The 43,864-nt window shown below is 19.7% G+C and carries 40 protein-coding genes and 10 tRNA genes; 12 read left to right on the top strand and 38 right to left on the bottom strand.

What is annotated here, in order from left to right:
• Positions 1–861: 861 nt before the first annotated feature.
• Entirely contained in the window at positions 862–1,443 is a 582-nt protein-coding gene (locus ACLHHF_RS01390) for a lambda-exonuclease family protein (RefSeq protein WP_411308041.1), read from the bottom strand.
• 464 nt (positions 1,444–1,907) lie between these two features.
• On the opposite strand from ACLHHF_RS01390, the gene alaS reads away from it, so the two are divergent.
• The 9 genes from alaS to ACLHHF_RS01345 are packed head-to-tail and all read left to right on the top strand — an operon-like array spanning position 1,908 to position 8,268.
• Positions 1,908–4,502 (top strand): alanine--tRNA ligase, encoded by a 2,595-nt coding sequence (gene alaS, locus ACLHHF_RS01385; protein WP_411308040.1) that lies wholly within the window; start codon positions 1,908–1,910, stop codon positions 4,500–4,502.
• Positions 4,499–4,936: a Holliday junction resolvase RuvX gene (gene ruvX, locus ACLHHF_RS01380; RefSeq protein WP_411308039.1), complete on the top strand. Its 438-nt coding sequence runs from the start codon at positions 4,499–4,501 to the stop codon at positions 4,934–4,936. Before alaS ends, ruvX begins: the two co-directional genes overlap by 4 nt.
• 36 nt (positions 4,937–4,972) lie before the next feature.
• Positions 4,973–5,458, top strand: a complete 486-nt coding sequence (gene greA / locus ACLHHF_RS01375) for a transcription elongation factor GreA (RefSeq protein ID WP_411308038.1) — start codon at positions 4,973–4,975, stop codon at positions 5,456–5,458.
• A complete protein-coding gene (locus ACLHHF_RS01370) occupies positions 5,448–6,014 on the top strand; it encodes a YqeG family HAD IIIA-type phosphatase (protein WP_411308037.1) in 567 nt (188 codons plus the stop codon). Before greA ends, ACLHHF_RS01370 begins: the two co-directional genes overlap by 11 nt.
• A 19-nt stretch (positions 6,015–6,033) precedes the next feature.
• Positions 6,034–6,603, top strand: coding sequence for a bis(5'-nucleosyl)-tetraphosphatase (symmetrical) YqeK (yqeK, locus tag ACLHHF_RS01365; RefSeq protein WP_411308036.1), 570 nt, complete (start codon positions 6,034–6,036; stop codon positions 6,601–6,603).
• Between the two features lie 17 nt (positions 6,604–6,620).
• Positions 6,621–7,184 carry a 16S rRNA (guanine(966)-N(2))-methyltransferase RsmD gene (rsmD, locus tag ACLHHF_RS01360; RefSeq protein WP_411308035.1) on the top strand — a complete coding sequence of 188 codons (564 nt, stop codon included), beginning with the start codon at positions 6,621–6,623 and terminating at the stop codon, positions 7,182–7,184.
• A gap of 31 nt (positions 7,185–7,215) precedes the next feature.
• Positions 7,216–7,413: a YneF family protein gene (locus ACLHHF_RS01355; protein ID WP_411308034.1), complete on the top strand. Its 198-nt coding sequence runs from the start codon at positions 7,216–7,218 to the stop codon at positions 7,411–7,413.
• A 22-nt stretch (positions 7,414–7,435) separates the two neighbouring features.
• Positions 7,436–7,798, top strand: a complete 363-nt coding sequence (locus ACLHHF_RS01350; RefSeq protein ID WP_411308033.1) for a hypothetical protein — start codon at positions 7,436–7,438, stop codon at positions 7,796–7,798.
• Positions 7,799–7,845: 47 nt separating this feature from the next.
• Positions 7,846–8,268, top strand: a complete 423-nt coding sequence (locus ACLHHF_RS01345) for an OsmC family protein (protein ID WP_411308032.1) — start codon at positions 7,846–7,848, stop codon at positions 8,266–8,268.
• 99 nt (positions 8,269–8,367) lie between these two features.
• On the opposite strand, the gene ACLHHF_RS01340 is transcribed toward ACLHHF_RS01345, so the two are convergent.
• Both ACLHHF_RS01340 and ACLHHF_RS01335 read right to left on the bottom strand, forming a co-directional pair.
• Positions 8,368–9,294: a CMP-binding protein gene (locus tag ACLHHF_RS01340; RefSeq protein WP_411308031.1), complete on the bottom strand. Its 927-nt coding sequence runs from the start codon at positions 9,292–9,294 to the stop codon at positions 8,368–8,370.
• Entirely contained in the window at positions 9,287–10,462 is a 1,176-nt protein-coding gene (locus ACLHHF_RS01335; RefSeq protein WP_411308030.1) for a CCA tRNA nucleotidyltransferase, read from the bottom strand. The genes ACLHHF_RS01340 and ACLHHF_RS01335 overlap by 8 nt, the downstream gene beginning before the upstream one ends.
• 206 nt (positions 10,463–10,668) lie before the next feature.
• On the opposite strand from ACLHHF_RS01335, the gene ACLHHF_RS01330 reads away from it, so the two are divergent.
• Positions 10,669–11,181, top strand: coding sequence for a DJ-1/PfpI family protein (locus ACLHHF_RS01330; protein ID WP_411308029.1), 513 nt, complete (start codon positions 10,669–10,671; stop codon positions 11,179–11,181).
• A 15-nt stretch (positions 11,182–11,196) separates the two neighbouring features.
• Here the strand turns inward: ACLHHF_RS01330 and ACLHHF_RS01325 are convergent, their stop codons facing one another.
• From ACLHHF_RS01325 to ACLHHF_RS01255, 15 genes are all read right to left on the bottom strand, one after another.
• The gene (locus ACLHHF_RS01325; protein ID WP_411308028.1) at positions 11,197–12,060 is read right to left on the bottom strand and encodes a phosphatidate cytidylyltransferase; all 864 of its coding nucleotides are present in this window, start codon (positions 12,058–12,060) and stop codon (positions 11,197–11,199) included.
• Between the two features lie 59 nt (positions 12,061–12,119).
• Positions 12,120–12,677, bottom strand: a complete 558-nt coding sequence (locus ACLHHF_RS01320; protein WP_411308027.1) for a ribosome-recycling factor — start codon at positions 12,675–12,677, stop codon at positions 12,120–12,122.
• Between the two features lie 4 nt (positions 12,678–12,681).
• Complete coding sequence (gene pyrH, locus ACLHHF_RS01315; protein ID WP_411308026.1) at positions 12,682–13,407, bottom strand: UMP kinase; 726 nt, start codon at positions 13,405–13,407, stop codon at positions 12,682–12,684.
• A 78-nt stretch (positions 13,408–13,485) separates the two neighbouring features.
• On the bottom strand, positions 13,486–14,331 hold the full coding sequence (tsf, locus tag ACLHHF_RS01310; protein ID WP_411308025.1) for a translation elongation factor Ts: 846 nt from the start codon (positions 14,329–14,331) through the stop codon (positions 13,486–13,488).
• Between the two features lie 59 nt (positions 14,332–14,390).
• Positions 14,391–15,125 carry a 30S ribosomal protein S2 gene (gene rpsB, locus ACLHHF_RS01305; RefSeq protein WP_411308024.1) on the bottom strand — a complete coding sequence of 245 codons (735 nt, stop codon included), beginning with the start codon at positions 15,123–15,125 and terminating at the stop codon, positions 14,391–14,393.
• Positions 15,126–15,305: 180 nt separating this feature from the next.
• Positions 15,306–15,770 (bottom strand): dUTP diphosphatase, encoded by a 465-nt coding sequence (gene dut / locus ACLHHF_RS01300; protein ID WP_411308023.1) that lies wholly within the window; start codon positions 15,768–15,770, stop codon positions 15,306–15,308.
• A gap of 100 nt (positions 15,771–15,870) precedes the next feature.
• The gene (locus ACLHHF_RS01295) at positions 15,871–16,515 is read right to left on the bottom strand and encodes a uracil-DNA glycosylase (protein WP_411308022.1); all 645 of its coding nucleotides are present in this window, start codon (positions 16,513–16,515) and stop codon (positions 15,871–15,873) included.
• An 11-nt stretch (positions 16,516–16,526) separates the two neighbouring features.
• Positions 16,527–17,108 (bottom strand): S26 family signal peptidase, encoded by a 582-nt coding sequence (locus ACLHHF_RS01290; protein WP_411308021.1) that lies wholly within the window; start codon positions 17,106–17,108, stop codon positions 16,527–16,529.
• A 94-nt stretch (positions 17,109–17,202) separates the two neighbouring features.
• On the bottom strand, positions 17,203–19,173 hold the full coding sequence (locus ACLHHF_RS01285) for a heavy metal translocating P-type ATPase (protein WP_411308020.1): 1,971 nt from the start codon (positions 19,171–19,173) through the stop codon (positions 17,203–17,205).
• Positions 19,174–19,235: 62 nt separating this feature from the next.
• Positions 19,236–19,538: a SpoVG family protein gene (locus tag ACLHHF_RS01280; RefSeq protein ID WP_411308019.1), complete on the bottom strand. Its 303-nt coding sequence runs from the start codon at positions 19,536–19,538 to the stop codon at positions 19,236–19,238.
• Between the two features lie 113 nt (positions 19,539–19,651).
• A complete protein-coding gene (rsmA, locus tag ACLHHF_RS01275; RefSeq protein WP_411308018.1) occupies positions 19,652–20,461 on the bottom strand; it encodes a 16S rRNA (adenine(1518)-N(6)/adenine(1519)-N(6))-dimethyltransferase RsmA in 810 nt (269 codons plus the stop codon).
• 4 nt (positions 20,462–20,465) lie between these two features.
• Positions 20,466–21,713 carry an HD domain-containing protein gene (locus ACLHHF_RS01270; RefSeq protein WP_411308017.1) on the bottom strand — a complete coding sequence of 416 codons (1,248 nt, stop codon included), beginning with the start codon at positions 21,711–21,713 and terminating at the stop codon, positions 20,466–20,468.
• Between the two features lie 108 nt (positions 21,714–21,821).
• The gene (gene pduL / locus ACLHHF_RS01265) at positions 21,822–22,400 is read right to left on the bottom strand and encodes a phosphate propanoyltransferase (RefSeq protein ID WP_411308016.1); all 579 of its coding nucleotides are present in this window, start codon (positions 22,398–22,400) and stop codon (positions 21,822–21,824) included.
• Between the two features lie 489 nt (positions 22,401–22,889).
• Entirely contained in the window at positions 22,890–23,432 is a 543-nt protein-coding gene (pth, locus tag ACLHHF_RS01260) for an aminoacyl-tRNA hydrolase (protein WP_411308015.1), read from the bottom strand.
• A 54-nt stretch (positions 23,433–23,486) separates the two neighbouring features.
• Positions 23,487–26,240, bottom strand: coding sequence for a cation-translocating P-type ATPase (locus ACLHHF_RS01255; protein WP_411308014.1), 2,754 nt, complete (start codon positions 26,238–26,240; stop codon positions 23,487–23,489).
• Between the two features lie 350 nt (positions 26,241–26,590).
• Between ACLHHF_RS01255 and ACLHHF_RS01250 the strand changes: the two genes are divergently transcribed.
• Complete coding sequence (locus ACLHHF_RS01250) at positions 26,591–29,317, top strand: cation-translocating P-type ATPase (protein ID WP_411308013.1); 2,727 nt, start codon at positions 26,591–26,593, stop codon at positions 29,315–29,317.
• 844 nt (positions 29,318–30,161) lie between these two features.
• On the opposite strand, the gene ACLHHF_RS01245 is transcribed toward ACLHHF_RS01250, so the two are convergent.
• Genes ACLHHF_RS01245 through ACLHHF_RS01235 form a run of 3 tightly spaced genes read right to left on the bottom strand, consistent with a single transcriptional unit; the run spans position 30,162 to position 34,356 of the window.
• Positions 30,162–30,878 carry a TrmH family RNA methyltransferase gene (locus ACLHHF_RS01245; protein ID WP_411308012.1) on the bottom strand — a complete coding sequence of 239 codons (717 nt, stop codon included), beginning with the start codon at positions 30,876–30,878 and terminating at the stop codon, positions 30,162–30,164.
• Positions 30,879–30,921: 43 nt separating this feature from the next.
• Positions 30,922–32,616 carry a ribonuclease J gene (locus ACLHHF_RS01240; protein ID WP_411308011.1) on the bottom strand — a complete coding sequence of 565 codons (1,695 nt, stop codon included), beginning with the start codon at positions 32,614–32,616 and terminating at the stop codon, positions 30,922–30,924.
• Between the two features lie 60 nt (positions 32,617–32,676).
• The gene (locus ACLHHF_RS01235; RefSeq protein ID WP_411308010.1) at positions 32,677–34,356 is read right to left on the bottom strand and encodes a ribonuclease J; all 1,680 of its coding nucleotides are present in this window, start codon (positions 34,354–34,356) and stop codon (positions 32,677–32,679) included.
• Between the two features lie 101 nt (positions 34,357–34,457).
• Between ACLHHF_RS01235 and recU the strand changes: the two genes are divergently transcribed.
• Positions 34,458–35,018 (top strand): Holliday junction resolvase RecU, encoded by a 561-nt coding sequence (gene recU, locus ACLHHF_RS01230; protein ID WP_411308009.1) that lies wholly within the window; start codon positions 34,458–34,460, stop codon positions 35,016–35,018.
• 10 nt (positions 35,019–35,028) lie between these two features.
• On the opposite strand, the gene ACLHHF_RS01225 is transcribed toward recU, so the two are convergent.
• The 17 genes from ACLHHF_RS01225 to ACLHHF_RS01145 all read right to left on the bottom strand — a co-directional run bounded on the left by ACLHHF_RS01225 (position 35,029) and on the right by ACLHHF_RS01145 (position 43,842).
• Positions 35,029–35,691: a hypothetical protein gene (locus ACLHHF_RS01225; RefSeq protein WP_411308008.1), complete on the bottom strand. Its 663-nt coding sequence runs from the start codon at positions 35,689–35,691 to the stop codon at positions 35,029–35,031.
• A 205-nt stretch (positions 35,692–35,896) separates the two neighbouring features.
• Entirely contained in the window at positions 35,897–36,910 is a 1,014-nt protein-coding gene (locus ACLHHF_RS01220) for a lipoate--protein ligase (protein ID WP_411308007.1), read from the bottom strand.
• A gap of 99 nt (positions 36,911–37,009) precedes the next feature.
• Positions 37,010–38,122 carry a molecular chaperone DnaJ gene (gene dnaJ / locus ACLHHF_RS01215; RefSeq protein ID WP_411308006.1) on the bottom strand — a complete coding sequence of 371 codons (1,113 nt, stop codon included), beginning with the start codon at positions 38,120–38,122 and terminating at the stop codon, positions 37,010–37,012.
• 107 nt (positions 38,123–38,229) lie between these two features.
• A complete protein-coding gene (gene dnaK, locus ACLHHF_RS01210; RefSeq protein WP_411308005.1) occupies positions 38,230–40,077 on the bottom strand; it encodes a molecular chaperone DnaK in 1,848 nt (615 codons plus the stop codon).
• Entirely contained in the window at positions 40,061–40,816 is a 756-nt protein-coding gene (locus ACLHHF_RS01205; RefSeq protein ID WP_411308004.1) for a nucleotide exchange factor GrpE, read from the bottom strand. The genes dnaK and ACLHHF_RS01205 overlap by 17 nt, the downstream gene beginning before the upstream one ends.
• Before the next feature lie 27 nt (positions 40,817–40,843).
• Positions 40,844–41,875, bottom strand: a complete 1,032-nt coding sequence (gene hrcA / locus ACLHHF_RS01200; protein ID WP_411308003.1) for a heat-inducible transcriptional repressor HrcA — start codon at positions 41,873–41,875, stop codon at positions 40,844–40,846.
• Positions 41,876–41,925: 50 nt separating this feature from the next.
• On the bottom strand, positions 41,926–42,645 hold the full coding sequence (locus ACLHHF_RS01195; RefSeq protein WP_411308002.1) for a YitT family protein: 720 nt from the start codon (positions 42,643–42,645) through the stop codon (positions 41,926–41,928).
• A 173-nt stretch (positions 42,646–42,818) separates the two neighbouring features.
• A tRNA-Phe gene (locus ACLHHF_RS01190) sits at positions 42,819–42,894 on the bottom strand.
• A gap of 31 nt (positions 42,895–42,925) precedes the next feature.
• A tRNA-Asp gene (locus ACLHHF_RS01185) sits at positions 42,926–43,001 on the bottom strand.
• Positions 43,002–43,005: 4 nt separating this feature from the next.
• Positions 43,006–43,082, bottom strand: a tRNA-Met gene (locus ACLHHF_RS01180).
• A gap of 59 nt (positions 43,083–43,141) precedes the next feature.
• Positions 43,142–43,232, bottom strand: a tRNA-Ser gene (locus ACLHHF_RS01175).
• 12 nt (positions 43,233–43,244) lie between these two features.
• Positions 43,245–43,321 (bottom strand) — tRNA-Ile (locus ACLHHF_RS01170).
• A gap of 3 nt (positions 43,322–43,324) precedes the next feature.
• Positions 43,325–43,401, bottom strand: a tRNA-Met gene (locus ACLHHF_RS01165).
• A gap of 52 nt (positions 43,402–43,453) precedes the next feature.
• A tRNA-Ala gene (locus ACLHHF_RS01160) sits at positions 43,454–43,529 on the bottom strand.
• 9 nt (positions 43,530–43,538) lie between these two features.
• Positions 43,539–43,625, bottom strand: a tRNA-Leu gene (locus tag ACLHHF_RS01155).
• A gap of 52 nt (positions 43,626–43,677) precedes the next feature.
• Positions 43,678–43,753 (bottom strand) — tRNA-Lys (locus tag ACLHHF_RS01150).
• Between the two features lie 14 nt (positions 43,754–43,767).
• A tRNA-Thr gene (locus tag ACLHHF_RS01145) sits at positions 43,768–43,842 on the bottom strand.
• Between the last annotated feature and the right edge of the window lie 22 nt (positions 43,843–43,864).

The raw sequence follows: 43,864 nt of genomic DNA, 5'->3' as shown, positions 1-43,864 counted from the left end.
TTAATAAACGAGAATAATATTTTTAAATAATAAAAATATAAAAAAAGAAAATATTAAAATTTTATGTAATTATATAAATTAATAGATTAAAAAAATTAAATTTTTTATAATATTAATTACAAATCAAAAAATTAAAAAAATATTATTTAGTATTTTTTTTTTTTTTATAAAAATTGTATAATATACTGAAATTATTTATATAATATTCAAAAAATTTTAATAAATATTAAAATAAAAATAAAATATATCATTAAAAAAACATTATTATCTACATAACCAAAAGATAAAAATATAATCAAAACAAAAAATAATTATCTTTTAAATAAAATTTATGAAAAATTTTAAAAATTTAATTAAATGTTTATTGAATGTTAAATATAAAGTAAAATAGAGGAATTATATAAAAAAAATAGAAATTAAAATTTTTATTTTAAATATGAAAACTCATAAATAATAATATATAAATATATTATAGTAAAATAAGAAATAAATATAACACAAAAAAATAAAAAATCATTTATTAATTTTAATTTCATGTTAAAAATAAAAAATGTTTTGTGAAATTTTTATTAAAACTAAAATAATTAATTTTTGGAAAAGTTATTTTTCATTTTATTTTTTTAAAATTTAATTTTTATTAGTCATTAAAAAGTAAAAAAATAAAATTCAATTTGATTAATTTTGATTTTTTAAAAAATAAAAATATAAATATATATATTATATAAATTAAATTTATTTTAAAAAAATATGAAAATATTTAATAAATAATTTAAAATATAATAAATTTTTAAATAAAAAATCATATTAAAAAAATTTATAAATAAAATATAACATTTTGAAAAATAAAAAGCAATAATTTTTTTATTTTATTAAAAATTTATTTTGATATTTAATTAATAATTCTTGAAATTTTTTTCCTTCTTGAATAATATTTTTAATAAATTTTATATCTGGTTTAATAGTTATAGTTTGAAAATTTTCAGAATCAATAAATGCTAAAAAATAACCCAAATTACTTTCTGAAATATACAATTGACACTGTATTTGAGCCCAATAATAAGGTTGAATTATTTTTTTTTTAAAAAAAATTTGCCATTCTAAATTTTCTGGTCTAAATGGACATTTTATACCTAATAAAGTTTTTTTTGATTCATCATAACCATCTAAAGTTGTAAAAAAAATATCTTTAACTAAAGTTTTTGGTTGATAATTTGTTTTCATTTTAATACTAAAAAATAAATTTGCTTTAGGTTTAGTTTTTCGACCGTGCTCAATTGCTTCACTTAAAATAAATTTAGGTGTTAATAATTTTTTTTTAATTAATTCTTCTTTAGTTTCATAAGGATTTAACCCCATAATAGTTCCTATTTCTGAAGCATTAATACAATTTTTGCGATAATGATAAAACTCTTTAGTATTTTTTTGAATTTCTTTTTTATCCATATTTTTTTACCTTTTTTATATTTTATACTTTATATTTTAACACTAATTTTAAAATAAAAAAAATTATGTTTTTAAAAATATTTATTATATTTTTTAAAAAATTATAGTTTAATATCATATTAGAAAAAAAATATTTTAAACTTTTTTTTCTTAAACAAAAAAATCATTTATATTAATTAATATAAAAATTAAATAATTTTATTTATTTATAAAAATTTTAAATTTTAAATAAAATATTGAAATACATTAATATCAATATTTTTTAAGATTATTAAGTTTAATTTATCTAAATATAATTAATTTTATATATTTATTATATTTTTATAAATAAATAAAATTATTTAATTATAAAGTATAATTATTAAAATATTTAAAAAGTTGATAACATAAATAAAAAATGATAAAATTAAACCCTAATAGATAGAAAAAAATATAAATAAATCAAAAAAAGGCAAAAAAATAAAATGAAAAAAATGACTTCTTTTGAAATTAAAAATATGTGGTTAAAATTTTTTGTCGATAAAGGCCATTATCAAGAAAATTCTTTTTCCTTAATACCAGAAAACGATCCAACTTTATTATGGGTTAATGCAGGAATTACGCCTTTAAAAAAATATTTCAATGGATCTTTACCAATTGTTAATTCTCGTATTGTTAATATTCAAAAATGTTTAAGAACAAATGATATTGAAAATGTTGGGAAAACTTCTACACATCATACATTTTTTGAAATGTTAGGGAATTTTTCAATTGGTGATTATTTTAAAAAAGAAGCTATAAATTTGGCTTATGAAATTTTAATGTCAAAAAAGTGGTTCGGATTTGATTGTAATAAAATTTATATTACATATTATCATAAAGATATAGAAACATTAAATTTATGGTTAAAAAAAAATATTAATCCAAACCATTTAATTCCTTTAGAAAACAATTTTTGGAATATTGGACAAGGGCCTTGTGGACCTTGTACAGAAATATTTTTTGATCGTGGGCCAAAATATAATTCTAAAGGCAAAGAATTAATAGAAAAAAATATCACAAATAATCGTTTTGTTGAAATTTGGAATATTGTTTTTTCACAATATAATTTTAATCCTGAAAATAAGAAAAATGCTTACCAAGAATTACCAAGTAAAAATATTGACACTGGCGCAGGTTTAGAAAGATTAGCATGTATATTTCAAAATTCTGAAAATAATTTTGAAACAGATATTTTTTTACCAATTATTCAAAAAATATCATCTTTAAGTTCTATTAAATATCAAAATCAAGAAACTTTTAAAGTGATTGCAGATCACATTCGAACTTTGGTTTTTGCTATTGGAGATGGGGTTATTTTTGCAAATGATGGAAGAGGATATGTCTTAAAAAAAATTTTAAGAAGAGCGATTCAAAAAGGAAAAATTTTAAATTTTAAAGAACCTTTTTTATATAAATTAATACCTACAGTTGTTAAACAAAATCAATTTTTTTATCCTAAATTAAAAAAATATCAAAAAATTTTAGAAAAAATAATTTATAAAGAAGAAAAAAAATTTTTTGATATGCTTGAAAACTGTGAAGAAAAAATTTTAAATTTAATAAAAAATAATTTTTTAAGTGGAGATAAATATTTTAAATTATATGATACTTATGGAATTCCAAAAGAAATTATTTTAAATTATTGTAAAAAAAAAGAGGTTATTATTGATAAAGATGGTTTTATTAAAAAATTAGAATCACATAAAAAATTGTCAAGATTAAATCAAAATTTTAATTTAAATATTAAAAAAAAAAATGATAAATTTTTAAATTTTACAGATAAAAGTGATTTTGTTGGTTATGATATTTTAGAAATTAAAACTAAAGTTATTAAGGTTTTTGAAGAAGGTATTGTTTTAGAAAAAACACCTTTTTTTCCTAATATGGGTGGTCAAATTAATGATACAGGTTTTGTTAATAATACACCAGTAAAAAAAATTATTCGTTTACATCATGGTCAATTTTTACATCAAGTCCAAAATGAATTATTTTATGAAGGCCAAGAAATTATTGCTAAAATTGATTTTAATATAAGAAAACAAATTTCTTTACATCATACTGCAACTCATTTATTACATGATGCTATTATATTAATTTTAGGACAACATATTGAACAAAAGGGATCATTCATAGGAAATAATTTATTAAGATGGGATTTTAATCATTATGAAAAAATTAAGCCTCAAGATATTATTAAATTAGAAATTCAAATTAATAAATGGATTCAAAAACAAACAAATATTAATGTTAAAGAAATATTATTTTCTGATGCTAAAAAAATCCCAAATATTAAATATTTTAAAGATAAAAAATATCCAGAAATAGTAAGAGTTATTCAAATAGATGATTATTCTATAACATTATGTGCAGGAACACACGCTAAAAATACTAAAGATTTAAAAAAAATAATTATTTTATCTTGCAATTTAATCAGTTCAGGAATTTATAGAATAGAAGCAGCTGTGGGTTCAAATGCAATAAATATTTTAAATCAAAAAATTAATCTTTATTTAAATGAAAAAAAAAATATTATTAAAAAAGCACAACAAATGTCTATGTCTAATTTTAAATTATTATTACCAAGAGATATTGTTTTAACAGAAAGTTTTCAAGATATTTTAAATTATAAATTATATTTACAAAATCTACAACAAAATTTTAATTTTTTCAAAAAAGAATTAATAGAACATCAAAAAAAATATATTTTATCTAATATAAAAAAATTTATTCCATCAAAAATTACTTCTAAAATGTTTTTAAAAATTAATGATAAGATGGAAATGGAAGTACTTAAGTATTTATTAGAATATTTATTTATTAAATTTAAAATTGAAATATTGTTAATTTGTTATTTACAAGATAGCAAAATGTTTTTTCTTTGTAAAAGTAAAACTTTACATGCTGGAAAAATAATAAAAGAAATATCTCAAATAACAGAAGGCTCTGGTGGTGGCAATAATAAATTTGCTCAAGGAAGTACTAATCATCCAAATAAATTAAATTCAGTTTTAAAATATTGGAAAGATAATTTATCATGATTTTTTTTCCTTCTTATTTAGGTCTTGATTTAGGACAAAAAACTTTAGGTATTTCTATTTCTGAAGCAGGTGTTTTTTCTGTTAATTTAAAAACTTTAAATTTTCCTAATCATCAATATAATTATTTATTAAAACCTTTAAAAATATTAATTATTCAAAAAAATATAAAAACAATTATTTTAGGTTTTCCTAAACATATGAATAATGATTTAGGTATTAAAGGATTAATAAGTATTGATTTTAAAAAAAAATTAGAAGATTATTTAAAATTTGATATAAAAATAATTTTATGGGATGAACGTTTAACTACAAAACAATCTTTAATATTTTTAAAAAATAATAATAAAAATAAAAAAAAAATTAAACAATTAAAAGATGAAATTGCTGCTATGTTTATTTTGCAAAATTTTTTAGATTATAAAAATAATATTTAAATAATATTTATTAAATTTAAAAAAAAGGATTCAAAAATGGAAGATAAAAAAATTTATGAATTAACAAAATCTGGTGCATTAAAATTAAAAGAAAAATTAAAATACTTAAAAGAAACTAAAAGAATTGAAATTTTAAAAGCTTTAAAAGAAGCTAGAGAACAAGGAGATTTATCTGAAAACGCTGATTACGATGCTGTTAGAAACGAACAAGCTCTAATTGAAAATAATATTTTAGAAATTCAAAATATTTTAAAAAATGTTAAAATTATTAAAAGTTTGAAAAATAAAGAAGTTAATATTGGTAAAGTAGTAAAATTAAATTTTTTAGAAAACAATATAAAAAAAAAATTTTATCTGGTTGGAATTTTAGAAACAGACCCTTCTTTAAATAAAATTTCTATTGATTGTCCTTTAGGTAAAGGTATAAGAGGTCATCAAGTTGGAGATAAAATTATGATTCAATCAGAAACTGGTAAAAATTTTCAAGTAGAAATTTTGAAAATAGAACAGAATGAATTATAAATTATCCTCATATATTCCTAACTTTTATTTTGATAATATTTTTAAAATTCCTTATGATATGTTTTTAAGCCAAGGTTTTGAAGGTATATTTTTTGATTTAGATAATACTTTAATGTGTTATTCAGATAAAAATTTAAATAATTTTACTAAAAAATTTTTAAAAAAAATTAATAAAAAATTTAAAATTGTTATTGTTTCTAACGCTTCTGAAAAAAAATTAAAAAAAATTTGTAATAATGATTTTTTGTATGTTTATTTAAATATTTTTCATAAAAAACCTTCGAAATTTGGTTTTAAACGCGCATTAGAATTAATTGATTTACCTTTTAATAAAGTTTTAATGGTCGGAGATCAGTTAATAACTGATGTTTTGGGTGCTAATAAAATGAAAATTAAATCAATTTTGGTTAATCCTATCAATAAAGAAAAAGAATTTTTATTCACAAAATTAAAACGTTTTTGGATAGAAAGAATAATTTTAAAAAAAATTAAGAAAAAAAAAAGCGAAATATATGAAAATAAATTAAAAAAATTTGCAAATTTTTTAAAATTTTAAAATAAGGTAATTGTTTTTTATGTTAATAGAGAAAATTATTGAAAAAGTTAAAATAAAATTTAAAAATGATAAAAAAAGATTAAATCATATTTTAGGTGTTCATCGTACTGCTATTAAATTATCACGTTTTTATAAAGAAAATTTGTTTCAAGCTCAAGTTACTGCTTTATGGCATGATTATACTAAAAATGAACCTTTAGAATTTCATATTTCTTGCTTAACGCCACAAATAATTAAAAAATATGAATCTACTCCACATATATACCATGCCTTTAGTGCTGCTATTATTTTAAAAAAAGAATTTAAAATAGATAATGTTAAAATTTTAAATGCATTAAGAAAACATGTTTGGGGTCATAAAGTTATGAACAAATTAGATAAAATAATTTTGTTAAGCGATAAAATAGAACCTCAGAGAAAATATACACAAGTTGATTATTTTAGAAAATTAGCTTTTATTGATTTAAATCAAGCAGTTTATCAAATTTTAGATTTTCATTATAATTTTCATCAAAAAAAAGGAGATGTTATACATAAAGAACAGAAAGAAATTTTATTAAATTTAAAAAATAAAATTAGAAAAAAATAAAATTATGAAATACTACTATGTATATTATTAGCGGAAAATATAAAGGTTTTAAATTAAAATTAGTTCCTTCTAAAAAAACTAAATCCACTACTCATTTAATTAGAAAAGTTATTTTTGATACTTTAGGTTCTTGGTTAAAAAATAAATATGTTTTAGATTTGTTTTCTGGTAGTGGAGCATGCGGATTTGAAGCTTTAAGTAGAAATGCTAAAAAAATTTATTTAGTTGATAATTCCTTATCTGCTATAAAAACTATTTATAAAAATAAAATTAAACTTGATTTAACATCTTCAAATTTTAAATTATTTTTCGGTGATTATTCTAGAATTTTAAAAATTTTTTTAAAGAAAAAAATTTTTTTTGATTTAATTATAGTCGATCCTCCCTATAATTTTAATTTTTATTGTTCTCTACTAAAAAATTTAAATTTAATTATAAAAGATAATGGTTTTATCATTTGTGAAATATATAAAAAAGTTTTTTTGCCAAATAAAATTGATCAATTAAATTTAGTCAAAGATAAACAACATGGTAGTAAAAAAATAAAATTTTATCAAAAAAAAAAAATAAAGTATAATTAAGTTATTAAAAATAGAAAGGGGAAATAAAAAAATGTTGATAGAAATAACATATTTATTCTTAGGTATTATAATCGGAGCTGTTTCAATGTTTTTTGGATTCAAAAAATATTTAAAGAAAAATCCTCCTATTAATGAAAAACAAATTAAAGAAATGTTTAAACAAATGGGACGAACACCTTCAGAAAAACAAATTAAACAAATTGTTGAAAGTATGAAAAAAACAAAATGATTAATTTATATTTAATAATATAATGGAATTTAAAGCATTTTTTATTTTATTTTTTTTGGTTATACTAATTATAATATTAATGGATTTTTTTGATAAAAAAATATGGTTTTATAAGTTAAAAAAATATTTATTAACATGTTCTTCATTAGAAAAAGAAATTTTAAAAACTTTTTGCAAAGAACCAAATAAAGTTCATAAATTAGATGATAATCACAAAATTACTTATATTTTAAGTAATTTATTTATTGTTATTAAATATAATAATAATAATGATGATGATAACATTAATCTTAAATCAAAACAAAGTTTTTATTATATCAATCCTAAAGTGTATAAATTAATTAAAAAATACCAAGAATTTAAAAAAATTTATTTTATTGATTAATATATTTTTATTATTTTAAAAATAACTATACGAAGGAATATAATTTTATGAATTTCCAAATAATTATTTTTTATGAAAAAAAATTAAATGACTTTCTTTTTATTAAAGATAATATTAAAAATAAATTATCTTCTGCTTTAATACCTAATAATCAAAACAAAAGTGATCCACAAGAATTATTTTGTTTATCTTGGATAATTTGTTTTTATAAAACATCTAAAAAAATTCTTTTAAAAAAAGGATTTCATGATTTAGATATAAAAATTAATTTAATTTCTAATTTACAAAAAGATAAACAAGGTTTTTATTTTGAATTAATTTTGAAAGCAGGAATAGAAAGTCTTTCTTTAGATAATAGTAAAATTATCTTAGAAGAAGCTCATCAAAAATGTCCAATTTCTAGAATGATTAACAAATATAATCATTTAAAAATTTTTCCTGTTAATTATAAAGATATTTTAACTAATTAACAATATTTTTAAAATTTAATTTATAAAAAATAAAAAAACCATTTAAAAGTGGTTTTTTTTATTAAATATTTAAACAAAAAAATAATATAAATTACTTTTTTATATATTAGGTTTATAAAAAGAATTTTTATTTAAAACTGATATAGGATCTGTAAAATTACCCTTTTCAATTTTTTTTAAATTTTCTCCTAAAACAGAAAACTGACTATCTATACTATCCAAATGCCAAATTAAAAGAGCTTCTCCTATTTTAGGTTTTTGTATAGCACCAAAATTTAATAATCCATGATGAGAAATTATAATATGTTTTAAAATCAAAACTTCTTCTTTATTTTTATAATTTAATAAAAAAGCTTCTTCTGTAATATCATTATTCATCATTACTAAATGACCCAATAATACACCTTCTTTAGTGTATGTTTTACTTAAATCTTTTAATTCTCTAATTTTTGCCATATCATGCAAAATAATACCTGCATATATTAAATCTAAATTCAAATAAGGAAATAATTCAATAAAAACATCTGACATTTTTAAAATATTAACAGTATGAATACTTAAACCACCATAATAAGTATGATGCATTTTTAAGGCTGCAGGATGTATTAAAAAAGATTTTTTATTTTTTTCATATAAATTTTTAGTAATATTAAAAATTATAGGATTTTTGATTTTATTTAAATAATTTTCTATAATTTTTTGTGTAATAGTAAAATTAACATCAGTGCATGGAAAAAAATAAGAAAATAATTGATATAATTCGTGTACTGTTAAAATATTTTCTACTAAATCAAATTCTTTATTTATCAAAAATTTTTTTTCTTTTTTTAAAATACAAATAACTTTAAATTGATATATTTTATTTATAATTGGTTTTTTTTCGTTTTCGTTATTTGTATTTAATTTAATATTAATATCTTTATTATTAGTTAATTTTAATGTTAAATTATAAAAATTTTCTCCTTGATTAATACTTGTTACTTTCCCCACTATAGTATATTCTTGATTTATTTCTGTTTCAAACATTATTTTTAATCACTTCTTTTTTAATTTTTCTTACATAATTTAATAAATTTTTTTTATTATTTATAATTTTGCCATCTAAAACTAATTTAATAATTTGTTGTCTTAAATTATTTAACCATAAACCGGGTGGAATTTTAATTATTTTTAAAATTTCTATAGATGAAATTTTAAAATCTGAATTTTTTTTAATAATTAAATTTTTATAAATTATTTTTATTTTTTGAGTTTTATTTTTTTCTTTTTTAAATAAATAATTAACTTTGTTAGATAACAAACATATTTTTAAACCATATTTAAATAATAACCAAGTTATATTTAATTTTTTTTCATTAAATAAAAATTCAATAGTTTTATATAATTTTTTATCTTTTTTAGAAAAATTAAAATAATCAAATATTTTTTTATTCAATATTAAGGATAAACTAAAGAAAATATCTTTATTTATTTTTTTTAGTTTATTTTCAATACAAAAATTAATGCCCTGTTGTAAACCTTTTAAAACATCTATTATATTAGTTTCTTTTAAAGTTATAAAAGCTTTATGAAAATTTTTTTGAGAAATAATTTTTATAAATTCTTGTAAAATTCTGTCTTTAGAAACCTTTTTTAATAAATAACTTTCAGTTTTTAAAGCTTTTTTAGTATTTTTTTCTATTTCAAAACATAATTTTGCCTGAAAATAACAAGCTCGTAACATTCTAACGCTATCTTCTTGAAATTTTTTTTCAGGTTTTTGTATTGTTTTAATAATTGAATTTTTAATATCAGATAAACCGCCTAAATGATCAATAATATTTTTTTTATCGTCCATTAAAAGACTATTAATAGTAAAATCTCTTCTTAAAAGATCTTTTTTTACATCATCAGTAAAAATTATTTTTGTAGGATGTCTATGATTTTTATATTTTTCTTCAATTCGATAAGTAGTTATATCAAATTTATTATTTTTAAAACAAATATTGCAAGAACCATATTTTATATTATTAGAATTAATTTTAAAAATTTTAATTAAATCTGATGTTAAAGCATTAGTAATTATATCTATGTCGAAAAATGGTAAATTTAAATAATAATCTCTAACTGCTCCGCCTACAATAAAGGCTTGAAATCCATTTTGATATAATATTTTTAAAATATCATTAGCTAAATTTAATTTTTTTATTTTCATTTTTATTTTTTTTATATTTTTATTTTTTTTATTTAATAAATAATTATTTTATATTTTAATAAAATTTTATCAATTCAATATTAACTTTTTTAAAAACTATTTAAATAATAATTATATATTTATTTATAATTAAAAAAATAATGATAAAATTATAATAATAATTATTAAAATTTTTATTTTAAAAAATATGAATAAAAGGAGTACTTATGAAAGGTTTATTAATTTTATATAATGGTTTTGAAGATTGTGAAGCTTTAGTTACAAGAGCTATTTTAAAAAAAAATAATTTTGATATTGTAACTGCAACTAATAATAAAAATTTAAATGTTTTTTCTGCTACAAGATTAAATTTAAAAGCAGATTGCTATTTAGAAAATATAAAATATGATGATTATAATTTTTTAATTATTCCTGGTGGTCCCTATGTTAAATCAGTTATAAATAAAAATGATTACTCTTTAGATAAAATTTTAGATATTGTTAATCACTTTTATAAAAATAATAAAATAATTGGAGCTATATGTGCTGCTCCGGTATTTTTAGGTAAATTAAATTTATTAAAAGAACGTAAATTTTCTTGTTATCCAGGTTGTGAAACATTAATAGAAGGCGAATATTGTCCTAATATTTCAACAGTAGTTAGTGATAATTTAATTACTTCTCGTTCTCCTGAAACTGTTTTTGATTTTGCTTTTACATTAATTAAAAAATTAAATTAATTATGATAATGTTTTTTAATTATTAATATTTATTAATTGAAAAATAAAATTTATAAATAAAGAAAGAAATAATAAAGAGTCAAATCGATCTAATAAACCACCATGACCAGGAAGTGATTTTCCAAAATCTTTAATATTATAAATTCTTTTAAATTTAGAATTTATTAAATCACCTGTTTGTGCTATAATAGAATTAAAAAAAGTAAATATAATAAACAAAATATTTATGTTTTCTTTTGTTTTAAAAAATAAATAATTATTATTAAATTCAAGTAAAGTAGTTTTTGTTAATAAAAACATAACAAAAGTAGATAATATGCTACCATATATATATCCTTCTAAAGTTTTATTAGGACTTATGTTTGGAAATATTTTTTTTTTACCAAAAAAATAACCAGTTAAAAAAGAAAAACTATCTGTTAAAATAGTAATTAAAATAATATAACAAAAAAATTCTTGACCTTTTAAAAAAATTGAAAAAAAACTCGATGTTGAAATACTAATATAAAACATAATAATAATATAATTTATTTCTAAATATTTTGATGTAAAATTATCAAAAATAATAAAAAATATCGAAAATATTAAAATTATAAATAAAAAAAATATTAATAAAAAATTTATTTTTAAATTTTGTTGATTATTAGACCATTTTAATAAAGAAAATAAAAAAATTATTATACTTAATATTAAAATAAATATTTTATATTTTAGTTTTATTTCTTTTTCTTTTTTAAACGCATTAAATATTTCTTTATGAGCTAAAAAAATAAAAAAAAATCCTAATAAAATAGTTAATTCAGTTAATTTAGAATACAAAAATAAAAATAAAAATAAAAATAAAAATAAAAATATTCCAGTAATTATTCTTTGTTTCACTATATAATTCCCTTTTATAATTTATGTTATAATTAAAAATATTTTTTATTTTATATAATTTAAATTTTTAATAATTCTTTATTTTTATCATTAGTTTGTTTTTCTATTAATTCAATATGCTGATCAGTTAAAATTTGAATTTTTTTTAAAAAAAGTAACTCTAAATCTTTTGTTAATATAATTTTTTTAATTTTATTATTACCTTCACGACGAATATTTCTAATTACAATTTTAGCATTTTCAGAAATTTTTTCAACTTGTTTAATTAATGCTTTTCTTCTTTCTTCTGTTAATGGTGGGAAAATTAATTTAATAAGTGAATTATTAACTATTTCTGGATTTATTCCTAAATCTGAAGCTAAAATAGCTTTTTTTATTTGTTCTGTTAATTTACAATCGTATGGTTTTATGTTTAATTGATTTCTTTTAACAACACTAATAGAACTTAATTGTTTTAAAGATACATTTTCACCATAATAAATAATATTAATTTTATCTAAGATATTAGGATTAGACATATCTGTTCTAATGCTAGATAATTCTTTTAACATTTCAATATTTGATTTTTGCATTTTTTTTTTAATATTAACTAAAAATTCATTTGCTTGTTCTTGCATTTTTTTATTTATCCTTATTTTTAGAAGTAATAATTGTTCCTATTTTTTCTTTTAAAAAAGATTTTTTTATGTTTCCTTTAATACTCATATTAAATACTAAAATATCTATATTATTTTCCCAACATAAAGAAACTGCTGTTACGTCCATTATATCTGATTTTTTTGAAATTAATTCCTCATGAGTTATTTTTGATAATAAAACAGCATTTTTAAATTTTCTAGGATCTTTATCATAAACACCTTCTACACCAAATTTAGCCATACAAAATACATCAGCTTTTAATTCAATTACTCTTAAAGCAGCAGCAGTATCTGTTGAAAAATAAGGTGAACCTAAACCAGCACCTAAAATAACTATTCTACCTTTATCTAAATGACGTAAAGCTCTCCTTCTTATATAAGGTTCTGCTACTTTAGCTACAGAAAAAGCTGTCATTACTCTAGTTTGGATATTTATTTGTTCTAAAGCATCTTGTAAAATTAAAGAATTCATTATTGTACCTAACATACCTATATAATCTGCTTGCACTCTATCAATTCCAAATTTTTTTTGCCCATCAAAACCACGCCAAATATTACCTGCGCCAACTACAATAATTATTTCAGTTCCTAATTTTTTAATTTCTTTAATTTCTTCAACTATTTTACGTATTTCATAAACATCTATACCGTAATTTTCATTACCTTTTAGTGCTTCTCCACTTAATTTTAAAAGAATTCTTTTATACATAAAATAATATTTCCCTATTCCAAAGATAAATTAATTTTATTAATATATAACAATTTTTATAAAAAAAATATAGATATTTTAAAGTCCTTCTCCTACTTCTAAACGCCAATAATTAACAATTTTAACTTCTTTTTCTTTTAAATAATCTTTTACTTTTTGTTCAGGATTTTTTACAAAAGATTGTTCTATTAAACAAATATTTTGAATAAATCTATTCAAACGACCTTCTATAATTTTTTCTTTTATATTAGCTGTTTTTTTGTTTCCTAATTCTTTATTTACTTGTGCTTCAATAATTAATTTTTCTTGATTTAATGTTTCTAGATCTATTTGTTCTTTATTTATAAACTTTGGTTTGTTTGCTGCTATATGCATAGCTATATCTTCTAAAAGATCTTTTTTACTATTTTTAGTAATTACTACCAAAACAGAAATTAAACCATTTTGATGTTTATACATTCCAAAATTTTCGTTATCTTTTTTTATAACCTTAATAACTTTTCTTAAACAAATTTTTTCTTGAAATATAGCAGTTTTTTCTAATAATAAATCTTTAACTTTTTTTTTATCTTTAATATTTAGATTTAAAATTTCATCCATATTCATATTTGGTTTAGCTTCTTTTAATAAAATTTTTCCTAATAAATTTAATAAATCTAAAAAATTTTTATTTTTTGCAACAAAATCTGTTTCAGAATTTAATTCATATAAAACTGCTTCATTATTATCTATAATTACATTAGTTAAACCTTCACCTAATATTTTTCCAGTTATCTCAGATGCTTTTTTAATACCTTGTTTTCTTAAAAAAATAATAGCTTTATCAATTTCACCTTTGGAATTAATTAATGCTTTTTGACAATCCATTATTCCAGCTTGTGTTTTATTTCTTAAAAATTTGATTTTTTCTACATCAAATTGCATTTTATTATTTCTCCTTTTTTTAAAGTTAATTAATGAAAAAAATAATAATAAATTTTTATTTATTCTTTTATAACTTGATTATTTTTTTCATCAACATCATTATTATTTATTTCTGTTGTTTCCTTCATTGCTTTAGCTATAATCGAAGTAATTAATTTTACTCCTCTAATAGCATCATCATTAGCTGGAATTATATAATCTACTAAATCTGGATCACAATTAGTATCAACAATTCCAAAAATTTTAATTCCTAGTTTAGCAGCTTCATAAACAGCAATAATTTCTTTCTGTGGATCAACAATAAAAATTGCTTGTGGTAATTTTTTCATATTTTTAATTCCACCTAAAAATTTTTCTAATTTTTCTCTTTTTTGTGTTAATTTTGATACTTCTTTTTTAGGTAATTTTTTCCACAAACCATCTTTTTCTTGTTTATATAATTCATGTAATAAATCAATTCTTTTAGTAATAGTTTTAAAATTAGTAAAAGTGCCACCTAACCATCTTTGAATTACATAATATTGTTGCGACTCTTGCGCTTCTTCTTTTACTATATTTTTAATTTGTTTTTTTGTAGCTAAAAATAATATTTTACCTCCAACAGCAGCTATTTTTTGTAACTCTTTATAAGCTTTTTCAATTTTTTCTACTGTTTTTTTTAAATCAATAATATGAATACCATTTCTTGAAGTAAAAATATATTGCTTCATTTTGGGATTCCATTTTCTTGTAATATGTCCAAAATGTATTCCTGATTCTAATAATTGTTTAATCGTAACGACAGAAGTATTCATATTTTATAATTCCTCTTTTTTGTTTTTATCTTCTGAATAACTTAAAAATATCCACTTTTTATTTTAAAAAGCACTAGAATATTCAAACATTATTCATGTATTTTAATTTTATTTTATTTAATTATACATATCTAAAATTTTAACATATTTTTATATTTTTTTAAATTTTAATTATAAAAATTAATAATTAGTGCTGCCGAAACCGCTTTTTCTTTTATTATTCGTAATATTATTATCTATTTTTTCTTCAACTAAATAATATTTTTGAAAAATTCCTTGTGCAATTCTTTCACCTTTATTAATTTTTATAACTTCATTTGTAAAATTATATAAACTAATAAAAATATGTCCTTCATTTTCATGATTATTATAATAATCATGATCAATAATTCCAACACCATTTGATAATATTAATTTTTTTTTAATAGGTATAGAAGATCTAATGCAAATCATTAAAAATTCTTCAGGTTCACAATAAACTTTAATTCCAGTAGGTACTAATTTAATTTCTTTTGGTTTAAAAACAACATTTTCTGCTGACTCCAAATCATAACCTGCACTAAATTTAGTTTGTCGTTGAGGTATTTTAATATTATTATTTATATAATTACTAATAATTTCAAAATAACGTTTTTTTTTTTGCATATTGATTCTCTTTTTATTTATTTTATTAATTTATTTTTTTATTATTTTTATTAAATAATTATTATATTATTAAAAAATTTTTTATACTAAAATATTTTAACTATGTTTTCCAATTAATAATTTTTATATTTTGAGAAAATAAAAAATTATTTGTTTTAGAAAAAGGTTTAGAATTAAAAAAACCACGATAAGATGATAAAGGGGAAGGATGAGAACTTTTAATAATATAATTTTTTTCTTTAATAATATATTTTTCATAATTTTGAGCAAATTTACCCCATAAAATATAAACAATTTTTTGTCTTTGTCGTAAAAATTTAAAAATATTTTCAGTAAATGTTTGCCAACCGATATTATTATGGCTAAAAGATTTAAATCTTTCAACAGTTAAAATAGAATTTAACATTAAAACTCCTTCTAAAGCCCATGATTTTAAATTATTTTTATTATTTATAATTCCTAAATCATTTTTTAATTCTTTAAAAATATTATTTAAACTAGGAGGAGTTTTTTGATTATTTCTAACGCTAAAAGATAAACCATGTGCTTGATTATCACCAGAATAAGGATCTTGACCTAAAATAACTACTTTTACTTTTTTATAAGGTGTTAATTTAAAAGCTAAAAAAATTTTTTGAGGTTCAGGAAATATAATTTTACCTTTTTGTATTTCTTTTTTTAAAAAATAAACCATACTTTTAAAGTATGGTTTATTTTTTTCTTTATTTATAATTTCTAACCACATTTTAAAAATTCCTATTTTTTATTTTTTTCATATAACATAAATTTTTTAAAAATATCAGGAATAAAAAATAATATAATTAAAATTAAAAATATTGATATTATTAAATAATTTCGGTTAAATTTAAAAATATATTTTCCAATAACTCGATCATAATCAATATCTTTATCAGAATCATTATAACCTCCATTACGATCTCCTAAAGTCGTTATTTTTTTTTTTTCTTTATCGTTTTTAACGACTCTATGAATAATAATTTCTTCAGGATTATATTTATTTTGAAAAACTATAATATCTCCATTATCATTATTTTTATCAAATTCACCTTCTAATATATGAGGTTTTAAAGATGGTTTTAAATCTCTACAATCATTTATCTTAAAAACAAAAACTCCATCTCCTTCTTTTATAGTTGGTTCCATACTACCACTACTTACTATATATTTATAATTAAAAAAAAGATGTTTTACTGTTGTTTTAGGATCTATAAAATCATGTATTGTTATGATTGCTGAATAAATTAATATTAATGAAAAAAATGTTATTATAATTTTTTTTATAAAAAAAATTATATTTTTAAATTTTATTTTAATCATTTTTTTAAATTAAACATCTTTCTTAATATGATTTATATTATTTTTTTATATCAAAATAATTTATATTTTAAAAATTTTTTATATTAAAATATTTTTAATTTTTTTTTAACATTCTTAAACCATTTAAAATTACTAAAATAGTACTTAATTCATGACAAAATACAGCTATAATTAAATTTAAACCTTTATTACCATTTTTAAAAATATAATAAGGCCAAAAATTTATAAAAATTAATAAACAAATTACTGTTATTGAAAATATAATATTTTGCCATAAAATTCTTTTTAATTTAATAGATAACTTATGTAAATAAATAATTTGTTTTAAATTATTTTGCATTAAAATAACATCAGAAACATCAATAGCAATATCAGTTCCTTCTTTCAATGTAATTCCAACATCAGCATTAACTAAAGCAGGAGTGTCATTAACACCATCGCCTACCATAGCTATCGTTCCATATTTATTTTTTAATTTTAAAATAATTTCTGATTTTTCATGTGGTAAAATATTGTGAAATATTTTCTTTAAAAAGATTTTTTTTTTAAAAGATAAAGCTGTTTGATAATTATCACCAGTAATCATAAAAGTATTAATTTTTTGATCATTAAAATATTTAATTACTTCTTTGGTTTCTTCTCTTAATTTATCTAAAATAGTTATTAAAATAATTATTTCATTATCACAACTTAAACCAATAACTGTTTTTCCTTCTGATAAAAATTTTTTCGTTTTTAATAAAATATCATTTGAAATATTTGTAAATGAATCAATTTTAGCAACTTTATAAAATTTTTTTTTATAAAAAGCTTCAATGCCAACACCAAGTAAGTTTTTAATTTCTATTTCTAAATTATTATCAATATTTTTATTTTTTTCTAAAAAATTTTTTATTGCAAAAGCAATTGGATGATTAGAATTTTTTTCCATAGCAAATAAAATATCTAAATATTTTTTTTTATCTTTTTCCAATATATTATTTTTAAATATAAAATTTTCTACTACGGATTTTCCTTTAGTTAAAGTACCTGTTTTATCAAAAGCAATATTCTTTATATTAGAAAATATTTCTAATGTTCTACCGCCTTTTGATAATATTTTCTTATTAGCTAAATTAGAAATAGCTGATAATGTAGCTGGAATATCTGCAACAGCTAAAGCACAAGGAGAAGCAACTGTTAGAAATATTATAATTTTATAAAATAAATCTGGAGTATATGTTTGCTTTATTTTTCCTATTATTAAAATTATAAAAACAATAATTAATATTAATTTAACATAAATAGGTTCTATTTTTTTAATAAAACTAGCTTTTTTAGAAATATTATTTTTATTTTGATAAACCAATTCAATTATTTTATAAAAAATTGTTTCATCACTTTTTGATTTTATTTCCATAATAAATGAATTTGTTATATTAATAGTACTGCAAAAAACATTATCTCCTTCTTTTTTATCAATAGGCAAACTTTCACCAGTAATGTTTGCTTCATTAATAGTTGAATTGCCCGAAAAAATAATTCCATCTGAAGGTATTTGATCTCCATTTAAAATTAATATATGATCACCAATGTTTAATTTTTTAACATCAATAATTTCTATATTGTTATTCTCTTTCAATAAACGAGCTTTAGTAGGTGCCATTTTTAAAAGATTTTTTATTTCTTTCTGGCTTTTTGATTCTGCATGTTCTTCTAAAAAATTAGCTCCTGAAAAAATAATGATTAATATAATTGATTCGTTAAAATTTTTGATATAAATAGAACATAAAGCACTTAAAGCCATTAAAATATGAATGTTTGGAGTAAATTTTTTATTTTTAATTGTTTCTTTAAAAGTTTCTGTAAAACCTTCGTATAATATATGATAACCAATTAATATTAAAATTACGAATGTTAAAATTATTTGAAAAAATTCTTTTGTCTTTGATGGTGAAAAATCTAAAAAATTAAACAAAAAAAAAGGTAAAAATATAAATAAATAAATACTTATACCTAATAAAAATAAAATAAAAGGAGTTTTTAATATTTTATTTTTACTTTTTGGAAAAAAATCATACGACAATTTGTTTAATACTCCTTAAAAATTTTTAAAAGATAATTTATTTTTATAAAAAAATTAGTTTATTATTCATTTAGTTCTGTTTTTTCTTGATTTTCATTTTCTAAATCTTGTTTTTTTAAATCATAAGCTTTATAAATTTCTATTTCCATCATTTTTCTTGTTTCAGCATTTAAAGGATGAGCTATATTTTTAATAATTCCTTTAGCTGTTTTTTTGCTAGGCATAGAAATAAACATACCTTTTTCATTTTCAATTATTCTGATGTCACGTACTAAAAAAACATCATCAAATATAACAGAAGCAATTCCTTTTAATACACTTTTCTGATCTTTTATTAATATAATTCTTACATTTGTTATTTGCATATAATTTTAAACTCTCTCCTATATTTTTATTATCAAATTTAAATATTTAAATATAAATTTTCTCAGAAAAACTTCTAATACAATATATTTTAACATAATAAAATAAAAATTGATTAATTTATGTTTTTTAGAAACATAAACCATAAATAACTAATTTCTTGAAAAAATTCAATACTTAATTGTTCTGCTCTAATATGATGTTGAATTTTATTATTATCAAAAAAAATAATTATTTTTTTTTTATTAATTTTATAACCTTTTTCTAAATTATTAATTAGAGTTTTTCTTTTTTGACGAAAAGAAATTTTAACAAAAATAAAAAAATTGTTTTTAAAATTTATTGTTAAATTTTTTTGATTTTTTTTATCAAATTTTAAAACTATACTATCTACTTTAGGTTTTGGTTTAAACATATTTTTTTTAACTTTTAAAATCTTTTTTATTTTTGTTAAAAATTGTACAATAACCGATAAAGCATTGTAATTCTTTGTGTTTGGTTTTGCTAATAAACGTAAACCAACTTCTTTTTGTAACATAATTGTAAAAGAATTTATTTGTTTTTCTTCTAAAAATTTAAAAATTAATGGAGTTGTAATGTAGTAAGGTAAATTACCAATTAAAGTTATTTTTTCTTTACCAAAATAATTAAAAAAATCTTCTTTTAAATTTCTTTTTAAAAAATCATCATAAATAATTTTAAAATTATTTTTTTTTTTAAAAATTAAAAATGATTCTAATGTTTTATCAATTTCATAAGCTAAAAATTTTTTTGATTGTAAAATAATAAACTGTGTTAAAGCCCCTTTTCCAGGCCCTATTTCAACAACATTTTTATTTTTTAAATCAGCTTCATTAACTATTTTTTTTAATAAATTAATATCGCTTAAAAAATTTTGACCATATTTTTTTTTATTATTGTGCATAGATTTAAATTTTATTATTTTCAATATCTTCTTTTTGTAAAGGACGATAAAAAAATTTGGAGTCCTTTCTAATACCATATTTAATTATCTTACTAATCATATATGATTTTTCTTTTAAAGTTTGAATTTTATCTTCTAAATTATTTAAGATAAAAATTTGATCTCCAATATTTTTTTTTTTTTCATCATAAGCATTATGATTTACATCATCAATTGCAGTATAATATTCATTATTTTTTTTATAATAAATTAAAATTTTTTTTATTTTTTTTTGATTATATTCATTATTTTCAAGAAAACACCAAATCTTACGATTTAAAAAATCATTACATAAATTACTTAATATTTCATCTGAATTATTTTTTAAAGAAATAATTAAACCATTAATATAATAATCATCAATTTCCAAATATGATTTTAAATCATTTTTATTTTTTATAAAATATTTAATTATTGCAATATTTTCATTAATAAAAATATTTTTTTTTATCAAATATTTTATACGAATATAAATTTTTTCTAAAATTATTAAATAAGATCTTATTTTGGGATGATGATATACTTGCCAATACATATGATAACGATTTATTAAGTAATTTTCTATAGCATAAATACTACTTTCTTTAAAAACAATTTTATTATTTTTAATAATCATACTGCGCATTAAACGTTGTGTATCTACATGACCATAAATTGCTCCTGTAAAATAAGAATCTCTTTCTAAATAATCTAAACGATCAATATCAAGTTGACTGGTTAAAATTTGTTCTAATAAAGGAAATTTTTGTTCTTTTAATATAATAGAAGCAATTTCATATTTAAATTGAAAATCAATTTCTGAATCTAATAAGTTACTAATCTCTTGATCATGAATAATAATTTGAGCACTTTTTTTCTCATGTTTTATGTGAAAACATTTTTCAAAAATATGTGAATATGCTCCATGACCAATATCATGCATTAAAGAAGCCACCATTAATAATAATCTTTCTCTTTCAGAAAAACACTTTTTTATATTTTTAAACTCTAAAAAACGTCTAGATAATTCATAAACTCCTAAACTATGAGTAAAACGAGAATGTTCAGCACTATGAAATACAATATTTGCGCAACCTAATTGCCTTATTCTACGTAATCTTTGAAAAGCTTTAGTGTCTATTAATTTTTCTAAAAAAATATAATCCAAATAAATATAACCATAAATAGGATCTCTAAAAACTTCAGGTCTATTAAATTGTTTTATTTGTTTCATTTTATTAATTTTAGCCTTTAAATAACTTTATAAATATTATTTTCTTATTTTATTATGATTTAGAATAAAAATTAATAATAATAATTTTTTATTTATATTTGAAAAAAATTATACAATCAATTCAACTATATCATCACTTTGTAATAAAAAAGCACAAGCATCATCTGTATCTAAATGACATTCTAATATAAAATCTTTATCAACACGACATGTTACATTTTCTAATATACCAGGTTTTATGCCATTTATTTTTATTTTAACTTTTTGTTTATCTTGAATTTGAAATTTTTCTGCATATTCTGTTGATAAATGTATATGTCTATCTGCTATAATTACTCCTTCTTCAATGTCTATTTGTCCACGTGGACCTATTAAAGTCGCAGATCCTGATTTTTTAATATCTCCTGAATTTCTAACTGGAGCATTAAAATTAAATCTTATAGCGTCACTTTTGCTAATTTCTACTTGATTAAAATTTCTAGTTGGTCCTAAAATTCTTACTCCCGTTAATATTTTGCCATTAGGACTTAATATATCTATTTTATCTGTTGAAGCATATTGACCTAATTGTTTTAAATCTTTAAATTTTTTTAATTGATAATTTTTTTCTCCAAATAAAATATCTAAAGTATTTTGAGATAAATGTACATGTCTTCCTGAAATTCCTAAAGGTATTTTGTAATTCATTTAAATAACATCTCCTTATTTTTTTATTATCTTTGTATTAATTTATATTATAAAAATTTAATATAAAAATTATATTATCTTCTTATAATATAATGATACTGAAAAATTTAAAAAAATTTTAATATGAAAATTTAAATTATTTTTTTAAAAATTTTATAATGTTTTTTTATGAAACATTTTCAAATAATATTATATCTTATATTTTATTTATTTTATTAAAATTAATTAAATGATTATTTTAAATTAAAAAATTATATTTTTATAATGATTATATTATTTATTAATAAAAAATTTTAATTGTTATGTTTTTTAAAAATAATAAATTTAAATAATTAATAAAATTGGTAAATAAAGATAATAAATATTTTTATTTTTAATTAAACCTATTTAGTAATTATATAACTTTTTTGACTTATAAATAATAAAAAGCTAAATTGTTAATTTAATAACAATTTAGCTTTTTTATATTATTTAAATTTTATTAAAAAATTAAGTAATTTTCTTAGAGTTTTCAATAAAATCTTTAATAATATTTGTAATAATAGGAAATGATTTTTGTACCATTAATTTTTTTTTATCATCTATAGGAGTTAAAAGATAATCTTCTAAAGATGTATTATGATTTTTATTAACTCCTATTTTTAATCTTTTAAATTTTTTCGTTTGTAAACAATCAATAATATTTCTTATTCCATTATGGCCACCATGACCACCTTGTAATTTAAGTTTAAACTTGCCTTCAGGTAAATAAATATCATCAGATAAAACTAAAAAATCATCTAAAAGAATTTTATATTCATTTAAAATTTTTTTAACAGCATAGCCAGATGAATTCATATAAGTTTGTGGTTTTACCAATAAAACTAATTTTTTTTCAATATTAGATTCATATATATATGAATTATGTTTTTTTAAAATTTTTTTATCTGTAATAATTGTATTTAATAAATAATCAATCATCATAAAACCTATATTATGTAAAGTTAATCGATAATTTTCTCCTGGATTGCCTAAACCTACAATTAATTTCATATTTTTAAAACCTTTACTATAATAAATTAAAATATATTTTTTTAATTAAAAATATCATAAATTATTTTTTTTATAAATTAAAAATCTTTTCCAAATAGTATCAAAAAATAAAATAATAAAGGGACAAATTGATAAAATTAAATATTGATAAAAAGTGATTGGTGTAGTATTAAAAACTTTATTTAAAAATTCTATATTTGTTATCAGAACAAATAAAATAAATTCACATAAAATACCTAAATATAAAATTTTATTTTTTTTATTAAAAGTTTTCCAAAAATAAAATTTATCTGAACGACAACCAAAAACATTACCAATTTGTGCAAAAATAACTCCTCCAAATGCCATAGTTGATGCCAACGGTAAATCTGCTATTTTACCTTCTCCATGAATATAATAAAAATATAAAAATAAAAATAAAGCTATTAATCCTTCTATCAAACCTAAAAATAAATAAGCTCTTTTAAAAACTGTTTTATCTAATAAATTCTGATCCTTATTTCTTGGTTTATTTTCTAATAAAGAAGAATCTGGTTCTTCAGCTCCCAAAGCAATTGCAGGAATTAAATCTGTTAACAAATCAATAGCAAGTATTTGTAAAACTGTTAAATAAAGAGGTGTTGCAAAAATTGCCATTAAAATAATAGGAAAAATTTGCGGTACATTAGAAGCAAAAACATAAGTAATAAATTTTTTTATATTTTCATAAATTCCTCTTCCTTCTAATAATGCCTTAGGAATAGTAACAAAATTATCATCCAATAAAATCATATCAGCAGCATTAAATACAATGTCTTTATTATTTTGACCCATAGCAATTCCAATATGAGCTGCTTTCATAGCTAAAATATCATTAACACCATCACCAGTAACACAAATAATTTCACCATTATCTTTATATGCTTTAATAATTTTTAATTTATGTTTTGGTGTTGTTCTTGAAAAAATTATAGGCTTATCAGTTTTTAAAATATTCTTTAATTCTTCTGTAGATAATTTATCTAATTCAAAACCATTAATATTAATAAAATCATCTTTAATAATACCAACTTGTTTACCTATAGCTACTGCTGTAATACCATAATCTCCAGTAATAATAGTAGTTTTTAAACCTGCTTTAGTTAAATCCTCAATAGCTTCTTTTACACCTATTTTTGGAGGATCATAATTTATAACAAAACCTAAAAATACCATATCATTTTCTTCACAACAATCTTCATTTTTTTTATATGCTATAGCTAAAATACGAAATCCTTCACTAGAAAACTCATTATTTTTATTTAAAAATTCCTCTTTTTCGGAAGCACTTAAAGCGATAGCTTTTTGATTTTTATATTGCATACAACAATTTTCTAAAATAATATTTGGGGCACCTTTTACAAACAAATATTTTTTATTAATATCATAAAATGAATTGCTATTATTATTTACTAAAACACTCATTTTTTTTCTTTCAGAAGTAAAAGAATTAACCTTAAGAATATCAAAATCATTTCTAGTTTTATTAATATCGTAGCCATATTTATAAGCAGCTATTAACAATGAACCTTCTGTGGGACTACCGATAATTTCAAAATTTTTTGGATTTTTTTTATTAGTATTTAAATTAGCTTCAGAACATAAAACAGACGCTATTAAAAGTTTTTCTAATCCTTTTTTGGCTTGAAAATTATTTAAACAAATTTTACCTTTTTTTTCATAACCCAAACCAGTAACATTAATTAAACTATCAGGTGTTAAAATTTTTCTAACCGTTAATTGATTTTTAGTTAAAGTTCCTGTTTTATCAGTACAAATAACAGTTGCGGAACTTAAAGTTTCAACTGAAGATAATTTTTTGATTAAAGCATTATGTTTAGCCATTCTTTGAGAACCAACAGCTAAACTTAAATTAACAGTAGGCAAAAGTCCTTCCGGAATATTAGCTACTAACATACCTAAACCTACTGTAATAGAAGTTTTAAATACTGCTGATAAATTATAATTTTTATGTCTTAATATCTCAGATAATATATAAATAATAAATGCTGTAATGGCTAAAATAGAGGCTATTAAACTAATTTTTTTAATAATTTTATGAATTTCACGATCTAAAGTACCACTGCCTTTATCAATACATTGAGCCAAAACAGAAACTTCGCCAATTTGAGTTTGATCTCCGATAGCATATACTACAGCTTTTGCATTTCCTTGTGAAACAGTAGTACCTGCATAAACTAAATTAGGGATTTCAGAAATAACTTTAAATCCTTTATTATTTGGAAAATGAGTTCTATTCAAAGGAACAGTCTCACCTGATAACATTGAATTATCAACAAAAAATTGATTAGAATCAATAATTCTAGCATCAGCCGGAATAGCAGTACCATTTTCAATAAAAATAATATCTCCAATAATTAACTCAACAGTCGAAATCATTTGAATTTTACCATCACGATAAACTTGTATTTTTTTCGGAATCATATTAGCTAAAGAAGATAAAATTTTATCAGTTTTATATTCTTGAGAAAAAGAAAATAAACCATTAATAATAATAACCAAAAAAATAGCACTACCAATTTCAATTTCTCGAATAATAATTGCTAAAAAACCTGAAATCCACAATACAAAAGCTATTAAAGAAGTAAATTGTTTAATAAATTGTTTCCAAAAATTAAAATTTTTTGTTTGTTTCATTATATTTTTTCCATATAATGACTGCCTTTTAATAACTTCTTGATTATTTAAACCTTGAAGACTGGTTTTTAAATATTTTAAAACCTCTTCTGAGCTTAAACTGCTTATATGTAAAATATCTTTATTAAACATAAAAAAAACATTATTCTCCTTACTTATAGTGATATAAAATTTCATACTTACATATATATAAGTAATTATATCTAAAAAAAATAAATTTAATTTTAAATTAAATATTTTTAAATTTAAACAAAAAATAAATATAATATTTTCTAAAATATTTTTTGAAGCATATCTAAGTATTATAACAAAATAAATAAAAAAATAAAATTTTAATTATAAAAATAAAAAAATTTTAACTATTAATATTAATATTTTATGATATTCTTATAATTATAATATAAAAAATTTTAATATTATATATTAAATTTTGTAAAATATCATATAAAAAATATAGTATAAGGAAATAAAAAAATTTAAATATGAAAATATTATTTGCTAAAAAAAATCTGAAAGAATTAGAAAAAATACTAGAAACAAATATCCAAAAAGGACTTAGTTCTGTTAAAGCAAAAGAAAAACTTAATTTAGAAGGTAAAAATAAACTAAAAGATTTTATTAAAACTTCTTTTTGGTTTAAACTAAAAAAACAAATTCAAAATTTTTTAGTTTTTATTTTATTAACATCTTCATCTATTACATTAATAATTGGTTTTTTAACAAAAAATAAAAATGAATTATTTGAAGGAATATTAATTTTATTAATTATTTTTTGTAACGCTTTATTAGGTGTTTTTTATGAAAATAAATCAGAAAAAACATCTATATTTATAAACAAAAAAACATTAAGTTATATTAAGGTTTTGAGAGATAATAAAATTAAAATGGTTTTTATAGAAGATTTAGTAAAAGGAGATGTTATTTTTTTAGAAACAGGAAATTTAGTTCCAGCTGATTTAAGATTAATAGAAACTTATAACTTACAAATCGAAGAATCTTTTTTAACGGGAGAAAATATATCAATAACAAAAAATAATTTAACAATTTCAGATAAAGAAACAGAAATTTTAAATTGTAAAAATTTAGTTTTTAAAAATACTGTAGTTACTTATGGAAAAGCAAAAGGTTTAGTTATTGCTACAGGTATGAAAACAGAAATAGGAAAAATTATTTCATTAATTCAAAATATTAAAAAAAAAAGAACACCTTTAGAAAATAATATTAATAAATTAGGTAAATTTTTAACTATTATAATTTTAACATTAATTATTTTAAATACTTTTTTTATCTTATCAAAACATTATTATTTAAAAGAAATCAATTTAGAAGTTTTTAAAAATACATTTTTAAATTCTATTTCTTTAGCTGTAGCGGCCATTCCTGAAGGATTATTAACTATTATTACTATTATTTTAACATTAGGAATGAAAAAATTATTAGATAAAAAAACGATTGTTAAAAATATTCGTTCTTTAGAATCTTTAGGGGCAACAAAAATTATTTGCACAGACAAAACAGGCACTTTAACAGAAAATAAATTAAAAATTACAGATATATACTTATATAAAAATAATTATATAATTAATAAAAAAAATATCTTAAATAAAAATTTAGTAAAAATATTAAATTATGGTTTATTATGTAATAATGCTGATTATGATATTGAAAAAAATAACAAAAAAAAAAAATATCATTCATATGCTAACAATCCAATAGATAAATCATTTATAGATTTAGGTGTTTTTTTAAAATATGATATTCCAAATTTAAGAAACCAAAATATTAAAATTTATGAATTACCTTTTGATTCTAAAAAAAAATTAATGACTACTATACATAAAAATAAACAAGAATGTTTTGCAATAACAAAAGGAGCACCAGAAATTTTATTAAATATTTGTAAATATATAGATAATGAAGGAGAGATTTTAATAAAAAAAAAAAATAATTTAAAATTATTTGAAAATTATTTAGAAACAATGAGTAAAAAATCTTTAAGAATTTTAGGTTTAGCATATCAAAAATTAGATTATAATTTTAATATAAAAAATAATAAGGATATCCAAAAAATTGAAAAAAATTTAATTTTTTTAGGTTTAATATCAATTAAAGATAATGTTAAAAAAGAAGCTTTTGAAACTATTAAAATTTTTAAAAAAGCTCATATTATAACCATTATGATTACTGGCGATAATATTAATACAGCAGAAGCAATAGCAACAGAATTAAAAATCTTTGATAAAAAAAAAGATTTAATAATTACTGGCGATGTTTTAAATAAAATGTCTGAAAAAGAATTTAATGAAAAACTTCATTTAATTAAAGTTTACGCTAGAACAAATCCAGAAAATAAATTAAAAATTATAGAAGCTTGGCAAAAAAAAGATGTAATTGTTGCAATGATAGGCGATGGCGTCAATGATGCTCCTAGTATAAAAAAAGCTGATATAGGCATTTCTATGGGTAAAGCTGGTACTGAAATTTCTAAAACAGCTTCAGATATAATTATCACAGATGACAATCTTTTAACTATTGCTTATGCTATTAAAGAGGGTAGAAATATTTTCAATAGTATGCAAAAAAGTTTAATTTTTCTAATAAGTTGTAATACTGGAGAAATATTTGCTGTTTTACTAAATACTTGTTTAAATAGTTTTTTATTTTCTTCTAATTTTTTATTATTAAATGCTGTACAAATTCTTTGGATTAATTTAATTACAGATTCATTAATAGCAATAGCTTTAGGAATAGATTCCAAAGAACATAATTTAATGACAAAACCGCCAAGAAATATTAAAAATAATATTATAAACAAAGATTTAATATTAAAAATAATATTAGAAGGAATAATGATTGGTTCTTTAACTTTTATATCTGCTGTAATTGGTTTTAATATTCATAAAACTGATACAATAGTGAATAATTATAAATATGCTCAAACTTTTGCTTTTATGGTTTTAGCTTTATCTCAATTAGTTCACGTTTTTAATTTAATAAATTTTCGCAAATCTATTTTTGTTTTAAAACCTAGCAAGTTTTTAATAAAAATATTTATTTTTAGTTGTTTATTACAATTTTTAACTATATTTTTACCATTTTTTAAAAATATTTTAAATTTAGCAGATTTAGATTTAAAAGATTTTTTATTAATAATTTTTTTATCCATTATGCCTTTATTTATAATAGAAATATTTAAAAAAATAAAATAATAAAATGAATTATTAATCAATATTTAAATTTAAAAGTTAATTTATATTTGTTTATTTTTATTAACTTAGAATTATATTTTTTATTATTAAAAATCATTATTTTATAACTATTAATAAAAAAATCCCCTAAAAAAAAGGGGGGGTTAATTTAATAAACCAGTTTTCTTAAAAAAAGGGCAAAATTATTATTAATTAGAAAAAATTATTAAATTAATTTCTTTAATAAAAAAATAAAAACTTTACTTAAAAAAACAAAAATAAAAGTATTTAAAGTAGTTAACTAAATTATTATTTTTGAAAAATTTTGTTATTAGTAAATTTAATTTTATATTTTATTTTTTATTAAAGTAAGAAAAATAAACAGAAAAGAAATAATAATAAAATTTAAAAAACAATAATCAATAAATAATAATGAATTTTTTTAGAAAAAAATAATTTTATAAAATAAAAACATAAACAATCTATAACTAGATTTTAATTTAGTTTCCTTTTAAAAATTAACACATTAAATTAACATTTTTTTTAATATTAGAAAAATTTATATAATCTTGTTTTGTATATTTTTTATATAAAAAATCTTTTAAAATTACTTCTTTGATTATTTGAAATTTTTTTATTTTTTTATTCTAATTTTAGTTCATTAATAATTTTGAGATTCCATTTTTTTCTAAGTTTTATTAAAAAAAAAATTATATAATATATATTTTTTAATATATTATAAGTTTATTAATTTTAAATTTATTTTATAAACTATAAATTATTATGAAATAACAAATAACTTTTTTAATAACAATAAAAAATAGAAAATTTAAATTAATATTTTTTTATTTAACAAAAATATATATTATAAATAATGCATTAAAATACTACCTGCTATTGATACATTTAAACTTTCTACTTTTTTAGTAGGAATATTTAAAAAATAATCCGTAATTAATTCAATATTATAAGAAATACCAGAACCTTCATTTCCTAAAACTAATATTTTTTTCATATCTTTGGGAAATTTATTTAACTGATCAATACTTAAAGTTTTTTTATTTTTATGAACTAAAGAACTAAAAATTGTGTAATTTTTATTTTTAAATTTTTTTAATAAATGTTCTAAATTGCCTCTTTGAAAATAAAGATAAAATATAGCGCCTTGACTCGCTCTAATTGTTTTTTCATTATAAAAACTTGCACTATTTTTACTTAACAAAACTTGATTAAAACCAAAAGCTAAAGAACTTCTTAATAAAACACCTAAATTAGAAGGATCTTGAATATCATCTAAAACTAAAATTTTATTACTAAAAATAGGATTATTATGATGTTTACAAATTGCTACTTGTTCAAATAAAGTTTTTGTTTGTTTTAAATTTTTCATTAAATCAGTAGATATTAAAATACCTTTTTTATTCAAAGAAGTAGTATAAATTTCTATAATAGATTTTGTTTTTTCTGCTTCTTCAATTAAATGATCTCCAAAAACTAAAAATTGTTGATATAAATCACAATATTTTTTATTTAATAATTTTTTCATTTTTTTAAAAATAATATTTTGTTTAGATGAAATCATATTTACAAAACCCTTATGCAAAAAATTTATTTAATAATAAAAATTAAATATTTAAAATAATAGGAACAATAATAGGATTTCGCAATGTTAATTCATAAATATAAGAAGTTAAATAATCTATAATTATTTTTTTTAAATATAATTTTATTATATCTTGTTTTTGTATTACTTCTTCTACTTTTTGTTTAATTTCCAAAGATATTTTACGAATTAATTTTTGATTGCCCTTCATATAAATAAAACCTCGAGAAATAATCATAGGAAAATTTAAAACTTTTTTTTTCTTATAATCAATAGTAATAATAACCGATAACAAACCTTCTTCACTTAAAGTTCGTCTTTCTTTTAAAATTAAATTACCTATATCATCGCCAACACCAGAACCATCAATTTGAATATTTCCTGCAGGTAATCTTCCTAATAATTCAATTTTTTGTGAATTTAAACCAACTAGTTGTCCATTATCTAAAATTAAAATATTTTCTGGTAATACACCACAATCAATTGCTAATTGTTTATGTTTAGTCAACATACGATGTTCACCATGAATAGGAATAAAATATTTAGGTTTAACTAAACTTAAAATTAATTTTAAATCATTTTGACTTCCATGACCTGAAGTATGAGTATTAATTAAAGGTCCATGAGTAATAACATTAATATCTATTTTTAAAAGTAAATCAATAATTTTATTAATACTATCTTGGTTACCTGGAATAGGAGAAGAAGAAAAAATAACAGTATCTCCTTTATTAAGTTTAATTTGTTTGTGAGTGTTATTCGCAATACGACTTAAAGCTGCTAAGGGTTCGCCTTGAGACCCTGTACAAAGTAAAGTAATATCGTTATATTTATTTATATTATTATTATTAATAATTAAATCATTAGATATTTTAAAATAACCATTTTTTTTTCCTGTTTCAATAGTTTTTTCCATACTACGACCAAAAACAGCTAATTTTCTTTTAGTAAAAATAGTAGATTCAATAATTTGTTTTATACGATAAAAATTAGATGCAAATGTAACAATAATAATTCTCCCAGTTATTTGTGAAAAAAGATCATTAATAGATTCTCCAATTTTATTTTCTGATTGAATTAATTCTTCTTTTTCAGCATTTGTTGAATCCGAAAGCAAACATAAAACACCTTCTTTTTGAATTTCTGTTAATTTTTCATATTCCGCCCCAGGTCCAACAGGAGTATAATCAATTTTAAAATCTCCAGTGTGAAAAATATTGCCATTTTTAGTTTTAAAAATAATACCAAACATATCCGGAATAGAATGATTTAAACGAACAAAAGAAATTTCTGTATTACCAAATTTATATTTAGAATTATTATTATATTTTTCAATTTTAGTTAAATTATTAACAATATCTTTATGTTCTAATAATTTAATTTCAAGTAAATCATAAGCAATACCAGAAACAAAAATTTTAGGAATTTTAACTTTTTTTAATAAATAAGGAATACTTCCGATATGATCTTCATGACCATGAGTTACAAAAAGTCCTACAATTCTATTTTCATTTTCTAATAAATATTCATAATTAGGAATAACATAATTAACACCAAATAAAATATTATCAGAAAATAAAATACCTGCATCTACAATAAAAATATTTTTTTCAATTTCGAAAATATACATATTTTTACCGACTTCACCTAATCCACCTAAAGCACAAAAAAAGATATCAAAATCTTGCAAATTAGCTTTTGGATGAATAATTTTCATTTATTTCATAATACCTTTCTTATATTAGTAAAAAATATAAAATTATAATATATTTTATAATTAATAATTACCTATAGTAATCAAAATAGGAATAACAATGGGTTTTTTTCTAATTTCTTTAAAAATAAATTTTACTAATTCTTCTCTTAAATTTTTTTTAAAAACCAACCATTTTAAATTATTTTGTTTTAAAAAAAATTCAATTTTATTTTCAAAATTTTGTTTTAACTTAGCAAAAAAGATATTATTAACTTCAGTTGAGGTTATAAAACCTTTACTTACTAATTCAGTTTTACCTAATATTTTTTTATGTTTAATATTAATATTAGCAATAAACATAATAACACCATCCATAGCTAAAAATTCACGATCTTTCATAATAAAATCATTACCATCTTCAACAGGAGTACCATCTATTAAAATTTCGCCTAATTTTTTAAAAGCTTTTTTTTGAATATAAGGTTCTTTTTTAAAATCATAATAAAAAATATCACCATTTTCTAATAAAAAAATATTTTTATCTAAATAATCTAATTCATTAGATATTTTTTTAACTTGATATTGATGGCGATATTCGCCCGAAATTGGAATTAAATATTTAGGTTTTAGTAAGTTTAACATAAATTTTAAATTTTCACTAAAATTATATGAATAAGTTAATAAATCTTTAATCAAAATATCTATTGAAACATTACAACGAGATAAAAAATCTAAAGTTTTAGAATAAATTCTAGCGCTGCCTGCAGTTTCAATAGACATTAATATTACTTTATCTTCGGAAGTTAAATGAACTAAACGATCAGTCTTTTTACACATTCTTTGTAAACGATAAAAAGGTTCAAATTGTTTACCCACAACTATAACAACTAAATTTTTATAATTTAAATGATCTTCTATTTTTTTTAAATTAACAAAATGAGAATCAGGTATTTTTAAATATTTTTTTTGTAAAGCTACATCCATAATAATTTGGCTTTTTCTGCCTAAAATTGCTATTTTTAAATTTCTTTTTATAGCAATATCAACAATTAATTGAATTTTTAATAAATCCGGAATTAAAAGAGCGATAATAATATTTCTTTTAAGATTAATAAAATGATTATTCAAACAATAATGAATATTTTGTAATTTTTCTTTTTCTCCTGAAATAAAAGCACCTTGAGAAGTCATAAAAAAAGCAAGAACTTTTTGTTTTGCAATGGATGTTAATTTAAAATAATCAGTAAAAAAAGATTTATCTTTTTGTTGTAAAAATTGAACTTCATTAGAATATACAATAAAACCTTTTTCAGTTTCAAAAGCTAAACCTAAAGTTTCAGGTAAATATTGTGTAATAAAAAAGAAAGAAACTTTTGTATCTGAAAATGTGACTACTTGATCATCTTTTAAAATATTTAATTCTAAATCTTGATAAATAATATTATGCTTTTTTAAATATTTTTTTAATACCTGCATAATAAAATAAGATGTATAAACTGGTTTTTTTAAATATTTAATTAAGTAAAAAAAACCACCTATATAAGTTTCGGAAGCTGAAGTTAAAAAAATTCCTTTTATTTGATCTTTGATATTTTCTAATTGATTATAATCAGCAATAATACAATCAATACCATACATATTTTCATTAGGATATTTTAAACCTGCATCAATAATAAAATATGATTTTTTTATTTTTAATAAATAAAAATTTTTACCATTTTCGTTCAGGCCTCCTAAAGCAAAAAATTGAATTTCTTTCATATAAATAAATATCCTTTATTTAAAATTTTAATAAAATAAGAAAATAAAAATTTAGTTTATAATTGAATATATGAGCTAAAAAGAAAGAAAAATAAAATATTATGAAGTATCCAACAGTTAAAAAAAATAAAATTCAAAAAAATAATAATAAAAGTAATTTAGGAATGTCATTAGAAAAAGATATTAACATTACTAATAAATTTTACTTAGAAAATCAAATTGCTTTTATTTATAAAAACCCTATCCCTATTCAAATTGTAAAAGTTAGCTATCCTTCTAGAAATAAAGCTAAAATAACTGAAGCTTACTTTCGTAAAGAAGCTTTACCAGATTATCACGGCTTATACAAAGGAAAATATATAACATTTGATGTAAAAGAAACTAATTGTAAAACTTCTTATCCATTTTCAAATATACCTCTTCACCAAATTAAACACTTAGAACAAATAAATAATAATAAAGGATTAGCTTTTTTTATTGTTCATTTTAAAATTAATGATGAATATTTTTTAATTCCAATTAATTTAATAATAAAATATTTAAAAAAGGGGGTTAAAAGTATTAAATATAAAATTTTATTAAATAATAATTTAAATATATCTTTTCAATATAATAATCCACGTATAAATTATTTAAAAATAGTAGATCAATTAATAAAATAATTTTAAAATATTAAGATAATTTATACAAATTATCTTTTAATCGAGGAATAATCAAAATAAAAAGTAAACAAATAATAAAATAATTAACTAACACTGATAATAAATTATAAATTAAATAAATTGTTTTAAAAGGAATATTTTCACTAAAAAAAAATTTAAATAAATTTTTATCATGTTCATGATGTTCAATATTATGTAAAGACGACGGCGACAATTTTGATAAAATTTCAACCATTAAAAAAACAGAAATAATATTTAATACAACTATAATAAAAAAAGTTAATATAATATTTTTTTTATGATTTAAATGTTGTAAATCTTGTCTATAAAATAAACCAGAAAAAGAACAATATATATAAGGTAAAAAAAATTTAAAAAAAAATAAACAAAAAATAAATAATTTCGATAAGTCTAAAGATGAAAATAATGTTTCTGAAATATAAAAATATTCAAATATAAAATGAATTAACAAATATAATAAATTAGATAAAAACCCATATTTAAAACCAAATAAAAAACCTATCAAAATCAATGGTAAAAATTCTATTTTAAAAAAAGAATTATGACAATCTGCAAAACTATTAATAGTAAGCTTAGAAAATATTTCAATTATAAAACAACTAATAAATAATAATGTAATAATAATTACTTTTTTAAGCAAATTAATTTGCATTTTATAATATATTCCCTCCTTATAATTATATAAAATTTAATATTATTAATTTTTTATATTATATTTTTGAAGATTTAAATAAAATTTTTATCAAAAAATTTTTAATAATATTTTTTGATAAAAATTTTATTTGATAATAACATTACTAAAATTAGTTATGTTATTATCAAAAAGAAAAAATATTTAATTTGTAAATCGTTTAATATTAATCATTATAATCCAATAATTTTTCTACAATACCTTCTTTTAATAATGAAATAAAGTCTTTATTCGAAGCATCTAAAATATATTCACTAATATCATTTTGAGCTAAAATTTTTTCTAAAAATTTTAAAGAATATAATGATCCTTCAAATTTTTCTATAAATAATTGTAAATTATCACTTTTATGAAAAAAATCACCCACTAAATTCATTTTTGTAATTTTACCATCTTTTAAAAACAATAAAATTTCCAAATATCCCCAAGAAAAACGTTTTTTTAAAATTTTTGAATATTCAGGGTGTTGAAAATAAAGCCATTCTTTAGTCATGTATTTTTTAGACAATGATTCTACTTCAAAAACTTGTTTAGAACTTAAAATATACTCTTTGTCAGTTAGTTTTATTTCTAAAATTTTATGCAATTGTTTTTGTGAAATATTCTTAATATAATCTTTTAAATTAGTAATTCTAGATTTAACACTATCGATACCTTTAGAAATAAGTTTCTCATCATTAGGATTTAAAGATCTAACCATAGTTTCTACATCACAATCATAAAGTAATGTTCCATGCATGATCATACCATTTTTAGTTTGCATAAAAGAACTACCAGAAACTTTTTTGTCATTTAATAAAATATCATTTCTGCCACTAAAATGTAAATTAACGCCTAAGTCTTTAAAAACATCAATAATTTTTTGTAAATATATTTTAAAATTAAAATTTTTATCTTTTTTTCTAACAACAATACTAAATAAAGGAACTTGGGGGTCATTATATACACAACCACCCCCTGTAGGACGTCTAAAAATAGGAATGTTATTTTTTTTCAAAAAATCTAAATTAACTTCATTTTCTATAATTTGATTTTTCCCTATAACAATTCCGTGAATTTGCCACATAAAAAAGAAAGCTTCTTGTTCTTTACTCAATAAATTAGATAAAATATATTCTTCTAAAGCAAAATAAAAATAGGGTTTAAAATCATTTTTTCGATTATATTTAATTAAAATCATTAGTATAATAATCCTTTTTTAATATATTATTATTTATTAAATAAATTTTATAAATCGATAATACTACTCAAATTTAATTATAACATTTATTAACTTTTTTTATAAAAATTTTTTAAAAAAACTATTTTTTGTTTTATTTTTATAATAATTATTTTCTAATTTTTGTAAATCTTCAAATAATTTTTTCTGTTCTTGCGAAAGATTCTTAGGTGTTTCTACGTTAACAATAACATAATGATCACCCTTATTGTAATAACTATTAACGTCTACTATACCTTTATTTTTTAATCTCATTTTATTACCAGATTGTGTTCCTGCAGGAATTTTTAAATCAACTTTACCATAAATAGTTTCTATTGCAATAACAAATCCTAAAACAGCTTGGGAGAAAGTAATAAAAATTTCTGTATAAACATCTAAACCTTTTCTAGAAAAAACTTTACTTTTTTTAACTCTAAAAGTAATATACAAATCTCCTTTTAATTTATTATTACCAATTATACCACAGTGACCTTTTTGAGACATTTTTAAAGTCATACCATTATCGATTCCAGCGGGAACATCTAAAACTAAATTCTTTTTATATTTTTGAGTTTTTTTACCTTTACAAAAAAAACATTTATTTTTTATTTTTTGTCCTTGACCATCACAATAAGAACATTTTTGTTGTGAACGAACATTACCAAAAAAAATTCTTTGTTCTATATTAACATATCCTAAACCATTACAGTATTGACAAGTCGAAACATCATTATTATTTTGGGCACCAGAACCATTACATTCTTGACAATAATCTTCTAAAACTAATTGAATATTTTTTTTTGTTCCCAAAACAGCTTCTAAAAAATCAATTTCTATTTCGATTTTTTCATCAAAATCATCAGATGATGTTTTTTTATTTCTGCTATTTTGACTAAATAAATTACTAAAAATATCATCAAAATCACCAAAATTACTACCAAAACCTTCAAAACCATCATTACCACCACTAGTATTTTGATGACCAAAATTATCATAATTAGATTTTTTATTAGGATCACTTAAAACTTCATAAGCTTCTTGAACTTCTTTGAATTTTTTTTCAGAATCATGTTCTTTAGAAATATCAGGATGATATTGTTTTGCCATTTTTCTATAAGCTTTTCTAATTTCTTCAGCACTTGCATCTCTTGATATGCCCAAAACTTCATAATAGTCTCTTTTTTTTATCATATTGTTAACTCCAAATTTTATCAAATTCTAAATAATTTTAAATAAATCAAAATAATAATATAAAGGGAGACCTAATGCAAGTCCCCTTTTTTTAAAAAAATTTGAAACTATTTTTTTTCTTCAAAATCTGCATCTACAACTTGATCATCTTTAACTTTTTCTTCTTTATTGTTGTTAGATGAATTTTTTTCATTGTTTACTGTTTTATTTTGATTTTTTTGATAAGCTTTAATAGCAATATTCTGTGCATCTTGAGATAAAGCATTAATTTTTTCTTTAATAACATTAACATCATCTTTTAAAATAACTTCTTCAAGTTCTTTAATTTTAGATTCAATTTTTTCTTTTTCTTTAACTTCAACATCATCTTTTAAATCAACTAAAGCTTTTTTAGTTTGAAAAATTAAAGTATCAGCTTCGTTTTTAATATCAATCAATTCTTTTTTTAAACGATCAGCTTCAGCATTTTCTTCAGCTTCTTTAATCATTCTTTGAATTTCTTCTTTAGATAAAGTTCCTGAACTGGTAATAACTATTTTTTGTTCTTTATTAGTACCTAAGTCTTTAGCTTTAACTGATACAATTCCATTAGCATCAATATCAAAAGTTACACTAATTTGTGGTGTTCCTCTTGGTGCTGGTGGAATATCAGTTAATTGAAAACGCCCTAAAGTTTTATTATCGGTTGCTAATGTTCTTTCACCTTGTAATACGTGAATATCTACTGCCGGTTGATTATCAGCTGCAGTAGAAAAAACTTGTGTTTTTGAAGTAGGAATAGTAGTATTTCTTTCAATTAATTTAGTAAAAACATTACCCAAAGTTTCAATACCTAAAGAAAGAGGAGTTACATCTAATAATAAAACATCTTTAACATCACCAGATAAAATACCACCTTGAATAGCAGCACCCATTGAAACTACTTCATCAGGATTAATTCCTTTATTAGGAGTTTTTTGAATCTCTTTTTTAACTAATTCTTGAACTGAAGGTATTCTAGTTGAACCACCAACCAAAAGAACTTGATCAATTTTATCACAAGTTAATTTAGCATCACTTAAAGCAGATTTTACCGGTCCTAAACAACGTTGAACTAAATCAACAGTTAATTCATCAAATTTAGCTCTAGTTAAATTATTTTCTAAATGCAAAGGACCAGATTCACTCATAGTAATAAAAGGTAAAGATATTTGAGTAGAACTTACACCACTTAATTCTTTTTTAGCTTTTTCTGCAGAGTCTTTTAAACGTTGTAAAGCCATTTTATCTTTAGATAAATCTATTAAATTTTCTTTTTTAAATTCTTTCACTAAATAATCAACAATTCTTTGATCAAAATCGTCTCCACCAAGTTTATTATCTCCAGATGTTGATAAAACTTCAAAAGTTCCATCTGCTAAATTAAGAATTGAAACATCAAAAGTTCCTCCTCCTAAATCAAATACTAAAACAGTTTGTTCTTTTTTATTGTTTTTATCAATACCATAAGCTAAAGCAGCTGCAGTTGGTTCATTTATAATTCTTTTTACTTCTAAACCAGCAATTTTACCTGCATCTTTAGTGGCTTGTCTTTGAGCATCATTAAAATAAGCTGGAACTGTAATAACAGCTTGAGTTACTTCTGAACCTAAATATTCTTCTGCTGTTTTTTTCAAATTTTGTAAAATCATAGCACTAATTTCTTGAGGAGTATATTTCTTTCCGTCAACAGAAACTGTATATTTTGTTTCACCCATATGTCTTTTAATAGAAATAACAGTGTTAGGATTTGTAATAGCTTGTCTTTTAGCAATTTCTCCAACCATAATATTATCTCCTTTAAAAGCAACTACAGAAGGAGTAGTTCTTCCACCTTCAGCATTAGCAATAACTTTTGATTCTCCACCTTCCATAACGGCAACACAAGAATTTGTTGTTCCTAAATCAATACCAATAATTTTATTTGTCTTTGTCATCTTCTTCACTCCATTCGTTTACTTTAACCATTGCTGGTTTTAATACTCTTTCTTTATATAAATAACCTTTTTGTAAAACATAAATATTAGAATTATTAGGTTGATTTTTATCAGATATTTTTTCCATTGCATAATGTAATTTAGGATCAAAATTCTTTCCTAAAGAATCAATTTCTTTTAAACCTTCTTCTTTAAAAATATTTTTCATTTGTTGATGAATCATTTGAAATCCAACTAAAAATTTTTTTAATATTTCATTTTCAACATTCATTTCTAAAACTTTTTCAAATTGTTCAAAAGGAACTAAAATATTTTCTATAAATTTCATAGAAGCATATTTACGTTCTTTAATTCTTTCTTTATTAATTCTTTTAGTAAAATTTTCTAAATCTGATCTATATCTTAATTTTTCATTTTCATGTGTTTGATTTAAATTCATAAAATCTTTTTCTAAATTTTTAATTTTTGTTTCTAAAATTTTAATATATTCTTTAATATTTAATTCTTTACTTTGATCATTGTTTTCTTGTTCACAACAACATTTATCCTTATTACAAACATTATTGTTTTCTACTTTTGAAAATTTATCATTGTTTTCTTGTTCACAACAACATTTATCCTTATTAGAAACATTATTGTTTTCTACTTTTGGAATTTGATTATTATCTGATAAATTTTTTTCTTCATTGATAACTTCTTCATTTTTTTCAGAATCAAAAATATCCTTTTTATTATCCATAATAAACTCCTTATTTTTAACTTGTTTTCAATTATTTAAATCATATAAATTAGATAAATAAACCGATAAATATTCTAAAAGAGGTATAACTTTATAATAATTCATTTTATAAGGACCTAAAATAGCTATTTGTCCCTTTTCATTTCTACTAATAGAATAAGGTATAGAAATAATAGTAAAATTTTCTAACTGAATTAATTCTATATTATCAGAAAATTTAAAAGTAATTCTTTTTTTAATATTCATAATTTTTATTAATTCTTTTTTAGTTAAAAAATTAATAAATTTTTTAATAACTTCTATGTTATTAAATTCTGGTTGATTTAAAATATTTAAAACTCCAGATAAATAATAATTATTATCAACAAAATTAGCAAAAATTTTAACAAAAGTTTTAATTAATTGTTCTTGATAATTAATATATTTACCAATAGTTTTTTTTACAATATCACTTTGAATAATAAATGCTGCTTCAAACAAAAATTTTCCTTTTAAAAAATCATTTAAAATTCTTATTAATTTCTTAATATCTAATATATTAACGCCTTTTTTTTGATTTAAAACAATATTTTTGTGCTGAATATGACCTTTATCTGTAACAATTAAAATAATTAATTGAAAATAATTTAAATAAATTAAATCAATTTTATTAATTTTACTAGTTTTAAAAATATCAGATCCAATTGCTATTGCGGTATAACTTGTTAATTCGCTTAAAAGTTCTAAAACTTTTTTAATTAATTGTTCTTTAGTAAAACTTTTTTTTTTAATAATTTTATCAAATAAAGAAAAAAAATCTATAAATTCTTCTTCTCTATTAATTAAATTTTTCAAATAATAATTATAACCTTTAAATGAAGGAATTCTACCACTAGAATTATAATTTTTTTTTAATAAATAACCTTGTTTTTCTAATTCAGCCATATCGGCTCGAATAGTAGCACTAGAAACATTTAAATGAAGTGTATAAGTTAATAATTTTGAACTAACAGGTTTTGTTTCTTTTGAATAATTTTCTATAATAGATTTTAAAATAATTTTTTTTCTATTAGACAACATCAGTCAATACCTCATTAGCAATCATTAAAATGATTGCTAGAAATATTTTATTATTTTATATATAAATTGTCAAGTGATAAAAAATTATATTTATTTAATATATTTATAATAAAACTAACTGTAAAAAAACATATATAAGAACAAATATATTTAACAAAAATAATTTTTTTATTATTAATTTTTCTATAAAAATCTATTAAAAAAGAAATAATAATAACTAAACCATCTGTAAAAAATAAAATATAAAATAATTCAATTTTATAACTTAAATGTAATTTTAAAAAAATACAATCTGTTCCGCCTGTACAAGCATCAACAGAAAAAATAAAACCACATCCAATGCTAACACTTAAAATAATGATAATGATAGATAAAAATAATTCATATATTTTATTATTTTTAATAAAACGAGGGAACTTATAAATAATAAAATTTTGATTGATTTTCCAATAATCAAATATTTTAAAACCAAAAGAAAAAAATAACGTAATAATTAAAGTCTTTAAAAAAAATAAAAAACCATGTAAAAGTAAACTTAAAAATAAAAAAATAATTCGAATTATAATAATAACATTATTTTTAGTAAAAAAATAATTTTGTTTATTATTTTTATAAAAAAATATTTTATCTAAAAAAATTAAAATTCCTTCTAATCCACCAATAATAAATTCTTGAGGCAAAATAAAAAAATAAATACCAAAAAATAAAAAAATAAAACCTAAAATAAATTTAAAAAATATAAATAAATTAATAAAATAAAAAAAATCCAAATAAAACACCACTTTACTAATTTTAATTTGTTTTTTTAAAAAAAAAAAAAATTCACTATAAATGAAAATTATTTAAATTATAAATTAAAATAAAAAAAGTAATCTCTATTTTTAATAAAGATTACTGCTTAAATTATTAAAAATAAAAATATACTCTTAATATTAATAAAATATGGTGGCTCCGGGCAGAATCGAACTGCCGACACGAGGCTCTTCAGGCCACTGCTCTACCGACTGAGCTACAGAGCCGCCGTTATATATGAATATATAAAAAAAATTTTGGCGGTTCGGACGGGACTCGAACCCGCGATCTCCTGCGTGACAGGCAAGCATGTTAACCACTACACCACCGAACCATTTTGGTTGCGGGAGAAGGATTCGAACCTACGACCTTCGGGTTATGAGCCCGACGAGCTACCAAACTGCTCTATCCCGCGATATCATAAAAATAAAATTTATTAAAAATTAATATAAATATAATTAAAATACTTATAAATGGCGGAGGAAGAGGGATTCGAACCCCCGCGTCTTTTCAGACCTGTCAGTTTTCAAGACTGATCCCTTCAGCCGGACTTGGGTATTCCTCCTAAAAACTGTTTTGGTGGACCCGGTAGGATTCGAACCTACGACCAACCGGTTATGAGCCGGTGGCTCTGACCAGCTGAGCTACAGGTCCTTATGGTAGCGGCAAAGGGATTTGAACCCTTGACCTCACGGGTATGAACCGTACGCTCTAGCCAACTGAGCTACACCGCCATTCAAAATATATTAATTAATTATAAATTTTTAATATTAAAAAAAAATAATTTGGTGGAGCTTAACGGATTCGAACCGTCGACCTTCTGTTTGCAAAACAGATGCTCTACCAACTGAGCTAAAGCCCCTAAAATATTTGGTACCCAGAGCCGGACTTGAACCGGCACGATGTTAAAATCATGGGATTTTAAGTCCCACGTGTCTACCTATTCCACCATCCGGGCAAAAAATAAACAAAATATTTTTTTTAAAAACTAAATTTTTTAAAAACTAAATTGGTATCCCGTAAAGGACTCGAACCTTTGACACCTTGATTAAAAGTCAAGTGCTCTACCAACTGAGCTAACGGGACATGAATTAATTACTTGGTGCCAAAAACAGGAATCGAACCTGCAACCTACTGTTTACAAGACAGTTGCTCTACCGTTGAGCTATTTTGGCTTTTTAATTTTCTATTTGTTAA

The organism is Candidatus Phytoplasma pyri, assembly GCF_046600495.1.
Lineage (GTDB): Bacteria > Bacillota_I > Bacilli_A > Acholeplasmatales > Acholeplasmataceae > Phytoplasma > Phytoplasma pyri.
Note: the sequence above shows the minus strand (reverse complement) of the source record. Positions and strands in the feature narration are given on the sequence as shown.

Bases quoted from the DNA above. Each gene is read 5' to 3' on its own strand.
- rsmD (WP_411308035.1), top strand. From the start codon at position 6,621: ATGTATATTATTAGCGGAAAATATAAAGGTTTTAAATTAAAATTAGTT.
- ACLHHF_RS01280 (WP_411308019.1), bottom strand. From the start codon at position 19,538: ATGCAAATAACAAATGTAAGAATTATATTAATAAAAGATCAGAAAAGT.
- yqeK (WP_411308036.1), top strand. From the start codon at position 6,034: ATGTTAATAGAGAAAATTATTGAAAAAGTTAAAATAAAATTTAAAAAT.
- ACLHHF_RS01245 (WP_411308012.1), bottom strand. From the start codon at position 30,878: ATGATTTCATCTAAACAAAATATTATTTTTAAAAAAATGAAAAAATTA.
- dut (WP_411308023.1), bottom strand. From the start codon at position 15,770: ATGCAAAAAAAAAAACGTTATTTTGAAATTATTAGTAATTATATAAAT.
- ACLHHF_RS01255 (WP_411308014.1), bottom strand. From the start codon at position 26,240: ATGTTTAATAAAGATATTTTACATATAAGCAGTTTAAGCTCAGAAGAG.
- ACLHHF_RS01330 (WP_411308029.1), top strand. From the start codon at position 10,669: ATGAAAGGTTTATTAATTTTATATAATGGTTTTGAAGATTGTGAAGCT.
- rsmA (WP_411308018.1), bottom strand. From the start codon at position 20,461: ATGCACAATAATAAAAAAAAATATGGTCAAAATTTTTTAAGCGATATT.
- ACLHHF_RS01220 (WP_411308007.1), bottom strand. From the start codon at position 36,910: ATGATTTTAATTAAATATAATCGAAAAAATGATTTTAAACCCTATTTT.
- recU (WP_411308009.1), top strand. From the start codon at position 34,458: ATGAAGTATCCAACAGTTAAAAAAAATAAAATTCAAAAAAATAATAAT.
- ACLHHF_RS01345 (WP_411308032.1), top strand. From the start codon at position 7,846: ATGAATTTCCAAATAATTATTTTTTATGAAAAAAAATTAAATGACTTT.
- dnaJ (WP_411308006.1), bottom strand. From the start codon at position 38,122: ATGATAAAAAAAAGAGACTATTATGAAGTTTTGGGCATATCAAGAGAT.
- pth (WP_411308015.1), bottom strand. From the start codon at position 23,432: ATGAAATTAATTGTAGGTTTAGGCAATCCAGGAGAAAATTATCGATTA.
- ACLHHF_RS01355 (WP_411308034.1), top strand. From the start codon at position 7,216: ATGTTGATAGAAATAACATATTTATTCTTAGGTATTATAATCGGAGCT.
- ruvX (WP_411308039.1), top strand. From the start codon at position 4,499: ATGATTTTTTTTCCTTCTTATTTAGGTCTTGATTTAGGACAAAAAACT.
- pduL (WP_411308016.1), bottom strand. From the start codon at position 22,400: ATGAATTACAAAATACCTTTAGGAATTTCAGGAAGACATGTACATTTA.
- ACLHHF_RS01205 (WP_411308004.1), bottom strand. From the start codon at position 40,816: ATGGATAATAAAAAGGATATTTTTGATTCTGAAAAAAATGAAGAAGTT.
- ACLHHF_RS01225 (WP_411308008.1), bottom strand. From the start codon at position 35,691: ATGCAAATTAATTTGCTTAAAAAAGTAATTATTATTACATTATTATTT.
- ACLHHF_RS01290 (WP_411308021.1), bottom strand. From the start codon at position 17,108: ATGATTAAAATAAAATTTAAAAATATAATTTTTTTTATAAAAAAAATT.
- ACLHHF_RS01340 (WP_411308031.1), bottom strand. From the start codon at position 9,294: ATGTTTGAAACAGAAATAAATCAAGAATATACTATAGTGGGGAAAGTA.
- hrcA (WP_411308003.1), bottom strand. From the start codon at position 41,875: ATGTTGTCTAATAGAAAAAAAATTATTTTAAAATCTATTATAGAAAAT.
- ACLHHF_RS01240 (WP_411308011.1), bottom strand. From the start codon at position 32,616: ATGAAAATTATTCATCCAAAAGCTAATTTGCAAGATTTTGATATCTTT.
- ACLHHF_RS01295 (WP_411308022.1), bottom strand. From the start codon at position 16,515: ATGTGGTTAGAAATTATAAATAAAGAAAAAAATAAACCATACTTTAAA.
- ACLHHF_RS01250 (WP_411308013.1), top strand. From the start codon at position 26,591: ATGAAAATATTATTTGCTAAAAAAAATCTGAAAGAATTAGAAAAAATA.
- rpsB (WP_411308024.1), bottom strand. From the start codon at position 15,125: ATGAATACTTCTGTCGTTACGATTAAACAATTATTAGAATCAGGAATA.
- ACLHHF_RS01350 (WP_411308033.1), top strand. From the start codon at position 7,436: ATGGAATTTAAAGCATTTTTTATTTTATTTTTTTTGGTTATACTAATT.
- ACLHHF_RS01235 (WP_411308010.1), bottom strand. From the start codon at position 34,356: ATGAAAGAAATTCAATTTTTTGCTTTAGGAGGCCTGAACGAAAATGGT.
- ACLHHF_RS01320 (WP_411308027.1), bottom strand. From the start codon at position 12,677: ATGCAAGAACAAGCAAATGAATTTTTAGTTAATATTAAAAAAAAAATG.
- dnaK (WP_411308005.1), bottom strand. From the start codon at position 40,077: ATGACAAAGACAAATAAAATTATTGGTATTGATTTAGGAACAACAAAT.
- ACLHHF_RS01335 (WP_411308030.1), bottom strand. From the start codon at position 10,462: ATGAAAATAAAAAAATTAAATTTAGCTAATGATATTTTAAAAATATTA.
- ACLHHF_RS01270 (WP_411308017.1), bottom strand. From the start codon at position 21,713: ATGAAACAAATAAAACAATTTAATAGACCTGAAGTTTTTAGAGATCCT.
- tsf (WP_411308025.1), bottom strand. From the start codon at position 14,331: ATGCAATTTGATGTAGAAAAAATCAAATTTTTAAGAAATAAAACACAA.
- ACLHHF_RS01370 (WP_411308037.1), top strand. From the start codon at position 5,448: ATGAATTATAAATTATCCTCATATATTCCTAACTTTTATTTTGATAAT.
- alaS (WP_411308040.1), top strand. From the start codon at position 1,908: ATGAAAAAAATGACTTCTTTTGAAATTAAAAATATGTGGTTAAAATTT.
- pyrH (WP_411308026.1), bottom strand. From the start codon at position 13,407: ATGTATAAAAGAATTCTTTTAAAATTAAGTGGAGAAGCACTAAAAGGT.
- greA (WP_411308038.1), top strand. From the start codon at position 4,973: ATGGAAGATAAAAAAATTTATGAATTAACAAAATCTGGTGCATTAAAA.
- ACLHHF_RS01390 (WP_411308041.1), bottom strand. From the start codon at position 1,443: ATGGATAAAAAAGAAATTCAAAAAAATACTAAAGAGTTTTATCATTAT.